Raw genomic sequence first — 54783 nt, 5'->3', positions numbered from 1 at the left:
GGCAACCGTCATAGCTCCGATCGACGCACCCGACGGCTACTTCCTCGTCGGCGGTGAACTCGTGCCGTACGACCCGAACATCGTTGACCGCAATTTCGTCGAGCAGTTCAACAACACCACCCAGGCAATCCAGGCTGATGGCGGAAACTGGCTCGTGGACAACGGGTTCGCCGACGCTCCACGCGCCGACCGCATCGCGGCAGGTACCGCTACTGGTGTCATCACCGGCGGCGCTGTCGGCCTTGCCGCGTCCGTGGTCCCGGCTGCGGTGATCACCGGAACGGCTGCTGCCATCGGCGGTGGACTCGGTGCCGCCGCCACTACCGCAGCCGCACCCGCGGTCATCTGGGGCGGGCCGCTGGGCTGGGTGTTCATTCCCGGCGCAGCCGCGCTCGCAGGAGCAGGAGTCGGCGCGGCCCTCTCCGCACCGATCGTGCTGGGTCTGACCGGCGCAGGCGCTGTCATCGGCGGCGTCCTCGGTGCCACCGTTCTCGGCGGCGAGCAGCAGATCATCGAAGAGCCTGCACCGCTTCCGGCGCCGGACAGCGTCCCGGCTCCTCCGGCTGCGCCGCTGACCGTCGATGCCCCCAGTGTGCAGAACGCCATCGACACCACGGTCGAGCAGGCAACTACCGCCGCCCAGGTGTGGACCGAACCCGCGTACGACGCCGTACAGGGATTCACCTCCACCGCGCTCGCACAGCCGGAGGTGGCACAGACCGTCGCAGCCGTCCAGTCCGCCACAGCTCCTCTGGTCGATCAGGCCACTGCCGCTCTCGGCGGCTTGCAGGCGGCGTTCGCACCCGCCTGATTCGCCCTACAGCCAGCTAGTTGAACAAGCCAGGAAGGACAACATCCAGATGATCCGCCGTTCGACGACATCTCCGATTGCCAGTGCCACCGGCCCCGCCCGGTCAGGGGTGCCGTCGAGCTCGCCCCGTGTGCCGCGATCGCGCCGACGCGCGGTCGCGGCAGCCGGGGCTGCTGTGGTGTTCGTGGCCGTCGCCGCCGCTGTGTTGTTCAGCGGTGGCGACTCCGAGCCGGACACGACAGCCACCGACACCATCGCCTCTTCCTCGGTCGCGCCGACAACCGTTGCGGTCGGGCCGGATTGCTCGATGCCGGCCGGTGATCGGAACAGCGGCCCAGGGGTCATCGCCGCGTTCGAGCACGCCTACTACGTCCAGCGATCGGGCGCGGCCGCGCACGCTCTGGTTTCACCGAACGCCCCGGCGAGTGCCCCGTTCTCCGTCGAAGCCAACCTCGACGCAGGTATCGCCACCATCCCGGTCGGCACCACCTACTGCCTCGACATCGACCCGCTGCGCACCGGTTCCTACACCCTCACTCTCACCGAGAGCGGCCCGAACGGGCCTGGGACGCAGTACCGCCAACGGATCACCACCGACCAGGTCGACGGTCGCTACGTCATCGCCGCCATCGAGCAAGCGTGATCACCCACCGCCGCCACAGCGCGAGATCGCCGCAGCACCGCGGCGAACAGCCACCACGAAAGGAACGCCAGGACATGAGCGATGCAGCGAGCGAATGGGCCGAGGCCGCCACCGCAGTACGACAGGCACGCGAGACCCTCGAGGCGTCGACCGCGAGCGAGATCCGCGCATGGGCCGAAAAGTCCGGGCTGACCGACTGGTCGATGTGGCAGAAGATCAAACGCGAGCTCTACAAGCAGCTCGACCTCGACTACGACGGATTGCGCGCCAGCGAAGCCGAGCAGGTCACCGACGCGGTCGCCTCCGCGGCGTCGGCCGCACCGGTGGTCGAGCTCTACGCTGCAGGCGATGAGCGCGGCAGCTTCGCCGTGGTCGGAGACGGTGACGAAACAGCCTGGTACGGAACATTTCACGCCAAGGACGCGGTGTTCCGGCAGGGCGATCAGACCTCGGCCGACGACTCGGCGGCCGGCAAGGCAGCCTTTCTCGCCGGCAAGCTACGCGAAGAGCTCGACGCCCCCGCGATCCGGCTGATACTGCACATCTCCAACCCTCACCTCGACGGCACACGGCTCGCCGCTCTAGCTGCGCGATACGGAGTGCACCTCGAACGCCTCGAGATCGACGACGAGAACCCGGCCACGGTGTGGTGCGAGGTTCCCGGACACCGGCCGTGGCAGGCCATCCGGCTCTCCGACCTGCTCGTCGACGATCAAGCGGAGGTCGGCTGATGGCCGAACAGCACCCGCGCCCCGACGTCGAGAACCCCGTCGCGGGCTACGAAGCCGAGGACACCGTCAACCTCCGCGCTCAGCGGCTGCGCCGACCCGAATCCGAACCGGACGAACAGCCTGCAGAAGAGCCGGCCGACGACACCGCACCGGACCCGTACGGGGTCGGGCAGGACGCATTGGCGGCGGTCGAGACACCCGATGTCGACCCCGCAGCGTTCTACCGCGCACGACTGTTCGACCGCCAGGAAGAAGACCTGACCGCCGAGCCCGCCGAAGCAGGCCTGAGGGGCCGGATCAACGCCGCCCTGGGAACTCACCTCAAACCCAAGCCCACCTCTGCCGAAGTCAGACTGCGTCAGTCGATTCGCGTTGTGCAACAACCCCTTCCCGGATGCTCGGTGGTCTCGGTCATCAATCCCAAGGGCGGAGCCGGCAAAACTCCGACATCGGTCATGCTCGGTTCGACGTTCGGCAAGCACCGTGGCCACGGGGTGACGGTCTTCGACGCCAGCGAATCACTCGGCAGTCTCGGCGATCGAGCCGCCCGCACCACCGATCCGGAGCTCACGGTGTGGGACCTGCTCGACCACGCACACGAGCTGGCCTCTTCGTCGGCGGTGTCGGGATCGCTCAATGCGTTCCTGCGGCGTCAACCGACGATGGAAGACATTCTCGCTGCTGATAATTCGGCCGACCGTGAGCGCAACCTGGGGTGGGACGAATGCGCTGCGGTGATGGCAGTGCTGCGCCGACACCGGGACCTGATCGTCATCGACACCGCTGCCAATCCTTTGGCCGAGAGCTGGCAGTGGGCCGTGCAGCATTCCGATGCCCTGGTCGTTCCGCTCCCGCTACGCCTCGACATCGCACGGCAGGTCTATCAGATGCTCGAGGGCATCATCGCCCGCGGCTACGGGCACCTGTTGGCATCGACGGTCGTGGTGACCTGTGCAACCCCCGATTCCAACCCGGGATTGGCGTCGGCGGTCTTCGAGGATCTGCGCAATCTCGGTGTGCAGGAAAGCAATTTCATTCAGGCCCCGTACGAATCAGCGCTCGCCCGCGGCGATCGGATCGTCTACAAGGACCTTCCTCCGGCCACGATCGAGGCCTACACCAACGTCACCGCCCTGATCGCCGACAACGTCGCCGCGGCACGACACGGCGTGGCCTACCAATTCACCGATCCGTACTCGCCGCAATCGGTGAACCGCCAGCCCGACAGCGCACCACCCCCGCAGCTCTCGCAGTGGGAGCGGCGCAGCCGCGACCGTCGCGGAGCCTGACCCGTTCCCACCCCGCTCGACGCACACGAGGAGAACACCATGACCGGCCAGAGAACGCACACCGCCCCGCGTCGACGACCGCGCCGGACACCGTCGGCGCTAACCATCGTCGTCTCCGCGGTGGTCCTGGCCGCGGGCACCGTCCCCGCACACGCAGCCCCGGCCGCGACGGCGGCGACCTCGTGCGCGAAGTACGTCGCGATCATGGCCCCGGGTACGTGGGAGACCAACGCCGCGGCGAATCCGAGCACCCCGGTCGGGATGCTTGCCACTGTCGGCAACGCGCTGAAACAGAAGTACGGCAACGACATCGAGGTCTACTACCCGGCGTACGCGGCCTCGGCGTTCGACAAGGGCCGCACCTACGCCGACAGCAAGGAGACCGGCAAGAGCGCGATCAACAACATCCTCACCTCGGCGTGCGCGACGTCGAAGTTCCTGCTCTCGGGCTACTCCCAAGGCGCGGACGCTGCCGGCGACATCGCCGCCGAGATCGGCAACGGCCGCGGCGTCGTGCCCGCGGCCCGCATCCTCGGCGTCGGTCTGGTCGCAGATCCGCACCAGGGCACCGCCGGCGGCACCGTCGTCGGGCCGAAGGTCGACGGCCAGGGCATCGGCGGCGTCCGGCCCGAAGGCTTCGGTTCCCTGGCCCCAGTGGTCAAGCAGCTCTGCAATCCCACGGACCTGTACTGCTCGACGAATGCAGGCAAGGACGGTCTGCTCGCGGGCCTGGGCAAGGTCCTGGCGAACAAGCCCGTCGACCCAGCCATCACCGGCAGGCAAACCAGAAGCGGATCGACCGCAGCAGCGTCGACGATCGCGCAGGGAGGCGTCACGGGTGCCGGAACACAGCCCGGGACGACACCGGCACAGTCGGCTTCGGTCAGCGATTTTGCGTCGTCGCTGGTCTCGGACTTCTCCCGCGTCGATCTGGCCGGTGCCGCGAACACCGCCTCGACCCTCGGCGAGCGGGTCGCCACCCTGCCCGACTCGGTGGGAACCAACCGCACTCAGTCTCAGGTCGCCAGCGTCGGGGCCTCGGCGATATCGCTGCTCAACACCCTCGAACCGGTCGCCGATGTGCAGTCGGTGATCGCCGCGAACCCCGGCATCCGCTCCACTCTCGACACCGCACCGGAAGGATCGCCGGAAGCGAAGACCTCCACGGTGCTCGACGCACTCGACCAGATCGACATCCCCGCAGTCCTGAGCACAGCGACCTCGATCGCCGACACCGCCTCGTCGGTACTCGGCGGAACCGGCACCACCGCCGGCCTCGCCGGCACCGCGTCGACCCTGAGCGGGCAGGTCGCACCGTTGCAGTCCGTGTCCCCGGACGCGCTGACCTCGGCAACGCAGGTCCTCTCACTGCTCAAGCCGAAGACAGTGGTCAACCAGATCGTCAACGTCGCTACCGGCTTCACGAGCCTGGACTACCAAGGCATCGTCGACAACCTGATCGCGCTGCCGCAAAAGGTCGCCGCACTCGATGTTGCGGGATCGCACAAGATCGCCGGAGACCTCAACAACCAGTTCGCACCGATCGTGAAAATGGCTGCGGGAGTGGACCTGAGCACCCTGGCAGCGTTGGTGGCGATGATCCCCGACCCCAGCGGCTCGGCGCAAATCGCCTCCCTGGTGCTGAGCTTGCTCGGCAACGTCGACGTGATCCGCCTGGCCAACGATGTCGGCGCGATTCAGGAAGTCGCGTGGAAGATCCTCGAAACCGGCAACCTCGCGGCCGCCGCCGAGCTGCTCCCGATCGGGCTCGACCTCGCCTCGGTCGCGGTCGGAGTGCTCACCGGATCCTCCAAGACCAGCCCCGACCAGCTCGGCGCACAGACCCAGGTCACCGGTCAGTCCGCAGCGATCGGTCAGCAAGCCTCCACCGGCGACTTCGCCGGTCTGGCAGGCAGTCTCGTCTCACTGGGCTCGTCACCGGGTGCCGGCGATGCTGCCGAGCTGGTCGGTGCCGGTATCGACGCCGCGACGTTCTTCGCCTCCGGTGCGCACCAGTCCTACGGCGACTTCACGGTCGACTCCACCGGCCGCAGCGCCCTGCAATGGCTCATCGACTTCTTCACCCAGAAGATCGGGGGCTGACCGGCGGCCACCGAGCAGGCTCTGCAGCCGGGCGGGCATGACGCAGAGCAGCCGAAAACTACAGCACCACAACAGAACTACGCGTACCACCACAGGTGTCCGGGCGGGCACTGATCATTCTTTCGATTCGTGAGGACATGCACCGATGGCAGCATCACAGCAAGGCAGCAAGGGCAGTGCCGGCGCACTGAGCCTGCTGCTGATCGCTGCCGTCGCCGCGATCGGCCTGTTCGGGGTCCTGTCGGGCGATCGCACACCGCCCGTCGACGAAGGCACGTGTCTGCCTTCCGGTTCGGCCGTGGTGGCCCCGCACTCGGGCACGGTGGTGATGCCGCTGCGTGAAGGCACCTATCAGGCCACGAGCGGTTTCGGTGCCCGCACCAATCCGGTCACCGGCGAGGCCGAGGGACACCAGGGCCAGGACTACTCCGCCCCGCTCGGGACCCCGATCTATGCGGCCACCGACGGCACGGTCGTCAAGGCCGAACACGCCAGCGGGTTCGGCAACTGGATCATCATCGACACCACCGTCGACGGCCAGTCGCTCTCGACGGTCTACGGCCACATGAACGACGACGGTGTCGGGGTGAGGGCGGGCCAGACCGTCAAGGCCGGTGACCCGATCGGCGGCGTCGGCAACGCCGGTCAATCCACCGGGCCGCACCTGCATTTCGAGGTCTGGCCCGGGACTCGTCTCGCGTCCGGATCGAGCCCGGTCGATCCCGTTGCCTGGCTCGCGGCCGCGGGTGCCACCGCACCGACCGCGAGCGCGGACGTTCTCGCCGCTGCCCCGGCCGGCCTCTCCGCCGCGATGCCGACCACCGGTGCCGCGGCGCAGGGTGTATCGAGTCGATCAGTAAAGCTCGCCGCTGCGGTCAAACCCGGATGCGGTGTCCCGGCCGGGTCGACCGGACTGCGGCCGGGGTCGGTGCCGGCAGACTTCGAGCCGTGGATCGTCAAGGCCGGCACCGTGTGCCCCGAGGTCACCGCGCCTGTCGTCGCGGCGCAGCTCGAACAAGAGGGCGGTTTCGACGTCAACGCCCACAGCAACGGTTCCGGCGCGGACGGGCCTGCGCAGTTCATGCCCGCCACCTGGGCCGCGAAGGGCGTCGATGGTGATGGAGACGGCCGCAAGGACACCCGCAGCATTGCCGATGCGGTGATGAGTCAAGCCGCCTACGACTGCGAGCTGGCGGGCATCGCCAAGGACTCGCTCGCCGCCGGCAAGGTCAGCGGCGACCTGACCGAGCTGTATCTGTCGATGTACAACTGCGGCCCCGGCGCGACCCTCTCGCAGGGCCGGGTGTGCCAGAACGCCGAAACCCTCGACTACGTCGCGAAGATTCCCCGCAGGGCCGCAGAAGCGTTCTCCGTCGCCGTCCCCCAGGCCACACCGGGCATTGTCCCTGGTGGCCCGTTCGGGCAGAACGTCGTCGCGGCCGCGATGCGCTGGCTCGGCACCACCTACGCCTGGGGCGGAGGCGACCGCAACGGACCCACCAAGGGAGTGAGTGACGGCGGCGGCCGCGCGGACATGATCGGCGACTTCGACAAGGTCGGCTTCGACTGCTCCGGACTTGTCCTCTACGCCGTCGCACAAGCCTCCGGCGGCGCGATCGTGCTCCCCCACCAGGACTCGGCGCAGATCGCCGACAGCCGCGGCCGCGTGATCGCCACCCCCGGCGACCTCGCTCCCGGCGACATCATCCAACCCCACTCCGGCCACATTTTCATCTGGCTCGGCGGAAACAAGGTCGTCGAGGCACCGCAGTCCGGCGACGTCGTGAAGGTATCGGACTGGACCCCGCCCGCGAGCGGCCTGACAGCACGGAGATTTGGATGAGAACCACCCACACCGCACTGGCCGCAATCCTCATCGCTGCAACGGTTCTCACCGCCTGCAGTGGTGGAAGCACGGACAACGGCAGCGACGATGCCCCGTCGATACCGGCGCAGCAGTGGACACCGGGAACGCCCCCGCCCAGTGGCAGCGATCCCACCCGCACCCCGCCGCCGACTGCGACTGCGCTGCCCGACATCGCGGCCGGGGTGGACCGGCAGGACCCGGACTCGGTGGCCACCGCGGCGTTGACGGTCTGGTTCACCTGGAACACCGCCGTCGACGACGGACCCAACGATGCCGCCGCCCGCACCGCGCCGCTGCTCACCTCCGAGTACGCGCGCGAGATCACCTCCACCACAGCGCAATCGAGCCCCGGTGCGCAGTGGCTGGGCTGGGCCGCGAGCGGCGCGGTGCTGACCCCCGATCTCGCCGCCGACGACGAACCCGTTCCCCCGCAGACAGATTCGACGGCCTACCGGTCCTACCGCGTCACCCAAACCGTCGACGGTGCACCGGTGAGCGAGAGGGTCGTCGCGATGATCTTGCGGCGCGGGTCCGACGGCTGGGAGGTGAGCCGCATTCAAGACAAATAGCCCTGCCTCGTTCACCCGCTTCACTGCAGAACAACCCGTTTCGGAAAGGAACCCCCGATGGACACAGAATCCGTCACCACACCCACCACCCGTACACCGCACCGAGCACGCCGCGTACTCGGCGTCCTCGCTATCACTGCCGCGCTGACCGTCCTGGCCGGCGGAGTCGCCGCCGCACAGGCGGTCAACCCGTACGACGGGGTCAACCCGGACATCGGCTTGTTCGGGCCCGCCCTGAACCAGACGTGGAAGCGCCTGCTCGCGGCGATCTGGGGAGCCAGCATCGCCCTCGCGGGCCTGTGGGTGCTGACCTCGTTCCTTGCCTCCAGGAAGGCCCGCAAGCGCAACATGTCCAGCGATCTGAGCGAGGCGGGCGAGGATCTCAAGCTCTCCCTCATCATCTTGGGCGGTGTGGCTGCTGTCTCGCCGATCGTCGGCGCGGTCCTGCTTCTCGTCCAGCCCGGCGCGTAGCCGACCCGGCTCTACCCTCCATTTTCTTTGCCCCGACGCGGCACCGTCCGCAGAAACGAGCACTCATCATGGCCATCGACTACCGCAACGTCGGCTCCGAACCCCCCAGCTCGCCCAACACCGGCACCGTCTCCGGTGATCAGCACTCCGACAGCAAGTCCGGGTCCAAACGCTGGATCATTCTCGGGGCAGTCGCCCTGGCGATCCTCGCCGTCGTCTCGGTGATCGTGGTCGGTCTGTCGGGCGGCTCCGACGAGACCGGCGGCAGCGATGCCATCCGCGCAGTACACGGGCCCACGACGGTGAACAACGGTGTCCCCAGCGGCTACACCCGCGACACCCAGGGCGCATCGACGGCCGCGGTGAACGTGCTCCAGGCGTTCGATCAGGCCAGCCAGGGCCGCATCGACATGAACGATGTCCGCTCGACGATGATCGCCGCCGACCCCGGTGCCGAACTGGCCCGCGAGATCGAACTCGGCAGCAACCGCGTCGAGAGCAGCGACGTGATGAACACCCTGCCGGCCGCGGTGCACGTGTCCTCGTTCTCCGCCGACGCCGCGCAGATCTCGGTGTGGTCGATGACCACCACCCAGTCCGACATCAACAACACCGGCACCGTCGCTGTGAGCACTCTGTGGGCGACCACCGACATCTCGTTGGTCTGGCAGGACGGGGACTGGAAGGCCAAGGACTGGTCCTACCGCCAGGGCCCGCGGCCGGAAGACGCCTCTTACCCGGCCGCTGATTCCGCGCTCGGCGGTCAACTGACCGCCGGGTACTACACCTTCTACATCGACTAGGAGAGAACATGATTCGCCGTCTCGTTCTCGTCGCGGTCACCGCCGCACTGGTGGCTCTGTTCGGGTCATCCGCTGTTGCGCTCGCTCAGCCTTCCGCCGTTCCCGCTCCCGCTCCGGGGGCGGTCACCGCCCAGCAACCGGCATCGAGGCTGCCCGCGCACTTCCCGGACGATCTCAAGAAATTCATCGGCGGTACCGAGGAATTTCGGAGCGGGCCCTGGTTCACGGGGAACTGCGCAGACCACGGCGGCGACCTGGGAACCTATATCTCCCAAGCACTCACGAACGAAAACCGGCTCCTGTACTGGACGGCATCGGACGAGAACAAAGCCGTCATGCTCGGCGGTGCGGGCGCGGTCGGCTCCGACCCGCAGGCCCAGGCCACGGCCGAGATCACCCGTCAGGCCGTCGCCGACGGGACCGAACCACCCGCCGACGCTCTGCCGACCGTGTTTCCGGCCGGGGACACCAGCTTTCACCCACCGACGGGAACCTGCGCCGAGGACCTCGCCCGGTGGGGCACCAAAGAATGGGGAACGTGGGGCTTCGCCTGGGCGCAGAGCCCGGACGCGGACTCGCTGACCGCGATCAAGGCGCTGCCCGGTGCCGACAAGGTGCCCGACGCGGCCTGGTCGGACCCGTGCTCGCAGGGCTCGGGCGACCAGTACTGCATGCATGCGTTCTTCGTGGACTGCTCGAAAGCCGAACGGGCAGATGCCAGCCGCTGCCAGGACTGGAACCTCTCGATCGGGCGATTGTTCGCCGGCACCGCGAACTGGATCGACAAGAACACCTCGTTCACCGAACGCCTCGACGACACTCTCGGCAAGGTCATCGCGGCCACCCCGCAGTACAAGCTCGGCAAGGCCTACCTGCAGGCGTTCTCCTGGATCTCGGGGGCAGCGAACGACGTCGTCGACTTCGTCACCGATCCGACCACCGTCATCGACGACTGGGTCAACGCCACCAAGAGCGGGGCACTCTCACTCACCGACGCCGTCCTGCGCGGACTCACCTCGACCGGCGACTTCGATCCCACCCAGCAATGGTTCGTGACCTATTACGCCGGATCGACAGGTCTGGGAATCATGGTCATGTCGCTGGCGGTACTGCTGGCGATCATGCGATCACGGCACAAGGGCTCACCGTCGGAGCTGGTGGCCAACGTCTTCGGCTACATGCCCGCCGGGGTGGTGATGATGCTGTTCTCCCTGGCCCTGGCTCAACTGGTGATCGAGTTCGCGACGGTGCTCACCGAGGGCATCGCCAGTTTCAGCGGCTCCACGATCACCGAGATGGTGCAGAACATCTACGCCACGATGGGCACGCTGAACAAGGACACCGTCGTCGGCGGCTCGATCGTCGGGCTGGTCTTCTTCGGCATCCTGCTGCTCGGTGCGATGTCGGTCTATCTGGGTCTGCTGATGCACCAGATCGGGCTTCCGCTGACCGCGTGCATCGCCGGAATCGGCTACGGCATGTGGGTGCACCCGACGTGGCGAACCAAGGCCGTGCGGCCATTGTTCACGTTCGTCGGCATCGTGCTCAGCAAGCCGATGCTGTTCCTGCTCATCGCGATCGTGCTCGCCGGGGCCAACAACGCTCTGCTCTCGGGCGGCGGCGGCTCGGGCGACCTGACCTCGCTCGGCGCTCTCGTGCTCGTCGGTGCCTCGATGGTCGTCGTCGGCCTGGCACCGTGGGCGATGCTCAAGTGGGCACCGATCCTGCCGACCAAGGCCGACTCCGAAGGATTCGGCGGCGGTGGTGGCTCCGTCGCCGGCGGTGTCATCGGAGGCGTGGGCAGCTCGGCCCTGTTCCGCAGCCGTAGCGGTGGAGGCGGGGGCGGAGGCGGAGGCGGGTCGACCGTCACACCGCGCTCGACCCGCTCCGGCGACGGCGTCGACAAGGCCACCCGATCCGGGCATTCGACGCCGTCGACCAATTCCGCCCCCGGCCACACCACCGGGGCCGCGCACAGCGGCGGCACCGACAAGGGCGGGGCGTCGACACCGAAGCGCTCGACCATGGGAATGGCCGGCCGACTCGGCGGAAAGCTCGCGACGGGCTCGGCCGCGACGGTCGCCTCGGCCGGGGCCGCAGCGGTGCCGATCGCCGCGCAGTCCGCAGCGGCGGCGATGAACAAAGCCAAGTCCGGTGCCGAGTCCGCTCCGTCCGAAGCCGAAGGCAGGTAAGCGATGTCGACCGAGATCGTCGAGCACGACAGCGAGCAGAGAACCTCCATCCTGGGCGGTGAGATCGCGCGCCGGGGTATGACCGGGATCTCGGCACCGGTGCTCATCACCTGGACCGCGGCTCTGGTCATCGGCGTGGTGTACTACTTCGCCGCGGGCGGGGGTGCGATGACCGTCGGGCTCGTGGCCGTGTTCTACGTCGGGGTGTTCGCCTCGACGTACGAATTCGGCGACACCTCCCTGGCGGCGCGGCGGCTGCACCGGTTGCGGAACTGGTCGCGGATGCGGCGCGGGGAGCACCTCTACCGCAACGCCGACGACCCTGCCTACGGGATCGCCGATCTCGACCCCGGCTGGGAGTACCCGGTCCCGCTCGGGCGGACGGCCCCGCTCGACGTCGCCGGCACCGGCCTGGACGAGATGTTCATCGTCCGCACCGCGAACCCCGGCGAGCGGGCCTACTACACGGTCGTACTGTCCGTGCAGGGCCTGGCCGGCGGGCTGCGCACCGACGCGGCCTGGGCGACGACATCGGAGAAGTTCGGTCTGTTCAGCGCCTCGATGGCCCGCAAGACCTCGCTCATCCGCGGAGTACAGCTGATCCACCGCTCCATTCCCGCGGATCTGACCATGCACGAGGACTGGGTCGAGCGAGAGGTCGAAAAGCTCGGGGACATGCGCTTGCGGGCACCGGTGGAGTCCTACGGCGACCTCATCGACACCATCCGGCCGCACTCGGAAGAACACCGGGCGTACGTGGTACTCAAGTTCCCTCAGACCGACCAGTTCGAGGCAGAAGCCGCGCGGGCGGCAGGCGGGAAAGGTGCCCGATTCGAAGGCGGCGTCGCCCAAGTGATCCGCGACGAGACGATGCGTGCGGTGAGCAAACTCGTCGCCGCCGGCATGGGCCGCGTCCAGGTCCTCGGTGAGCAGCGCACCTGCGCGCTGATCCGCGCGTTCGTCGACCCGTCGAACCCCCTCGATCGACACCAAGGGGCCAGGTGGTCAAACTGCTGGCCCTCCTACATCGGTGGCCAGGACTCGGTGGCGGTGTCCGGCCGCTGGCACACCCGTGTCGGGTTCCTCCCGCCGGCGAGCATCGAACCCATTCCGTTGGGCCCGTTGTGGCTCGCGCCGCTGCTGACCGGGGTCGCCCCCGACATCGGCGACGACGAGAACCCGCCCTCCCCGACGATCCGAACCGTCAGTATCCGCGTCGATTTCGTACCCGACGCGGTCGCCCGGGAAGCGGCGAGCCAGGACTTCACTCAGGACCGCGCCTCGCAGGAAAGCGCCCTCCGCAAAGGCATCATCGGCGACGGCTCGGCCGAAGTGATGGCCACCGCGTCCGGGCGTCGACGCCTGGATCTGATGCCCGGCTCGGGCCATCACGGCACCATCTACTCCCTCGCCGTGGCGGTCACCGGCCGCGACGAAGACGACCTCGAGCGGGCCTGTATGCGCGTGGAGGAAGCCGCCGACGAATCAGCGATCAAAACCATCACCTGGCAGGACGACACGCACGACGTCGCCCTGTTCACCACCCTTCCCTTCGCTCGCGGTCTCGCCGTGACGCGCTACACCAAGTAGCCCAGGAGATTTCGATGCCGCAACACACCACCCATCGCCCCTCCACCCGACCGATCGCGGCCCAGGAACCGAGCCGCTCGGCACGTCGACGGCGGCTCGGCGACTCCGCCGCCGTCCTCGAGGCCGCGGAGGCGATCCCCGCCAAGGTCGCCCGCCGTAAGCCACCTCGGAGGTTCACGCTCCTCGACCGCTACGGCTGGTACGAACCTCGCACCGAAGGCGCGTGGAGTACGACCAGGCAGTCCGAAGCGCTGAACCTGGCCATCAGCCGCCGCAGCGCCCGCCACCAGGGAGCGGTGACCGGCCTGAACCGGATCTCCCAGGATCTGGTGATCACCGATCCGTTCGAGCTCTACGGCACCGACATCTCCAACATCAACGTCTGCGTCGTCGGGGACATCGGCAAGGGCAAGTCCTCGATGATCAAGACCGCGTTCCTGTGGCGGCAGATCATCTTCGGCCGACAGGTGGTGGTCATCGACAAGAAACGCCAGGGCAGCGAGGGCGAGTACTCCATCTTCGCCCGCACCCTCGACGTGGAATCGGTCCGGTTCAAAACCGGTGGCGGCGGCGCCAGACTGAACCTGCTCGACCCGGCGATCACCACCGGCGGTGAACACGCAGGCGGCCTCGACGGTGTCACCCCGGCCGGTCAGGATGCCCTCGTACTCGCCGTCCTCGCGGACACGATGGAACGTCCCTTGACCACACCGGAGAAGAGCGCCGTCGGCCGAGCGTTGGAGCTGGTCAACGCCGACGCCGCCGCGACCGGCCGCGCACCGGTGCTCGAGGATCTCGCCCGCCGCCTCGTCGAACCCTCCACCGACGACGGCACCTACTTCGGTGACCGCTGGTCCGAGCGCTCCCTCGAATGGGGCTACGAACCGGGCCTGGCCCTGCTGCGTCTGGTCGACCGGGACCTCAAAGGCCTCGTCGACGCAGAAACCTCCCCGGAGGTCCGGGCCGCGCTCGAGCACCCGTTCGCGCACTTCGACGTCTCCGCGCTGCCGACCGAAGGACCTGCGCTGCGGGTGGTGATGACCGTGATCAACACCTGGCTGGCGAACCTGCTCGCTGCCCGCTCGTCGGTGTCCAAGCAGACCATCCTCCTCGTCGAGGAAGGCTGGCACGTCGCCGAAGGATCGACCGGCGCGGTGTTCCGGTCGAACATGAAACTCTCCCGCGGACTGGGACTGTCGACCGTCTCGGCCTTCCATCACCCCTCGGACATGTCCCACGACTCCCCCGCCCGGGCGCTCATGCAGGAAGCGGGAATCGTCTTCCTGTTCGCGCAGGAACGCTTCGACGACGCCCGCGAGACAGCCGAGATGTATCACCTCCCACCCGGGTCCATAGACATCATCATGGGCCTGGGCCAGGGCGAATGCCTGGTCAAGATCGGCTCGTCCGACCCGATCCTGATGGAACACGTCCGCTCCCCGCAGGAAATCGCCCTCACCGACACCGACGCCGCCGTCAAAGGAGTCAAGCCCGCATGAACACCTCCTCGCCAGCGGCCCGGCGTTCCCGCACCATCGATGTGCGCGTGAGCTCGCCGGCCCCCATCGGGTACGCCGACGACACCTGCTCGAGCAGCGAAGGCCGGTTCGCATCCCCTTCCGCCGCAGCACGATTCGCCGCCGCCCTCGACGCCGGTCACCCCGACATCACCCACACCCCCACCGGCCACGGTGACGACGAAGTCTGTGTGTCCGGCACCCCCGGCGAGATCACCTGCGCGCTCGCCACCATCCCGATCTACAGCGCCGGCGTCCGCACAGCGCGGATACCGGCACCGGACTACCTTCATGCCGCCGGCGACGAGGTCACCCTGCCGATCCAGTGGCGGGGCGACGTCGGCCCCGATAGCCGTGTGATTGTGGCGGCCGGCGTCGATGTGCGTGTGCTTTCGACTCGGCCCGATCCACTGCCGAACTCGACACTGCTGCTCGGACAGTGGGCACCGGTCATCGCGCACCGCCTCGCGCACGACGTCGCCCGCTCGATCACCGAGCGCAGCGGTCGACGGACCCCGGCCACCGTGACGTACCTGCCCGACCAGGGGCGGTTCGAGATCACCCATCCCGACCTGATTTCCGATACCGACGCCGCCGCGGTGGCCCGGTACATCCGGATCACGCAGCTGCGAGCCAACCTCGCCGCCCTCGACCTGGTCGCCGACGCGGACTGCGCTGTCGGTCTCGCCGCCGAGCTGCATGTGCTCGAAAGCTATTCCCGCCGTGTCTCTTCCACCGACGATAGGACCGTTCGATGAGTGCGATGCAATCCCCTCCCCATAGGCCCAGTGGGCCGTTCGTTCCGTCCGAGGTCTGGGTCGGTGCCGCTCTGATCGTGGGGCTGGTGTTTGCTGTCGCCGGCGGCGGCATGGTCTCCTCGCTGGTGTCGGGCAAGGTGATCGCGATGCCCACCAGCTTCGGTGAGCTGTTCTCGATCTTCCGCGGGTTGGTCACGAATCCGTCGGACCCCGCGGCCGCGTGGCCGGCGACCGCGCAGCCGGGCCCGGCGTGGGTGACCTGGGTGTGCATTCTGGTGCTCGGTGCGCTGTATACCGCTGTGGCCCTGTGGATCAGCTCCGAGATCGACGACTGGCAGCACCACCGCGGTCAGGCGCAACGCGGCTTCGCCGGCCGACGTGAGCTCGCCCGGGCGGGTATCGACGAGAAGAGTGTTCGCACCGCTGCCGTCGCCACCCGTTCGTCGTTGAAAGGCACGCGGGCCTCGAAGCTGGACGCGAGCGAGGTCGCGATCGCGTTGGGCCGCAACATGGTCGACCCCGACAGGGTCGTCTACATCAAGCAGAACGACTGCATGCTCGTCGAGGGCGTCACCGGCTCGGGTAAGACCTGGCGCGTGGCGTATCGGCGCTGCATGGACGCACCGGGAACCCTGCTCGTGACGTCAACGAAAGTGGATCTGATCTCGGCAACGTACGAGCACCGCGCCGCGCTCGGACGGGTGTCGATCTTCGATCCGGACAACATCACCGGATGGCCCGACCCGATCCGCTGGTCGATCCTCTCCGGATGCAAGGATCCGGACGTGGCGATCCGCCGCGCGCAGAGCTTGGTTTCGGCAATGCCGATGGGAGACACGAAGAACGGCGGCTACTGGGAGGACAAGGCAGTGGTACTGCTGCGCTGCTACCTGCACGCGGCCGCGATCAGCGGCGCGGACCTGGCCACGCTGCGCGTATGGGTGAACTCCCGCAAAGGCCGCGAACCACGCGAGATCCTGATGCGGACGATGCCCGGCTGGGAAGCCGAACTCGGCCAGATCCTCGACTCCGGATCGGACTCCTCCGACGACATGATCGGCGCGGCCAGCAGACTCCTCGCCCCGCTCGCCTCCCCCGCACTGCTCAAGGCCGTCGATGTCCCGATGCGCGAGTCGTTCGACATCGACGAGTTCATTCGATCCGGCACGGACACGCTGTATCTGGTCTCGAAAGGCAAGGACAATTCTGCGGCACCATTCATCGCGGCCCTGGCCAGCGAAGTGCACTACCTCGCCGACCGGCATTCGCAGTCCCTGCCCGGTGGCCGATTCGATCCCCCGATCCGGTTCGAACTCGACGAAGTCAACAACGTTGCCCCGATCCCCGGCCTGCCGGATCTGATGTCGGACTCGGGCGGCCGGGGCATCACCATCCACGCCTACGCCCACAACGAAGAGCAGAACAAGCTCCGCTGGGGCGCGGTCGCGGGCAAGATGTTTGCCGACAACTCCCCCGCCCGCCTGATCCTTCCCGGCCTCAAAGGCGACGAGCTGCAGGCGATCTCGAAGATGCTCGGCGACCGGTACGAGTGGCAGCCGTCGGGCAACGCCCAGTCCGGCCCGACGCTGCGAGAGGTTCCGGTGATGTCGCCGGCGCAGATCCGTCAGATGGACCCCGACCAGGGTCTGCTGATCTACCGGACCGCGCCGCCGATCCTGGTGCATCTGCCGACGGTGTGGGACGAGAAGGAATCACGTGCCGCGGTGCTGCAGTCGCAGAAGATGTTCGACGAGATCGTGGCATCGGGCACCGCGCCACGTACCGAGGTGCAGTCCGGTTCGGTAGTGCTCGACAAGGTCAGTGACGGGACGACACTGTCGTGACCGCCCCCGGCGGGGAGCAGGAAGAGTTGGTGCCGTCGCGGTTCACCTGGCGCTACCTCGACGCCGAACAGGCTCGGGGCCTGTGGTCGGAGCTGATCGACTGGACCACCTGGCTGCGCGAGCGCTACGAGCTCGGCACCAAGATCCCGCCGTGCTGGTACCGCCACGATCCCGTCGTCGAGGAGCTGAGCGCCCTGATGGCGGCGTGGACCGATGCCTACTACCGCGGTGACGAGTACCGGGACGACCTCACCGCCTGGCACACCCAGTGGTTCCGGCCGCTCATGGCGCGCATCCGCGACATCTCGGACTTCGACAGCTGCACCCACGATCGGTGTGCGCACCGCGCGATGCCGCCGACCACGCTCGCCGGTATCGAGGAGTTCGTCGATGCCGACATCGACGCGCGCCCCGAACCGGCACCGGCCCCGCCTTCAGCGGGCGTCGATGTCACCGCGGCCGAGGAAGTGCGCACCATCTCGGCCGACGACATGAACATGGCCATCGACTCCGGCCTCGCCGAACCGCTCGATCCCGCGGACCCCGACAGTCCCGTGATCTTCGAGGGCATCGGATGGACTTTCAACGCTCGTATGGGTGCCTGGGTTCCTTCCACCTGACCTCATTCCCACTCCCTGAGCTGCGGACCTGTACAGCTCGAGCGTGGCCGCGACGCCGTACATCCCGCCCGGATACGGACCGCACGGCCGCCCGGAGAGCAGCCCCGCCGAACCGGTATCGGCCGCGCGTCCCCGCCCTGACGACGGCCGATACCGGGACGTTTCTGGGAGGCAGAGTCGCAGCGGACCCAGAACGACGAAGACGGCTCGAACTCAGCGACCGACTCCGAAAATCTACAAGCTTGGATCCCATGTGATCAGCCATTGAGCAAGCTTCCCGGTTACCGTTGGAGAGTCATTTCCCCAACGACCCAGCAACCAGTACCGCCTCTTAGAGACGTGGCGGCGGAGGTAGACGACGGCATGTCCGCACTTCATATGGATCGACTGCCCACGGGAACTCACCACTGGCGCACTCTGGTCGAGGAACTGCTGGCGGTTGGGGACGATCGCCACGAGGGGCACCACCTAGAGCTCAAATCAGAGGTCGACTTGTCGACCAAAACAGGCAGGGCAAAGATTGCGAAATTCATCCTCGCAACGGCCAACCGCTCGCCGGATTTCGCTGCGCCTCGTTTCGGCGGTCACGCAGTGATGCTCGTCGGCCTGGACTACAGCTCGACGCCACCAGCAATTGGCGGTGCGGGCAGATTCGACGACAAAGACCTGCGTCGGGAGGTGACGAACTTCGTTGGCGATCCCGGACCGGCATGGGATTACCAGCGCATCGATATCGACGGCAGCGAGGTCGTCGCCATCATCGTCGATCCTCCCAAGCAAGCAGCAATATGGCCGTGCCAGCGTGACGGGGAGAATGTTCGGAACGGTCTGATCTATCTACGACCGGGGGCCGAGTCCAGACCGGCCAACGGCCCCGAGGTGACAGCGATGCTCAACCGGGTTCGTCACGCGCAGCCTGCTGTCGAAGTCGACGTACAGATCCTGGGGTCGGTCTGGGCAGTGGGCTTCGACCCCTCAGCCGCTATCGCGCAATTCACGATGCGGTCAGTGATTTGCGGTCCTCCTGCCCGAGCCCACCGACGTCCACCACGACCGGCGGGACCGGAATTGGCTTCGCGTCCGGCGCACTGTCGAGTTTGGCGATGTCCGGGTTGGCCGGCCGAAACGACTCGAGGAGTCGGAACGAATTTCAAGCTGAGGTCGACAACTACGAGGCAGCGTCGATAGCAGCCGTGGACGATGTACGCGGCGCGGTCGTGACCACGGCGCCGGGATTCTCTGTGCGGGTGATCAACAAGACGAAGCGGTCGCTTGACGACGTGGAAGTCGTCATTCACCTCGATCCACCATTCGACGTAGTCGACCACGACGACGAAATTGCTACAGACCTGCTTCCCATGCAGCCGCGTAAGTGGGGGCCGGAGCCATTGATTATTCCCAGGATGTTGGAGCCGTTCTACCCCGCGCCCGCGAACCCCGCGATCGACGGGTGGATTCGAGTCGAGCAGCGCACGGATGGCGGCCTCGACCTCGTAGTCGATGTTGGACATCTGCGGCCGATGAAGACGGTTGAGACCGACGACCTCGAGTTGGTGCTGATGGTGCCCGTGGAAGAGGCTCAAACCGTTATGCGGGCGCGCTGGTCAATGACCGCGCGCGATGTCCACGACGAGTTCACCGGTCAGGTTGCCCCGGTGCCGGTCAGCGGACGCGATGTCAGCGAGGCTGTCGCGCAGCATGTGGCGATGGAGATTCGGAACGGCCGCGCCCACTAGCTAGGACGTGCTGCGGGCGTGGTGATGCTTCTGGCTCGGTACCGCTAATGGCGGCGGAAGGTGCGTGTGGCCGGTCTCAGATGCGTGGTCCGCGGGTCGGCCCGGATCGTCGGGCCTGTTGCTGGCGCAGTTGTTCGCGACGTTCGGCTTTACGTTGCTCGGCGAGACGGCGTTGTTCGGCGGCGCGTTGCTCTGAGGCTTCTCGTCGCGTCCGGTCTGTATCGACGATCGGATCGGGCGTCGCGGGTTGCGGGGCCGGTGCCGACTGCTGTCCGGTGCCTGCGTGTTCGGGCACCGGTGCGGGCGCGGTGACTGTTTTGATGCGGGCGTTCACCTGATCCCATGCTCGGGCCGCTTCGCCGTGTTCGGGTCGGTCTCCTATGAGCGTGCGGTCGGTGTCGATGCCGAATTGTTCTCGGTAGGCCCCGACTTGGCCGGCGGTGATCTGCCAGCGCAGTCGGGCACCGCCGGAGTCGGGAACCTCGCCGAGGTGGCGGGTCCATGCGGGCTGTTCGTCGATGGCGTGCTGTCCGAGTTCGCGGGTGCGTTCGGCGATCTCGGTGTATCGGCGGCGGGTCCAGGCGACGAGTTCAGGGTCGATTCCCTCCCGGTTCTGCATCGGTGGCAGCACCCAGCTCGGGGCACTGTGGTCGCGTGCTTCTCGGCCGAGGGGCCAGCGTCGTTCGGCGTCGTCGAGCAGATCCGCTGCACTCGGGTCGGGTTCGGTGACACCACGGCGCAGTTCCACGATCGCCGCGTGGGGGTCTTTGCCGGCGCGTTCGGCATTGCGTAGGTGCGCGGCGAGGTCGGGCCACGCCGCGTCGTCGGCGAGGATGGTCTCGGCGTGCTCACCGAACTGGGTGCGCAGTGTCGGTTCGATGCTCTGCGCCCAGGCGTGCATCTCGTCGGCACCGTTCTCGATGTGCTTTTCGAGTCGCCAATGCATCACTGCGGAGACGGAGTCGGCGCTCGCGAGTTCGCGCTCCGAGCGGGCGGCGGCGAGGGTGGGGGCGGCGTCGAGGCCGAGCTGCTCGGCGCGGCGGTACTGGTGGACGAAGGTGTCCCATTCGGCTTCGGCGATCATCGTGTTCACCAACTCCGGACCCATGTTCTGGCGCACGATCGCTTCGATACGGTGCGCGTCGATGAGCTCTCCCGCGTACTCGTATCCGCCGACGTTGTAGTCGAGCTTGCGGTGCGCGACGGCGGCGTCGCGTTGCTGTTCGGTCGCCGAGACGGCCGAGCCGTCGCGGCCGATGATGGTCCGCACGACTTCGTCGGCGATCTTCTTGTCCGGGTGCACGTGGATCAGGTGCGGGTCGACGATCCGGTCGATGGGCACGTACAGATGGCTTCTCTCGCGGCCGCGCGTGAGGGCGACGTAGAGGGCTTGCCGGTTCATGGTGTCGTCGACGAGGACATGAACCTGGTCGACGGTCATCCCTTGGGAGCGGTGGATGGTGGCGGCGTAACCGAGCTCGCAGTGATCTTTGACGTAGTCGGCCGGCAGCCGGATACGCCCGCCGTGTTCGAGGTGGCGCACGGTCAGCGATCCGTCGCGGTGCGCAGTCTTGACCGTCCACAAGTCACCGTTGCAGACTCGTTCGCCCCGGGTACCGGTGACTCGCAGGCTCGTGTCGTTGCGGCGGGTGACGATGAGATCCCCTGCGCTGGCGCGCAGTCCGTCGGACAGGTCGTTGCCGCCTTTCTTGACCAGTCCCTTGGCGAGTCGATCGGTGCGGGCACGGTCGTTAAGGTCGCGGACGGCGTGGTTGCTGTTGGCGATCATCAGCGACGTCGTCTCGGTCTCCGAGGTCTCCGCCCAGGCGGTGAAGACTTTCTCGGCGAGGTCGTCGGCCATGCCGTGCTGCACGCGGTCTTTCGCGGCGTACCAGGCGGCGACGGAGGTGTCGCCGTCGCGCAGTCGCAAGGAGATCTCGGCCTCTTCCTTGTCGCGGAAACGGTGGACGTCGACCAGCTCCGGTGCAGCGCTCGATCGGGCGACCAGTCGCAGTGCGCCGCCCGTATCGACGGCCGCGAGCTGCTGCGGGTCACCGAGTAGCCGGACCACTGCGCCGTGCTCGGCGGCGATGTGAGTCAGCCGGTCCAAATTGTGTGTCGACGCCATGCCTGCTTCGTCGACGAGAATCATCGCCCCCGGGGTGATGCCGGTATCGAGTTCGTTCTCGTATCGGGTGAGCACGTCGTCGATGGTGCGGCCGGTGACACCCAGCTCGGTGCCCAGGACGTCGGCAGCTTTCGCGGACGGTCCGAGGGCGATCACGTCGTATCCGGTACTGCGCCACGCATCGACGACGACGCGCATGGCGGTGGTCTTGCCGGTGCCGGCCGGACCGACACCGGCAGCCAGCAGCGCACCCGAGAACAGGAAGTGCTCGACGAGTGCCTTCTTGTCCGCGCCGAGATCCCAGCGTTTGCGTTGGGTGTGCGCGGCGAGGGCCGCGGTGTAGGCGTGGGCAGGTGCCATCACCGCTGTCGGGGTGTGGGCGGCTCCCACGAGGCGGTGTTCAGCGGCGAGGATCGCTGCGCTGGTGTAGGTCTCGTTGCCGTGCACGGTCAGAATCGACGCCCCGTCGCTGCGCTGCAGCGCCTTGGGTGTCGCGTCGACCTGGCGAGTCAACCGGATGGACTCTGCGCCGAGCGCGGCTTCGGTGACCGTCTCGGCGACCCCGTCACGCTCGGCCGCGGTCGCGAACACCAGTGGCCGTAGTTGTCGTTGAACCTCGGCTTGGATGTGCCAGCGGTTCCAACTCGAGCGCTGCTGTGCGATGCGGGCGACTGTGGTGCGGGCGATCTCGCGGTGGTCGATCGAGGCGGCATCGGTAACGGTGATCGTGTTCCCGATGCTCTTCTTCAAGGCTGACTTCAGGGCACGTCGGCCGACGACGTCGAGCGCGCGTTCGCGCCATTCCACGCGTTGGGCACCGAGCGATTTCGGGGGTGCTTTCTCGTTGCGGGTTTCCAGGGTCGCTTGGTCGGCGAGGCGCATCTGCATCGCGGTCGAGGGGTCTTTGCCGTGGGTCTTGCGGTAGTCCGAGACGAGTCTTTCCAGTCGTGACTCGATGGCGTCACGGCGGGAGAACTCGCTAAGCAATGCGGTGGGGATGCCCTCGATCTCTCGGACGGCGCGCTTGTTGATTCCGGTGCCCGGTCGGTCGGCGAACACGGTGCCGAGCTCGCGGGTGACGTACTCCTCGATGAGGGTGTTGTAGCGCTCGGATGCGGCGACGGCGAGCTTGTGCAGCACGCGCCCGTCCAGGCTGCGCCACTTGCCGTCGACGCCTTGCACTTTGGTGGAGATCGCGACGTGGGTGTGCAGGTTCGGGTCACCGTTGCGGTTGTCGCCGTGATCGAACCGGGTGTACATCAGGCCGGTCGATTCGATCTGTCCAACACCGGCTTTGCCGACGCGGGTGTAGGAGGCGTTGTCCTCGACCCAGCCGATGGCATCGGTCACCGCGGCGCTGTGTGCGCGCTCGATCGCGACGCGGGTGTCGTCGTCGCCCAGGCCCCAGAGAACCGACACCGACTTCTGTGGCGTAAAAACGCAGTCGTAGCCGGCGACGGGTTGACGTTCGCGGCGTTGCTGCGAGGCGATGTAGCGGACGAGTTCTGCTTCGCTGGCCGGTGATCGGCCGACTTCGTGGTGGAACTCGTCTGCTCCGACGCGGTAGCGGATCTGCTGGCACTGCTCGGCGGTGAGCGACTTTCCGCCGGCGGCGCGGTCGTTGTCGATCTCGGCGCGGATGCGCTTCATCAGCGGCACCTCGTTGCGGAAGCTCGCGAACTTGCGGCCCAGCCGCACGCTCTCGATCGCGGCGTTCGCTTTCGTACCGTCGAGGACGGCGGCCTCGATCAACGCCTGGGCTTCGGGGTGCAGACCTTCGCCGAACAGGGCTTTCATCTGGTCCTCGCGGACGTACCCGGACACGCCGAGTTCGGCCGAGGCCCGCCCTCCCCAGATGCCCGGTTCGGTGCCTTCGGCGGCGTAGTAGTCGGTGAGGTCTTGGCCGCGTTCGCGGTGAATGTCGTCACTGGCGACCTCGCGGGTGAGGTAGGTGTAGCCGTCGCCGGCGTGCAGCGCGTGCACGGTCATCATCGCGGGCACCGCCGCCGACGAGCGGGTATGCGACGAGATCTCACGAGTCGATCTCCCTCGAAATCTGCTTCTGAATCGCGCGGCACGGTCGCGATAGTACGCAGATTCCGCCCATGGACACTAATAGTGCAAGAGGTGTGTGGCGTTTAGTTTGGCATTTTTCGAAGTAATACACGAAACCTGAAGTCGATAGTATCTAGATTTCGGACGAATTAGAACGTGCATGGACAATGAGGGACGAAAGTTGTAGCAGGACAGATCAATCAGGGCGACCGTGGGAGCGTATGGCCCTTTCGCCGGCCAGCCTGTTGGCGGTAGCCTGTCCGACATGACTCCCTCAAACGGTGGACCGATCAGCGCTCGGGAACGGGCTCGGCGGGCGAATGCGCAGCGATTGTCGGACGCACAGGTGCGTTTGAAGAATCAGGAGCAGGATTTGATCTCGTATTTCGATGCGACCCGCGACGAACAAAAAATCAACGACGATGTGACCACGAGGATCGAGCGCTTGCGGCGGGACGCGGAAACCAAACTTGAAGCGGCGTATGAGAGACGCGCAAGAGCACTGGCCGAGCTCAAGAAACGCGGTGAAACATACGCCAGCATCGCTGCCTTGGTGGATCTCTCAGTGCCCGAAGCGACGCGGTTGGTCAAGTCGACGATGACGGCACGTACGACCCTCAGGCCCGATATCGGTCCGGCTGCAGAGAATGACGCGGGTGGCACGAGTAGCACGGATGAAAGTTTCGAGAGCCCTGGGGATTCCGCATCAACTGCGTCTGCAGAGCCTTGGATAGATGAAGACGCGGGGGCGGATGAAGAGGGCGCGCGCAGCATCGCCTGACAAACGAGTTGAGCTAGCGCCGCAGGCTTCACGCCCGCACACACCGAAGGTTCGAACTCAGTGCAACACAACGGTATTTCGCGAACGCAATGGGAACGCACGCCCACTGCACATAGCCAAGGCGAGGCGTTATGTCGTTGACTTGGTGTTGAATCCGGCTTGAGGTCTGAGGTGAACGATCGTGATCGCCCTTGTTGCCATCGGCTTGATCGTCGTAGGAGCGCTGTGGCGCGCCGGGAAATCCGGGTCAGGTTGGTGGTTCGCTCCTCTGCGGGCAACGGAAATCATCGCTGGGGGCGTGTTTCGCATCTGCGTGATTGTTGCGTCAATCGTGTTTGCATTCGTCGTCGCTGCCGTCGTCGGCGCGTTGCGCAGCACCTTCCGCCCTGGCCAGTGACACCCGCATCTTCATGCCCTCGGGCGCATCAGCGGATGCCTGGACAAACCCAAAACGGTACGACCCGCCGGTTGATGCGTGTGTGCTATCAGTCGGCGCAGCTCAGCACCCGATCATCACCCGAATCAGAAACCTATTGCCCACGATAGCGGGCCGGAGGAAACGTCACACCCGAGCAGTCATTGGCCTGGCCCGCGCCGAGCAAATGTCCTGTGGGCAATGCTTCGCGACGAAGACAGTACGTGTCGGCCTCTGGTTCTGAGAAGGTGACTGCTGCGTAGAGAACCTAAGTTCATCATTGCGGGTCGACGCTCGGCAAATTCGGTGTTGAATTTCGGGCCTCAACTACGTCGCTATTAGACGAAGCGGCCGAAGCTGGGGTGGATGGCGTAGATGCGCCGCCGATTAAAGCTCTCTTGACGTCGGTGCGCCGCTGTCGTCATCGGCTGGTTGGGACGCGTGCTCCCAATATTGCTGCTGCTCGGCGAACTTCGGCCACGACCTTGGTGCGGGTGCCCTCGCCGAACGACTCCGCGGGACCCGTCACACCGAGAACGGCGGCCAGGGTGCCGTCCTGAGCGTGCACCGGAGCGGTAACCGATGCAATCCCGAACAGTCGTTCGCTGATCGAGAAGGCGTATCCATCTTGGTGGATCTGCTCGAGTTGACCCCGAAAGTCGGCTTTGGTCAGGACGCTCCCGTCGGCATGCGCGATCTCGGCGACCCCGGCCATGGCGTCGTCTATCTCGGAACCACTCATTTCTGCGAGGATCGTCTTGCCCGCCCCGCCGAGATGAAGCGGGAGTCGCTCGCCGACTGGGAGGACGTAGCTCAGCGGATGATCGCTCTCCACACGTGCGATGAGCACCCGACTGTGCTCGACACGCACATAAATCGACGCGGTGAACCCGGTATTGGCGGCGAGCTGTTGCAGGATCGGCTGGGCGAGCACGCTCAGCGGGTTGGTCACCATGAACGCGTGTGCCACGGCTAGGGCGGCGGGACCAGCGGTGTACCCATCTGCCGATCGTGCTGCAAAGCCTCGCTCCATCAACACCCCGAGGATGCGTTGCACCGTGGCGACATGCAGATCGGCAAGACGCGCGAGTTCGCTCAGCCGAAGGGGTTGCTTGGCCGACTGAAGAACCGTGAGGACATCGAATGCGCGGTCGAGAGACCGCATGTTGCCTGCTGGCGCTGCCATAGTCGTCCTCTCGAAAAATCGCTCAAGAGAACTTATCACTGTGCGATAAACAAACGTCAGCGCAGTGCAGTCGCGTTGCACGGTGAGCCGACACCGCCGACGATCGGCAGCGGTTTGACAGTGAGCATGGCCTCCCATGTTCCGGTGGCGCGGCTATCTGCCACCAGATCGGTGAGGTTCCACAATTCGCCCAATGGAACACCGAGTTTCCCGATCAACTCCTGATGCATCATTCCTTTGTCCTCAGGTGCCGAATGCAGGAACGGGCTGCCCTCAAGCACCGGTAGAACCTCCACCGCGAACGTGTCGGTGGCGAACAGTGCGATCTTGTTGTCCCACAACCACTCGAGCAACGCCGGGTGTTGCGCGAAACCGGTCGCGCGCCGTCCCTCTCTGACGGAATTCTGCTCGTCACTCGTCGCATTCAGATACCACCGAGCCCAGCCGGTATGGACGAGAATCAAGTCGCCCGGTCTGACATCGACCTGCTGTCCCCGAACGGCGTCGTCGAGCGTGTCCGCGTCCAGTGCCGGTCCGTCGAGGTGGTCGAGAGGGGTGCCGTTCTCGACCATCATCCCTTCGATGTCGAGAACCAATCCGCGCCCGACGATCGGTGCATCCGCCCACGCTTGCACACCCAGGCGTGGTGCACCGACCACGATGGCAGCGTCGTCGACCCCGTCGTAGAAGCCGTGACCGGAGACCCTGCGGTGACGAAGACCGTCGAGGTGGCTGCTCGTCTGCAGAAAGAAGTGGTCCAGCAGATCGTCTCGCGATTGTTCGTGGGCGCTGACGATGGTATGCGTCGGGGCGGACCGTGAACGCGCCATCGGCGGATCGAACGCTCCAACCGCGTAGTCGAGACTGAAACAGTCTCCGCGAGTGACGATCCGGGCCGCCTCCACAATGTGCTGAGGACCGGCGAAATTGGCGGTGCCCCGGTCGGGATCCTCGAACAAACCCCAGCTTGATCCGGCCGGTGCAGCGTCGGTGCGCATCACCAGGTCTGCATACGGGGACCCCATATGCAAACCCGGTGCCACGTGTCGATCGGTCATGCGTGTTCCGCAGTTGCCGTGCGAGCGGGATCCTCCGTCGACGACGATTCGTCGTCGGGTCGGTGAAAGTACGACAGTGCGAAAGCGAGCAGCCCGGCAACGCCGGCGGACCCGTATGCCCATGGGGCGAGCAATTCTTCCATGTGCGTGACGAACTCGCCGTTACCGGCAATGAGTCCGCCGCCCTGAAGGACGACGATGGCCAGTCCCCCGAGCAGGAAGGCCACCACGCTGACCCTGAAGATCGTCGAGATGCATTTTTCGAGCATGGACTTTCCTTTCGTAGTGGTCATCAGCTGACTGGCAGGAGGCCGAGAGCGATGAGAACTCCAACGCCGAGAATCGGGATGCAGTAGTACTTCAACAACGGGACGAACATCTTTGCCGGGTCGACGCGTGCGATACCTGCGGCAACGTAGATCGGGGCTCCAGACGGGGGCGACGCGCCCTCGGTGGATGCGAAGACCAGGACGGCTGCGGCCGCAACCGGTGCGGGTATCCCGACTCCGACCAGTGCAGCGACGGCGACGCCGCCGACGGCAGCCATCGTGGCCGATGCGGTGAGCGGGATGGCGATGACGACGATGATGACGCCGACCAGAATGGCCATCAGCCAAGCGGGTGCGCTGAGGTTGGCCAGCATGGTGGTCAGCTGCTCGGGAAGCCCGAGATCGCCGAGGACGTTCGAGGCGGAGAACGCCGCCACGATCGTGACACCGATGACGCCGAACTGAGGTGCTGTGTCGCCGAGAATCTTCCACCATCCTCGGCCGGTCTTCGGCAGATGACGACGGCCGAGGAAGAACACCAGAAGAATCATCAGGACCGGGATCCAGGTGATGAGGCTGAGCGCGCTGGACATCACGAGGTCGGTGTACTCGGCGATGGGAACCGCAATCGGACCGCGGGTGAGCAGCAACGGAATGATGATCGGAACGAAGAGCAGCAGTGACGTCCATCCGGCCCGCAGACTCTTGCGAGCGGGAATGCGGTCTTCCTCGGCGATGGGCTGCAGACCGTTCTTGCGGACCAGATAGTAGTTCAGTGCCAATCGGTAACCGAGGCACCACAATCCGGCAAGAGCAAGGGGAAGGATGATCTCATCGGGTTCCATCAAACCGGTGACGGTGGTGGAGCCGACGAGGATGAACATGGTCGCGCTGAAAGGGAAGGTCACACCCATTCCTGCGCAGCCTGCAACGACGGTGGCGGACAGTTCGCCACTGACGCCGGATCGCTTCATCCACGGCACCGTGACGGATCCGACTGCAGCAGTGACGGACGCCCCGACGTGCGCGATGGCACCGAACATGCCACCCGCCACCGTCGAGGTATAAATCGGTCCGCCGCGCAGGCGGCCGAAGAAGGTGTTCAGAATGTCGATGAGGCGGTCGAGGACAGGCGTCTTGGCCAGTACGAAGCTCATGAAGATGAAGGCCAGTCCGGCGAAGGTGACCTCTTCCTGCATCGAGTCGAGGAATCCGTGCCACATGTATTCGGGTGCGCTCCGGCCGGCGAACGCACCGACCACAAGGAACCCGACGATCATCGCCTCGCCGATGTTTCGTTTGAGCACCGCGTTCCAGAAGATGATGGCGACGATGAACGACACCAGCGCCCAGATGGCGATCATGACGCGGCCCTGGCTGCGATGATTGCTGCGCGGCGTTGCGCTTCGTCGGCCTCGACGGCACGGCCACCGGCCAGGCTGCCGAAGGCTTCTGCAGCGGGGACGATGATGACGCCGTCGTCATCGGCGACGACGAGATCACCCGGGTTGCAGACGACTCCTCCGACCGCGACGGGGATGTCGTTGTAGCCGGGGCCGTCCTTGTACGGGCCCGCCGGATTGACCGCCCGGGCCCAAACTCCGAAGCCGATTTCCTCAAGTACATCGATGTCGCGCGCAGCGCCGTCGATGACCATGCCGACACATCCACGGGACCGGGCGCGCTCGGCGAGCAGTTCTCCCATCAGGGCACGGTTGAGGTCGCCATGTCCGTTGATGACGATCACCTCACCGGGGAGCACCTTCGCCACCGCCGCTTGCAGGGCCTTGTTGTCTCCCGCTCGCGTCCACACCGTACGCGCTCGCCCGACGGTACGAGCACCTTTCCACATCGCATGAATTCCCGAGTCGACCATTCCCATTCGTTGGCGTGCATCGCCGATGTTCGCGACGGGTAGCCCCGAGTAGGCGTCGGCGAGTTCGCCGGTATCGCGTCCGTCGGCGTCGGCCAACGAGGCGTGTAGTTCGGCGGCGGCCGCGGCGAGAACCGGACGAACACCGAGCTCGTCGAGCAATTCCACCGATGCTGCGGCTTCCACCGCGCGACGGGCGGCGTGCTTGCGGGTTCCGTCGCGCAGTCGATCGAGGGCATCGAAGCCATCCGACAGTTCGGCGGCGATCTGGCCGCGTACCCACTGTTCGGCACCGGCCGCAGCACCGGCTTCGGTGGATTCGACGATCAGCGCTCCGAGGCCCTTCATGAAGCTGCTACGCAACAACTTTCGCCGTGACGCATCGCCGGGCGCACCGCCGATGTCTTCGACCGAAGCACCCAACGCGCGAAAGTGCTCTGCCGCGGTGCCAGAGCCCGAACCGCTGACGACCAGTGCAGTGCGGGCCCCGTGCGCCGGGACGGAACCGACCACGGCGACGTCGGCGAACGCGACGCCGACGGCGGTCGATACCGCTGCGGCCACGTCATTCTTCACGGCAGCGGACGCGGAGTTCATGTCCGCGTACGTCGTTCCCGCGCTCAGGTGCGGGGCCGCGGCCGTCGCAGCCTGCACGGCCACCTTCGAGCTGGTCAGGCTCAGAACCAGGTCTGCACCGGCCACCGCGTCCGATACGTCGTCGAAACGAACGACGTCCGACGGTGCGGCGGTATCGGCGGGATCGAAACCTGTTACCTCCCAACCTACTGCCGCAAAGCCCGACGAGTAGAGGGTGCCCGCTTCACCGAGTCCCAGGATCGCAACTTTCATTTCTTCCTCTCATAGAGTGATAATTGCTATCACTTAATGCTGTAATGGTGGTCACAGCAGAGGGCTGATGTCAAGTAGGTCGCATAGACGGCTCACACGATGCAGGGCGCTACTCGTCCAATTCATCGCGCTCCGGATAAGTAACCTTGGACGCGAGGGGCCGTTGCGGATAGGTGGCTCATCGGCCGACGTTGCAAACTTCACGAAAATGAAGTCCGGACCAAAATGCGTCGCCAGCTGGCGACATGAAAAGCACCGGCACGCGGCGGTTCGGCAACGATCATTCGACCGAAGGACTGAAACGAGAATTCGGCGACGCCATTGACTGCGCAGGCCAGTGCGTATTTCACACGAAGCCGGGCCGCGAATCTTTGGTGCGCGGCCCTCTTCGAGGTCTGGTGACGGGATTCATCAACGAGCCTGTCGGCAGGTGGCCGCCTCGCAGCGGCTGACGGTTGACACCCGGGGTGTCGGGATCGAACGCCGTGCAGTCGTAAAACGACAGTGCTGCCGGTTGCACCACCTGCGGGTGTTGTCGTGCGCGATGAGTCCGAGTACACCCTCGGCTTCCTCGATGAGCATTGGAAGCTCTCCTGCGGTGGCGAGCGCGAGACCTTGCGTGGCCTAACGCTTCGCGTGAGGATGTCCAGCGGCGGCATTCGCGGCCGCGCCTATGAGATTCTGATGGCCTGGTAATAGTTCACGACAGGGGTAGCTTCCAAAGGATCGGACCAGACGCCCCCGCTCAACATGACGAAGGTGGTCTGTCAACCCCGAAGAGGGGCCGGCGACCGCGGGTGGATTGGTCGGGGTCCCCTGCATGTCAAACTCGGAGGACTCGTACGACCAACACGATAACCGTAGGGGTGGCTCAGAAGGGGACGTGCGAGCGTGGTCATGCGGTCGAATACCGTTGCAAGGCAATGATTATGATCTGTTCGACAACTTCGCGATGCGACGGAGGCGGCACTGCCGCGGCACGTGTCAGGTCGAGTGCGGAGCATCGAATCCGAACGTGCGGCGGCTCGATTGATTGTGTCGATGACGAATGCAGGTATTGGCGCTGGTTACGCTCATGGGTACGGATGCGGTTGCGCATTGCAAATGTATCAACGAAAGGTTCTCCGACTGTGGCCAAAAAAGTGACAACCCAATTGGTGGACGATATCGACGGGACGGTTATCGACGACGAATCCGGCGAGACGATCGAATTCGCAATCAACGGCGTCGAGTACTCGATCGACCTGAAGGTGAAGAACGCGAACGAGTTTCACAAGAAGCTCGACTACTACGTCGGACACGCGACGCGAGTCGGTGGCCGCAAGCGCAAGCCCACCCCCGCTGCCGCGTCGGCCACGACAGCGGTCGGCGGATCGGGCAAGCGTGATCCCGAGCAGACGCGGGCGATCCGGCAGTGGGCGTTCGACCAGGGCTACGAAATCAGCGAACGCGGCCGCATCCCGGCCGACATCGAAGAGGCGTACAACGCCGCACACTGACAGGCGGCGAGCCGCCGGCGTCCGCGCGAGCGGCGGCTTCATGTTCTCTCTGCTGCCCGGGCTGTGCAGGACGTAGCGCAGTGGAGTTCCATTTGCCTGCCGCCCGCATGGCGGCAACTCGTTCTGCATAGTCGACGGCATCGATTCCCGACGTGCGCGACACGACAAAGGCCCGTCCCTTGGTTGGGGCGGGCCGTTGTCGGGTTGGTGGGGTGGTCAGTCAGTCGGCGGCCTAATGTCTTTGCCTGCGGCAACGTCGCGTAGCCACTGCGGAACCGGATCGTTGTCGTACTCGCGGAGCTTGATCGAGGCTCCTGCGGCTGCCGCGCGGACCCTCCGGCGTTGCTCGGGAGTCCAGGCCCGGCGTGGTTCGGTGGTGGTCATGGGCGCTCCTCGCGGGGTGTTGTAGGTCCATTGTCGCTGTTGTCGTCGGTTTCCGCTAGGTCGTCGCTGCTGGGCGCAATATCTCGGTCGGCAATTGCTCGAAGTGTGCGACGGTCGGTCTTGGCGATGAAGGGAGTTGCGGCAACGGTGCCGAACACTGTCCAGCCGAGCGCAACTTCGTCAGGGTTGTCGCTGACGGTGCGTTCGAGGCACCAGGTGATTCGTTGCCAGGATTGGGAGCGGTTGTCCGCTCGGGTGCGTTGGTTGACGGTTCCGGCGACGCCGACGACGGCGAAGACGCCGACTATGAGGGTGATCCAGGCTTGTGCTGGCACGGGCCGGGTTCCTTTCGTGTGGTGGGTCGGAGTGCGGCGCGCTGCGCAGCACCTTCTAACAACTCGTCGAAGTGTCGTCACGTGGCGGGCTCGTGACGTGGGCCGAACGTCGCTCAGTGCACGGAAGCGCTCCGCGTCAATGCCGTCGCGCGGGAGCAAGTTCGCTTTCGATCTGTACCGGTCGATCTACACCGTGAATTCAGACCAGCAGGTCATACGCCCACTCATACACCCAGCGAGGCAACTTGGGTGCATCGAACGGTGCGGTAGCGAAACTCGATCCGAAGCGCATTGCGCACTCGGGGATCGCGTCGACGGTCCGGGAGCCGAAGGACCTGGCTGCGACAATCCACTGTCCGCGGTAATGCACTCGGATTGCAGTCGACACTGTGCATCGCCCACCGGAGTATCCGGCGGTCAGCTGGTGGCATTCCCATTCGACGTGCTGGTTCTGTCCGAAAAAGTGCGTCAGCGTCCCGGCGAAGGACGGCCCGTAGAGGGTCCCTCGGTCGGTGTCGATACGGGTGAAGTTCATGGTGTTGGCCTTTTCGGGTCATGGCGGCAATGCGAGGTGTGCGTTGAATGTTGCTCAGAACAGGGGAATTTGGTTGCGCGCCGCGAGACTCTCGCGGAGCTCTCGGAACTTGCCCAGAAGGTCTGAGGCGACGGCCTCGGTGTACCCGATGGACCGCGCAACCTCACTGAGCGTGTTGCCGTCGGACAGAGCATCATGGATCTCACGACCGACAGCGAGGTCCTCGACTTCGTCCGTATCGAGACGCGCGACATCTGCGGCGGCCAACCGGACAGAAGCGAGGGCAGCTCGACGCCGCACATCGCCCGACTCTGCCTCTCCCCGCGCCGTCACAGTGTGCTACCGCTGCGGAAGGCGTTCAGGCGGTTCGTCGCTTCACGTTGCGCCCTTCCAATTTCGACGAGCTGGTCGAACAGAAAGTCTTCCGGCGCTTCCTCGGCGATCTGCTGAATTCTGATCCCTGCGTCGAAGAAGCTACGTCGGTAACTTTCCGACAGGACCATGCCGGCGTAGTCGGTTGCCGATGCTCCGCATGCGTTCGCTGCGGTGACGTCGGTCAGTGTTCGACGCAGCCGTGCACCGCGGTGTCCACTGGCACCTGACCGGACAAGAACGCCCAGAACACTCGCGGGGTCGTGTGGGAGGTTGTCGATGATCAGCCCCTGCATGATGCCGTACAGCTCGCGATAAACGGGATCGTGGAAATCGTTGGCCTGCAATGACGCTGCAATGCGGGCGGCCTCGTTGGTGTCCTGCAACCACATCAGTGCGCAGATGACCAGTGCTTCCGGTGCCGTCTCCGGATGGTCCGTCAGATCAGCGTGATCGTCGTCGGTGGGTTCGGCTGCTCTCAACGGGGTCATCTGTTCGCCTCGTTTCTATGTGCGGGTCTGTTGCGGGAGAACTGGCTTCGGTACTCCGGTTGCGCTTTGCTTGGTTATGCCGCGTTCGTAGTCATTGCGGAGGTGTGGGTCAGATGTAGAGAAGGTTCGGTGGTGCGGTGCCGTCGAACTGCTTGAGGCTGTCGAGGACGGCGTTGTAGTTCTCGGGCCTGCAGCTTCCGAGTCCGATGATGAGGGCACAGGTTCCGTCGAGTGTGACGAGGTAGGACGGCGGGGTTCCGTTGTCGGACGATGCGTGCTCGCGTGCGTCGAGGAGGGCGATACGGACGGCATCGGCGGCGGCCAGTTTCGCGCATTCGAGATTGGGCTCTGCTCCGGTTGCGGTCAGAATTTCGGGGTTGTCCTCAGGGTGTGTGGTGACGGTCCAGGTGATCATCGTTGGTTCCTTGTCGCTCGTGCCGGCCAGCTGCTTCTAATCGAGCGTCACACGAGGTCCATAACAAAGCGTTCGCTGCGGAGACAGATCAGGCGAGGGTGTGGATAACTGTGGTGTCGAGTCAGCCTGTGGATAAACGACGTTCGGCCCCGGGGTTGGGGCCGAACGTGTGGTACTAGACGTCGTCGAAGACATCGAGGAGTTTGGCGGGGTCGCGGCGGTAGCGGCTGCCGTCGAGAAATACTCCGACGGCAGCGCGGTGAACGCGTCGGAGTTCGGCCATCAGGGTGTCGTACCCGATGCGGTCGGTGATGCGCCAGGTGACAGGTCCCATGTGCAGGTCTACCCAGTGGATGGTGCGGCGTTGTTCGGAGCTGTAGCGGTGATGCGGCACTGCGGTGTGTTCGGGGCTATCGAGCCACAGGACAGAGATCGCGGCGGCCCCGAATTCTGCGCCTGGTTGCGCGGGGTGAGGGGCTTGTCCATCGGCTCCGGCGAGTGCGGCCCGGACGGTGGCAAATCCGGTGATGACTGCGGATACTGTTTCGGCGCTGCGGAAGGTCATCATGACGTGACCTAGTGCGACGATCATCTGCGCTTCGTCGGTGGCTGCGGCGGTAGCGGTGATAGTGGCCTGTTGGGGTCCGGAGACCAGAACGGTTGTGTGGGTGACGATTCCGGTGGTCCGGGCGTTGTGTGCGGCCGTGGTCCGTCGTCCTGTGCTGGAAGTATTCTGCGGCATGTCGGGCTCTCTTTCTGTTGCGGAACCGGCTCCCCCGGCCCTTTCGCTCTGCCAATTTCTTTCGCCGTCATCTGGCTCGAAGGAGAGAAGGCGGCGCACTGGACCGGCGTCCTGGCCCTGATCCGGAAAGTTTTCAGCCGCAGGCGCTTTGAAAAGTTTTCGGAGCCCATCGGGCCGGAGCAACGCGGAGTCAGGGATGGGTAAGACGGGTCAGGGTGTTGCATGCTCGATCGGAGCCAGATGTGCGAAGGAAATTGTTCTTTCTGCTGTGCGGAGCGCAGCGGAGCTCAAATCCGGAGACCGCCGGAGGTGGTCCCAGGGCAGCGCGCACCTCGACGCAGACTGAGCCAACCGGGCGCGACCACCTCACAGCCATCAACAGCCTGGGGTGATTGCGCGGGAGCGACGGAAAGCAACCAGGCTCGATGTCGCGGTAGCACTTCTATCCTGCGGACATGCGGTCACGCTCGGTGGCTAGCTTGTCATCAAACTTGGATTGCCCGTCCTCGTGGCCATCGACGATCCCTGCGGTGACTTCTTCCCACTTCCGATATCGGCGCATCGCGGTCGATGCAACGGAGCCGTCCGTTTCTCTACCGATTCGTGCCCACGACCATTCGCGGTGGGCGTGTCGGAGCCGCGCTGTTTCCGCAACTTCCGGCGTTAGGTCGTCTACTTGCAGTCGAGGCGAGTCCGCCGTCTCGACGTGTTCTCCCCGAGTGCCGTCTTCGCCCTCTGAATCATCCCGGCTCGGGCTGGGGCCTTCTTGGCTGACCTCGGTGTCTGCCCAGTCCGGCTCCTCTGTGGCAGCACTTGGAGCGAATTCCACTCTGACGGCTCCGCGGGGCGCACGAAGTATGACGGCCAGCACTTCGGTCATCGCGAGGAGCGCAATAGGTGCAATGGTGGCAATACCCGCCGAGACTACGGCCGGAAGCAAGGCCGCACTCAACACTGCGTGGTACGAGTTACCCGCAATCGACGCCGATGCGGCAACACGCAAGATCGTGACGACGAAGCGACGGCCGTTGATCGTGCGGTTGTCCGTGTGATTCGACAGCGCAATAGCTGTCACTGTTGTCGAGACAATTGCACCGTCCAACACCACTGGAATCACCCACGCCTCGCCGGGACCTATCCCAGCCATCACCGCGAGATCACGCAACACAGCGAAACTGAGCCAGAAGGACGCCCCGGCAATGCCTACTGTCAGCGCAACGGCCGTTGCGAGGGCCCACTGCAAGATCGCTGGATGAAGCGCAACGACGTCTGACGGCTTCGTTGTCAACGGGGTAGCTGTGGAGTGCGATCGGCTCATCGGATTCTCGGTCCTCGTGCGAGAGGGCCCGTTCGTTGCGGAAACGGCACACCGTCGTTGAATCTGTTGCGCAACAACTCTAAGTAGTCTTCGATTGCCGCATTGACGAGATCCGACGGGCCCCGCGGCGCGCCGGGCGTTGCGGACAACGCTTCGGCTGCGTTGAGAAGATCGTCGACGGTGGACTGGTAGAGGTAGTACGAACGCTTCTGTTTTGCGTTGTCCGGTGACGGTTGCGCACCGGTCTCGGCCGACGAAACAGAGTCGTGGGGCTGCCGCGAGTTCTCCGGCGGATCGACCGGGCTCGATCCGGCGAGTGCGCTCTTCATGCGTTCGGGCCGGGCCATCACAGGTGTCCCTTCGTGAGCAGCGCAAGAGTGTCGCGATAGATCGTCGACAGGCTGCGAGATTGCGTTGTCCCCCAGTCGACCAGGCTGGTTTGGGCCTCCATCGAGTCTTTGATGACAACCCGCTTGGGAACGGCGTCACCGAGGATGTTGATGCTCGCGGCGATCTCGATCAATTGTTCTCGACCGCTGATCGTCGCGATCTCGTGAAGGTTGACGATCGCACCGAGCATGGCGAGGTCCGGGTTGTAGCTGCGCTTGACTGCATCGATGGTGCGCAGCAATCGCGCGAGTCCATTGGCTGAGAACAGCGCGGACTGAGTCACGACGACGGCGGCACGCGCTGCAACAAGGGCGTTGATAGTCAGCAGATCGAGGCTAGGTGGGCAATCGATGAGGATCACGTCGTACACGCCTCGTACGGCGTCGATTGCGTCGCGAAGCCGCCGTTCTCGGCCGGCACCGGCAACGACCAATTGATCGCGGACATAGGCCAGGGACTCGTTTCCCGGCGACGTGGGTACCAGGTCTACGCCAGGCCAGATGGTGGGGACGACAGCATCGGCGATGGTCGCGTTCGACGACTCGGCAAGTACGTCGGCAACACCGACATCGTCGCTCTCTAGCTCGGTTCTGGTCAGGACAGTGCTGGCGTTGCCTTGCGGATCCACGTCGATAACGAGTGCTCGCTTCCCCGCTTGGGCAACGGCGTAGGCGAGGTGAAAGACGGTGGTGGTCTTGCCCACTCCGCCCTTCTGATTGCAGAACGCAAAGATGTCAGCGGGCATGGTGGGTCTCACTTTCCATGGATGAATGGGACGAACTGGCGGTACAGCGGGAATGGGATGTCATGCACGCCTTGGAACCGAAGGATGAGTCGCACCCTGTAGAAGGGTTGGATGTATTGCAGGTACGGGGCTCGAGGCGTGATTCGCGTGCCATAGGCGAAAGGCGCGCCATAGGGGCATGAGAAGCATTTACTTCCAACACATCCCAAGCGCGACTCGCATCCTCTGTGGGTAATGGAGGTGTAACCACCGCAGGATGTATAACGCCCGTCGCCGGCAAGTCATCTGAGGCACTCTTTGCGGGTAATTCAGGTACGGCAGTCGCGGAGAATTCCGCCGCCGCACCGCTAGCGGGATCGGCCTGCACCGGCGAACTTCTGTGCTGGCGTCCGAGCAGCCAAATGTGTTGCTCTGGTCTGATCTTCGGGGAATCGACGTGCACAACGGACGAGAGCAAGAGAGCGGCACGGACTGAGCGATCGAGGTCCGAAAGATGGTTAGCCATGAAAGGCAACTCGTTGGTGTCAGCATTGCAGATGGGTCGAGAGCTCAACTGGTACCTCCATAGTGGTGACGGATGAAAGACAAGGGACTTCGTTCATTTCCTCCGGACCCCCCATGGCCCCTGAGCCAATTTCCGCACCCACGTTGTCCGCTCCACGCCCGATAGCCCCGCGCCTCGGTGGGCGCGCGGCTAATCGGTATCGCCACCCGCTCGATGATCAGTCGAGCTGGTGGTGCCTCGGGGCCGGTCTCCGAGGATTTACAAAGGGTGCACAGGCCGGCGGCAGGCTGGTGTTACGTCGGGCTCTGCCAGAAAACGACGCTGCGACAGCGACTGAGGGCAGACTTCAACGGCACACGGGACCCACGCAGGGGCACGGCGTGACGCAGACAATCCTGTAAACAGTTCGTACGCAGATGGATTCACCGACACATGGGTGAATCCAGCCTCCACTCATCCCCGCTTTACGTCGACAACATCTCGCAACAGAGCGAGGACATGAGTGCGGCAAAACGCCTTGTGAGGCGCGTCAGGACCGATTAGTATCCGAGGGCGAAGCTCCTTCCTGCAAGGTGGGGATTTCGAGGACGCCCTCGGCACCGGTGCTCGTAACACCGGAACTCGCCGGGGGCGTCTCTAGTTCGTAGGGGTCCGCGGTGAGAGGCATGTCAGGCAACGCCCGAGCTCACGCGTGCCGCCTCCTCCAGTCCGACGATGTATTCGTCAATGGCCGTGTCGGGAATCAGTCGGCGCTTACCGACCTTGACGCTGCGAATCTCACCGGCCGCAAGCTTGTTGAACAGGTTGGAGCGTCCGAGACCCGTTCGTGCCATCGCTTCCTGGACCGAATACAACCGTCGAGACATGGTGCTTCCTTTCCGCATTTTTGTGTGATTTAGCCACAATCGCGTACTCGATCGAGTCCCGTCCATGTGGTTCCACCACAACGTAGCAATTCAGTAGCGTTGCCACAACACTTCCGCGAAATCGGCTAGACTGCGTGCTTATGACACAGTCTTGGGCTGAACAGCTAGTGGCCCGCGTCGCCGGTGAAGTCCGGCGGCTTCGAGGCAAGGACCACTCGGCAATGTCAGCGGCGAAGCTTGCGGATCGCACCGAAGAGATGGGACATGGGATCTCGCGGTCGGTGGTCGCTGATCTGGAGACAGGGCGCAAGAAGAGCATCGACGTACCGGAGCTTCTGGTTCTCGCCGCAGCCCTCGGTGTTTCGCCGGCCCAACTGGTTTTTCCTGATCTCCCCAAAGGCAAAGTAGAGGTACTCCCAGGGCTCGAACAGGAGTCCCACGATGCACTGCAATGGTTCAGCGGTGAAGCGGGGTTGATGAAGCCTTCGACCGACTGGTCGGAACGTGGGGACCAAGAACCTATGGACGTGTGGGTCCGCGAGCAGTTCGATCCCAAGAACGATCGGGTGGGCATTGCACGCGAGTGGCTACATGCGTTGCAGGCGATGCGGCGCGCACGCGTTCAGATGCGCAACGGCCTCTCCAAACAAGACTCGGTGGAGCACGTCGAGGCGATGAAGTTCATGTATGAGGACGCGAGACGACGCTCCGAGGAACTGTTTCGTCAGATGACCGAGCTCGACATGAACGTCGGTGATGAGGTGTCCGATGGCTAGGCAACAACTACCTCCACAGATCCGAAAAATTTCCGTGCGGGACCGAAAGTCCGGCCGACAACTCACACGCTACGAAGTCACGGTAGACACCGGCAGCAAGACGACCGTGAAGGTGGACGCGGCCGGCGTACCGCAAACGGTGACCCGCCGGACGCAGAGTCGCCGTCGATACTCGACCGAGCAAGCAGCCCGAAGCGCACTTGCGGAGACGCTCAACTCGGTGAATAACGGCCTCTACGTTCACACCTCGCAGTTGACAGTCGAGATGGCCGTCAACTATTGGCTCGAGTCTAAACACTCTTTGAAGCCGTCCTCCCTCCATGGCCACCGAACAAATTTGCAGCCTGTGATCTCCGAGCTCGGGCATATTCCGGTTCAGAAGCTCACGAAGCCCAACGTCGAGTCCTTGGTGAGAAACCTCCGCAACGGAGGACTTCCGACAAAGCAGGGACGACCGCGGAAACCATGGTCGGCGAGGACCGTGAACTACATGCTGGGCCTGATCACAGCGATCCTCCAAGACCAGATGAAGCAGGGCAATGTAATTCGGAACGTCGGTGCGATGGTCGATCGGCTTCCCGCCGAGGCCACCGAGATGCAGACACTCTCCAAACTGGAGGTCGACAAGTTGCTCGCGCACGTGGCTCGGGAGCCCATGCAGCATGCCTGGCAGCTGGCGATGCACGGGATGCGGCGAGGCGAAATCGCCGGCCTCCGTTGGGAGGACGTCGACCTCGACAAAGCAAAACTAAAAGTCGCCAACACCCGCATCGCGGTTGGCAGCGACATTATCGAAGGTCCGCCAAAGACAAAGAAGTCTCGACGGACGCTTCCCATCTCCAAACCACTCGAGGCAGCGCTACGGGCGGCACGAGCGCAGCAGGCCAGGGACAAGTTGAGCCTGGGTGAGCACTACCAGGAATCTGAGTATGTAGTACGGCTCCCCAGCGGGCAGGCCGTCCACCCGAATCTGCTGACCTTCCGATGGAAGAAGATCCTCGAATCCGCACAGCTCAAGCACGTGCGTTTGCACGACGCTCGACACACCTGCGCGACGCTCATGCACCTGCAGGGGATCCCGATAGCGGTGATCGCCGCATGGCTGGGACACGCTTCGGCGGCCTTCACGTTGAGTGTCTACACGCACTCTCAAGAGGATGCGCTCTTGGACGCGGCCAAGAGCTTCACAGGGACCAACAGCTAGGGAGCCTATGCAGGCTTAGCGAGACATCCGGACAATCTGGAGGAAACGCCCGGATCGACGCAGCCGTCCGCCGACCCACCTCTGCCGGTAGGCTGTCCAAACTACCCAACCACTTGGAGTCTCGATGAACGTCAACCCGCCGACAGGTGCTATTCCCGCGCTCCGGGTACATCAGTGGCTGGACGCATGGAACGATCTCAATTACGACGAAGAGAATCACGCGAAACCCTCCGAGTTTTTCTACCTCTTTTCGCTTCGAGCCTCGCAACTCCGTGCCCTCGTCGGCATCTACACCCGGTCCGCGTCCTCGGGAACGCCGCGTAGTCAGGACACTGGCATCCAGCGCCGGCACGACAAAGAACGAAGCGCGGAGATTAGCCACTATGTAGTCGGAGGCTACCCATGGTCGACATTGGGCGACGTAAAACGCTCAGATCCCGAGAACCATAAGCTACGAAAACCCGGTTGGCTCCCGACTGCAGTCGTAGTGAACATACTCCGACCAGGCGACGAACGGGGAGGGGTTATACTGGCCAAGGACGCTGCGATCTCGATCGAGGACCAGTCCGAAAAATTCTCGTTTCTCAACGTCCCCGAACCCAGCCTCTTGGATGACGCTATACCTCCAATAGAGATAATCGACGGTCAACACCGCCTCTTCGCTTTCGAAGAAGGCGACGAAGAAGCCGAAGACTACGAGCTTCCAGTCGTAGCTTTCAACGGATTAGCACTCGCCTGGCAAGCATATTTGTTTTGGACAATCAATATCAAACCAAAGAAAATCAACCCGTCGCTCGCATTCGACCTGTATCCGTTACTTCGAGAACAGGAATGGCTAGACAGTGGCGAAAGCGTTACGGTCTATAAAGAAAGTAGGGCTCAAGAACTAACCGAGGTTCTATGGTCGACTCCCGACAATCCCTGGCATAGGAGAATTAATATGCTAGGGGGCACTCGGAAGGAAAACGGACCGGTAACCCAAGCAGCGTTTATTAGAAGTCTAGTAGCTAGTTTGGTCAAAAGCTGGACTCCGATCAAAGGAATTGGTGGATTGTTCGGCGGGACTCCGGGCGGTAGTGACGGACTGACATGGTCGCGCATACAGCAAGGTGCATTTCTCGTCACTGCGTGGAGGCTTCTGGCCGATTCAGTAGCCCGGTCGCAGGACGTCTGGGCGGAGAACTTACGCCAGGAGTCTGCCGAACTGGACATTCCAGGTCTGGCCCATACAATCTACAGAGAGCCAGCGTTTACTAGCACGTACAGTCTACTTGCGACGGATCAAGGCGTGCGCGGCTATCAATATGTGCTCAATGATCTATGCTATGCACGACACCTCGAATTGAGGCTATCCGAGTGGCACGATGATTCTGACTTTGCCGAAGTGACACCTGAGAACATTGAATCCATGGCGCGGACACTGGAAGAGCAGCCGGTGTACGATTTTCTCAAGAGCCTATGCGAAAGCCTAGCGTCCTATGACTGGAGGACAAGCGGCACACCACACCTTCCTGAGGACGCACGCAGATCGAAAGCAGCCATGCGTGGCAGTGGTGGATATAAAGAGATCCGAAGAAGTCTGCTTGAGCATCTTCGTCAATCAGAAATCGAAATAGTGAGTCGAACTGCTACGTTAGTGACCGTCTAGATATGGCTAGGCAACCGGCGATACCACTTGTCGCAAAAAAAGCCGCCCTGCTAAATTCGGCCGATCGATCGCAGATTGTAAAAGCGCTCTCTCGAACGTCACTTACGGCCGATTCGACCTGGCTTCCGGCGACGAACCCGTTTCAGGGAACTGCATCACCGCAGCTGAAGACCGCAATCGCGACGGCAAAATCTCTGTCAAGTAAAAAACTTGACACGCTGGGCCTCGTGGTCACCCACCAGGTACCCGAAACACAGTTCGCCGATTTACTAGCCGCCAGTACGTTTGTGCATTGTGGAGATGGATGGAGTTATCTCGGGCACGGCATAAACGCCTTACTGCGCGGCGATGAGCATTCCGCAATACATTTCATTTATTATGCCGAATTGCGTGCCGCTTTCTCCCTTCTTTGTTCGGAGGGAATCTATATTGGAGATGGCGTAAACGCCATCGTGAATCGTTCATCAGAAGTGCTTGTTATCGATCAAGACACGACACACCAAGCTGCTTGGAAGTTCCTCGATTCATGGAGTCAAAGCAAACGAGCTCAAGATCTTCTTGGCGAAATTCTAAAACCAGCGAACACTAACTTAAAAAACTGGGTGGCGAGCGCGGGAATTTCGGGGATCCAGCCCGCAATATCAGACCTGCTCCGTGACCTTTCGTTCGATCTTGCGACGTTCGCCGAGGATCGCGAGCGTCGCAATTCTGCTACTTACCTCCCAACAAGACTCCACAACGATGACGGACCACCGCTCCGGATTGCCAAAATGGTGGCAAATTTCTGGCGCTCCCTTGAGCCGGACGTTCTTGGAGGATTCCCTACCCTCGACGGTGCTCTTCTCCGTCAGGTTCTCGTCAAATCCTACGGCGGACTTAATAAGGATTCAGTAACAGACGCTATCGACTGGGCAAATTGGGAAACTTGGCTTGCTTCAGTTGCACCAGGGAACGTCACAGCGTCGGCACTGTACAAGGATCTGGTAAGTGAACCAACTAGGTCCGGTACGAATGCCGGGCCCTTCGACACCATATTTTCGACCAATCCCACCAAGCCGACTATTACCGACCAAGCTGAACAAATGCTCCTGAGGGCAACGATGCTCCTCAGACTGGCAACTGGCTCAGCTAGCAGGTTGGTTGAGGAATCCGGAATCTCCAAAACAAAAATCCATCCGTGGATCAAGTCCCTCGGCGAGATTAGAGGTCTTTGGCCATCGTCAGACCCCCCCGAAGATAGTCTCGATTTGTGGGCAGATTCCGAACTCGCAGCTGAGATTGCCGACGATCTGAAGACTGTGGACCGTTACTCGATGCTGAAAGAGCTCGGAGAGATGACTGTCACCCTAAGCCAGCCAGAACGCGTCGTAGCTTGGAGTTTTTGATGCACGGTCGCAAATCATCTTTGAACGCGCGTCCGATATGAAATATATGGGAAGCAAAGCAGCCTTATTAAGGGGTCCGCTAGGGAACAGGATCCTCGCTATGCTCGATCCCAAGGAGCGTTTTGTAGATCTGTTCACTGGATCGGCATCAGTCAGTCATTTCGTTGCCGAATCTTCTGCCGTGCCTGTATGGAGTGTCGACCTTCAGCATTACTCTAAAGTTTTATCGGAATCGGTCATAACCCGAACCGAACCGATCAGCGACCGACAGGTTGTTACGGACTGGGTAAAATCTACCCTAGAAGCAATCAACGGGGACGAGCACTACAGGCAACTAGCTGAACCCATCCATAGGCTCGGCAGGACTACAGTTTTGCGATCGCGCAAGAAATCCGCGGCAGCCCCCCAGAACTTTTTCATCACCGCGCAGTACGGCGGACATTACTTTTCTTCGCAACAGGCATACTTCCTTGATTCTCTATACCAAACGCTCCCAGAGGAGAAGTCGGAGAGAGCTGTAGGTTTGGCGGCACTTCTGCGGACGGCTAGTTCGTGCGCAGCCGCACCCGGGCACACAGCGCAGCCGTTTCAGCCCACGCCACAGCTATTGCCATTCATAAAGACAGCCTGGTCTAAAGACGTCGGCTTAGAAGTCCAGCGTGAAGTTGAATACCTGTCAGGACGTTCGGCGAAGCGCAGAGGTGCAGCCTTCGTCGCTGACGCGACGGGGTTCGCATCACAACTTAACTCCGGCGATTTGGTCTTCTGCGACCCTCCGTACTCCGACGCGCAGTACAGCCGCTTTTATCATGTCCTGGAAGGCATATCTCAGGGTGGCTGGTCGGACGTCGGCGGGGCGGGCCGGGCACCCCAGCGGTCCGAGCGTGCCAGCTCCGCGTTCAGTATGCGTAGCCAGTCAAATTCCGCAATCACAGCGCTCCTAGCAGCCTTGAGGTCTGCGGGATGCACAGTGATGATCACCTTCCCCGACGCTTCCGCCAGCAACGGCCTAAGCGGTCGTGAAATAGTGGAAATTGCTAGCAGGGAGTGGCTGGTAGAAGTAGATCTCGTTGACTCAATACACAGCACTATGGGCGGGTCGAAACAAGCCGGGGGTCGAGGCGGTCGTCGCCGGCTGCAAGAAGCAGTACTGTGTCTTCAGCCACGGTGAGACCGACTAATCCTGGTTGGTAGCGGTGTTGCCGGGCGCACCTTCACCGTACCGAGCCGCGGATCTCAGACGTCGGCGGAGGCAAAGTTCGACTTCTAACCCACGCCCTATGCACACCACCGGCGGCAGTTAAATCGAGTTGTGACATTCTGTGACACCGACGTGCGTGTTCGAACCATAATCAAAGCGACGTAACGCTCTGACCAGCTGAAACAGAGTGCCCCCAGTCGGACTCGAACCGACACTGTGCGGATTTTAAGTCCGCTGCCTCTGCCAATTGGGCTATAGGGGCCACCACCGGAGTCGCGGTCCAGCGGTGACGATCATATCGGTCTGTTACTGCGCCGGGATGACCGGCGGCACGAACTCGAAGGTCATCCCGAGGAGCCACACGAGCAGTAGGACCACCGGGAAGTGAAAGATGAACTGCAGGAACGTGAATCCGATCAGATCTCGCGCTCGCAACCCCAGAACCGCCAGCAAGGGCAGCATGAAGAACGGGTTGATCAGGTTCGGCAGAGCCTCGGCCACGTTGTAGATCTGGACGGTCCAGCCGAGGTTCATCTGCACGTCGGTCGCCGACTGCATCACGTACGGCGCTTCGACGAGCCACTTGCCACCACCGGAGGGAACGAACAGGCCGAGTACGACGGTGTAGATCGCGATGACCACCGCGAAGCCTCCACCGGATCCGATCTCGGTGAAGAAGGTCGCCAGATGCTCGGAAATCGTGATGCCTCCCCGGCCCTCCGCTTCGGTGAGCATGGCCGCCATCGCGGCGTAGAGCGGAAACTGCACCAGGATCCCGGCAGTAGCGGGCACCGCTTTGCTGACCGAATCGAGGAAGCGCCGCGGGGTGCCGTGCAGCACGAGCCCGAGCATCAGGAACACCAACAAGTACCCGTTGAGGCTGCTGACCACCGACAGAACCGGCAGCGTCAACAGCTGGGAGACAAGCCATCCCAGCGTCATCGCGCCCACGAAGAGAGGAAGAATTCGGCTGTACTCGAGCCACTCCCCTGGTCGACTGCGCGGAGCAGGCTCGGTCACGGTGTCGTCCAAATTGACGTTCATGTCTTCGGCCGTTTTGATCGCCGCGCCCTTGGGTGCCGAGAAGTGCGCAATGGCCACGGTGAGCACGATGATGATCACGCACATCAGCAACGACTGCCACGTGAAGATGGTGGTTCCGAAGTCGAGTACACCCGTCACCGAAAGCAGCGTCGCCGGAAGCGAACTGGCCGTCGCCTGCAGCTGAGCGGCCGAGGACGACATACCGAGTGCCCACACGGCTCCGAGTCCCATGAACGCAGCAGCACCGAGTGCTCGGTAGTCCGTCCGCAGATCTTCACGTCGCGCGATGGCTCGGGCCAGCAGACCGGCGAACACCAGGCTCAGGCCCCAGTTGAGGAACGAGACCGAGCAGGACAGCAGCGCCACGAAACTGACTGCGCTACTGGAACTCTTGGGCACCTGCGCCAGTCGGGTGATCAATCTGGCGACCGGTGGAGATGTAGCCACGACGTAGCCGGTGAGAACGACCATCGCCATCTGCAGCGTGAAGGCAGTCAGGTCCCAGAAGCCGTTACCGAACGCGTCGACCACATTCTGCGGAGACGACCCGTTGGCGAAGGCAGCGACAGCAACGACCACCACACCGACAAGCGCGAAGATGTAGGCGTCGGGAAACCACTTCTCGGTTCCCCTGGCGAGCATCTGCGCGACGCGCGCCAAACCTTTCTCGGCCGGCGCCTGGTCGGCCGGTATCTGCGCGGCGGGTGACGTCATCGGTGGTCCTCACCTCGAAGGGAGCCGTGACGTGGGCCACAGCGCCTGTAAGGCTTCACCGAATCACGCAGCGATGCAACCTACATCACCGCAGACCGCATCTGCAGAAATGCAGATCAGATCTTGATCGACATCGCGATTCCGTCGAGAATGTCGTGCTCACTGACCGTCAACGAGCTGACGGCACCGCGTCGCTCGAACTCCTCGGCCAATACGCTGCAGACAATTGCACCGCCGCCGATCACATCGACCCGACCGGGATGCATGGGCCCCAGCGCGCTTCGCTGCGTGTGGGTCATCCCGATCAGTCGCTCGCACACCTCGAAGAGCTGATCAAACGGCACTCGCGAGAGGTGCACCGCGTCGGCGTCGTACTCGGGTAGTTCCTTGGCGATGGCCGCGATGGTCGTCATCGTGCCGGCCACACCCACCCAGCTCGACGCGTCGCCGATCGACACTTCCTCGAACGCCTCCGCCAACTTCTCGCGGGCGTACTCACGCGCACCGTTGATCTCGTCGACGGTGGGCGGGTCGCTGTGCAAGAAGCGCTCGGTCAGCCGCACACACCCGATGTTGGCGGAGAACGCAGACTTCACGCCCTTCGCATCGCCGAGCACCAGTTCGGTGGAGCCGCCGCCCAGATCGACAACGACGAAAGGCCCTGCGGCAGCGTCGAGTTCACCGACTGCGCCGGCGAAGGACAACCGAGCCTCTTCGTCTCCGGTGATCACCTCGGCCTCGGCCCCGGGGATGACTTTGCCGAGTACCTCGCGCACCATCGAGAAGAAGTCCTCCCGATTGGACGCGTCACGAGTAGCCGACGTCGCGACCATCCGCACCGCGGTGGCCCCGGTCTTGCGAATGATTTCCGCGTACTCCACCAATGCCACCCGGGTGCGCTCGATCGCCTCGGGCACGAATGCGCCGGTCGCGTCGACGCCCTGCCCGAGCCGCACCACTCGCATCTCGCGAGCGACGTCCGCCAGGGACTTACCGTTGTTGTCGGCGACGAGCAGGCGGATCGAGTTGGTGCCGCAATCGATTGCTGCAACCCTGGTCATGATTTCTCCGCACGTAGTTCTTCGATGGTCGGCCAATCGGCCGGAATAGCCTTGCCGCGCAACGAGTTCTCGGCTGCCAACGCCACCGACTCGTCACCCAGCGGGTTGACGCCGGGGCCCTTGGCCAACGAATGCGCGATGAGCACGTGCAGGCACTTCACACGATCGGGCATGCCGCCGCCGGTGAAATCCGTTCCGAGAGATTCGATCTCGTCACGCTCGGCCAGATACGACTGGTGGGCGCGCAGGTATGCCGCGGCCAATTCGGGATCGGTACCGAGACGTTCGGTCATCTCCCGCATCACGCCGGCCGATTCCTGCCGACTGGCCTCGGCCGTCAGCCGCGGATCCGTCAGATAGAACAAGGTGGGAAAAGGCGTGCCGTCGGGCAGCTTCGGGGCGGTTTTGACCACACCCGGCCTGCCGTCCGGAGATCGATATGCGATCTCGAGTACACCACGCGGTTCACGTCCGAGCTGCGATGCGACCGCATCGAGATCTTCCTGCGAGACTGCCGAGGAATTCACCCGACCGGTCCTCCTTCTGGTTCTGGCACCGGCGGCGCGGCCGGTGCGGGTTCTGGCTGTACGAGAGGCATCGGTGCGGAGGTCGGCTCCGCGGGCTCGTCCGATCCCTGCGGCTGGACCGCGGTGTTCCACAACTCCGTGTACCACGGTCCCGTCGGGGTCTTGTCCACTGCGAGGTCTTCGGAGCTCGGCGAGTAGTCGCCGGGCAACTGCACCTGATACGGCGTCTCCCCCGGCATGACGAACCGCAGACGTTCGCGAGCGTCGGCCGCAATGCGGGACGGCTCGTCGAGTTGAGACTTCTGAACCTGCAGGCGGCTCACGTCGTTCTCCAACGCCTGCCGCTCGGCCAGCACGGATTCGAGCTCACTGCGTTGCGAGAAGTAGGTGCGCAGCGGCACCGCCAGCGTCAACGCCAGCGCACACACCACAACACCGAGAATGACGGCTCGTCCGGTGGACAGTCCGAAAAACGTCCGCTCGGGCATCTTGGGCCGACGAACACCGACGCGCCGAGGAGCAGCCTTGCCGCCGACCACCGCGTCGCGCACCTGCTCGGAGGTTTCCGGCGGGGTGGCCTGCCGACCGGAGGCGTTCTCGTCGCGAGAGACGCCCCCGGCCTTGGACCGACCCGAAGAGGAGGCCCGGCCGCGGGGTCGGGGATCACGTCCACCTGGACTGGTCCCTGACCTGCCGCGCCGTGCCATCATTCACTCTCCACTTCGTGCCATACGTGCCTGTTCGCTATCCCTCGTAATTGAACCGGGGGAAAGACAACTCGCCGGCGTAACGCGCCGCATCACCCAGAGCTTCTTCGATACGCAGCAACTGGTTGTACTTGGCAACGCGCTCGCTTCGAGCCGGAGCACCGGTCTTGATCTGGCCGCTGCCGACGGCAACTGCCAGGTCAGCGATGGTGGTGTCCTCGGTCTCGCCGGACCGGTGGCTCATCATCGTCTTGTAGCCGTTGCGGTGCGCCAGATCCACGGCGTCCAGGGTCTCGGTGAGCGTGCCGATCTGGTTGACCTTGACCAGCAGCGCGTTGGCCGCACCCTTGACGATGCCGTCTTCGAGACGCTCGGGGTTGGTGACAAAGAGATCGTCGCCGACGATCTGCACCTTGTCGCCGATGGCCTCGGTGAGCGCAACCCAGCCGTCCCAGTCGTTCTCGTCGAGCGGATCCTCGATGGAGACCAGCGGGTAGGCGTCGACGAGCTCGCCGTAGAACGCCGACATCTGCTCAGCAGACTTGGTCTCACGCTCGAAGGCGTAGCCGGTGCCTGCGGTGTAGAACTCGGTGGCCGCCACGTCGAGAGCGAGGGCAACGTCCTGCCCCGGCTTGAGGCCGGTCTTGCCGATGGCCTCGAGGATGAGGTCGAGAGCAGCCTTGGTGCCTGCGAGGTCGGGAGCGAAGCCGCCCTCGTCGCCGAGGCCGGTGCCCAGGCCCTTGGCCTTGAGCACGGACTTGAGTGCGTGGTAGACCTCCGCACCCCAGCGCAGCGATTCCTTGAAGGTGGGTGCGCCGATGGGGGCGATCATGAATTCCTGCACGTCGACGCCACTGTCTGCGTGCGCGCCACCGTTGATGATGTTCATCATCGGAACAGGGAGGATGTGCGCGTTGGGGCCGCCGAGGTAGCGGAAAAGTTCGAGTCCGGTGGACTCGGCAGCGGACTTCGCGACCGCGAGCGAGACACCGAGCAGTGCGTTCGCGCCGAGGCGAGACTTGTCGGGCGTTCCGTCCAGATCCAGCAGGGCCTGGTCGACGGTGCGCTGCTCGATGGCGTCCAGACCGATGACGGCCGGCGCGATCTCGTCCAGCACGGCATTGACGGCCTTCTCGACACCCTTGCCGCCGTAGCGGTCTCCGCCGTCACGAAGCTCGACAGCTTCGTGCTCACCGGTGGATGCACCGGAGGGAACGGCGGCGCGACTCAGCGTCCCGTCGTCCAATGCGACCTCGACCTCGATCGTGGGGTTGCCACGAGAATCGAGGATTTCGCGCGCTCCGACCTGCTCAATGATGGCCACGAATGCTTCTCCTATAAACGGGTACCGACGGACTGTGCCGGGTGCAAGACTAGCCGCTCCCCTGCACTGCTCGCGATGCATGGAGGTCCTACGGCCTGGTGCCCACCGAGTACGCGGCCGCACGATCGCGCACATCCCGCAGGTATTGACCCGACAGGTTGTAGGCCATCAACGCCGTCTCCCAGCCCTGCGCGGTCCGCAGATCACCGCCGCGCGCACACAGGTATCGCGCCGCGGTCAGCGCAGCGTCGTCGATGTTGTCGGGATCGGCGACGCCATCGCCGTTGGCGTCGACGCCCCATTTCTTCCACGTCTCGGGAATGAACTGCATGGGGCCCATGGCCCGATCGAACTCGGTGTCACCGTCCATGACGCCGCCGTCGGTGTCCGGAATCTCGGCGACGCCCGGTCCGCCGTCGAGGGGGATTCCGCGAATCGGCGGTGCTACGAGACCGTCGGGCTGAACCGACGAACCCTGGTACGTGCCGTGTCGACTCTCGATATAGCCGATGCCGGCGAGGGTCGTCCACGCGATTCCGCAATCGGCATCCGTCTCGGTCATGATCGCCGCTGCGTGCCCGTACGACGCCAACGCGGTCACCGAGATGCCGAGCGCGTCGGTTTGCGGTTCGGCCCAGGCGAGCAACAGATCGGCCGTCCGCCCGGGCGCGTTGAAGTCGATGGCCGGCACTTCGGTGCCGGGCCCGGGCGGGATGCCTTCGGGAATCTCGCGCTCGGGCTCGCCGGTACCGCACGCGGTCAACGCGAGAAGGACCGACGCTGTGGCGAGCACGCAGATACGGGAGATCACCACTCCATCCTGCACACGCAAGGTAATAGAAAGCTAAAGACCGAGATAACCCCTGGTCAACGCATATTCGGCATGGATTGCAGGGTGTATGTTCTGGTCAGTCCTCACGCATGAGGGTCGCCTACCCTTTGCGAGGGAAGGCGTACCAATGTTCGACGCACCGCAGGAGCCTGATTCATGCCACTTCTCGCCGCCGCTGGTTCGGCGCCGTCGATCGCCACCCAGATGTTCGGCAGTGGCTTGATCGGCCTGCGCGAGGGGCTCGAGACCGGCATCGTCGTGATGATCCTCGTCGCGTTCCTCGTCAAGGCCGATCGCCGCGACGCGCTCAAGTGGGTCTGGCTCGGAGTCGGCCTTGCCGTCGCCATGGTGGCCGCCATCTTCTTCGTGATCCACTACGGCACGTCCACTGTCACCGGGCTGACCGCCGAAATCATCGCCGGAGCCGCATCGCTCGTTGCTGTAGTGATTGTGACGGCGATGGTGCTCTGGATGCGCACCGCCGCGAAGAACATCTCCGGCGAGTTGCGCGCGAACATGGAGAAGGCGCTGACCGTCGGCCCCGCGGCAGTACTGGCGCTGGCGTTCTTCGCCGTCGGCCGCGAAGGCGTCGAGACCGCGTTGCTCATGGTCGGCTACGCCGAGAACACCAACGGCAGCCTCTGGCCACTGCTCGGACTGCTGCTCGGCATCGTCGTCGCTGCCGTGCTGACGGTGTTCCTGTACTTCGGTGCCGTCCGCATCAACTTCGCGGTGTTCTTCAAGTACACCGGCATCTTCCTCATCGTGGTCGCCGCCGGAATCCTCGCCTACGGCATCCGCGCACTGCAGATCGGCGGCATCCTGCCCGGCGGCGGTGCCGTCGCCTTCGACATCACCGCACACTTCGACGCCTCGAGCTGGTACGGCACCGTGCTCGCAGGCATCTTCAACTTCCGGCCCGAACCCACTGTGTTCCAAGCGATCGCGTGGGTGCTCTACATCGTGGTCGTCCTCTACCTCTTCCTCCGCCCGGTTCGCGTTCCCGCGACTCCCGAGCCTGCTCTGCAATCCTCCTGAAAGGCACCACCACCATGCGTCGTACCACCTACGCTCTGGCCGCCGTTGCGGTTCTGCCGATGGCTCTGGCCGGATGCACCGAGAAGTCCTCCACCGAAGCCGCGTCGGGCGACATCACCGTCACCGCGACCGACTCCACCTGCGACGTCGGCGCCTCCGAGAGCACCACCGGAAACTCGACGTTCCAGATCACCAACAACGGCAGCAAGGTCACCGAGTTCTACGTCTACGGCGAGGGTGACCGCGTCATGGGTGAGGTGGAGAACATCGGACCCGGCCTGACGCGTCAGCTCATCGTCGCCCTGCCCGACCCCGGCACGTACCAAACCGCCTGCAAGGCAGGCATGGTGGGCGACGGTATCCGCGCCGACTACGTCGTCACCGGCGACTCGGTGCGCACCACGGACGAGGACGGACTCCTCGCCGAGGCAGCAGCCGGCTACAAGCGTTACGTCGTCAGCCAGATCGACGCACTGCAGGACACCACGACGTCGTTCGTCACCGCCGTCAAGAGCGGAGACGTCGAGGCGGCCAAGGCTCAATTCCCCATTGCGCGTAGCTACTACGAGCGCATCGAGCCCGTCGCCGAGAGCTTCCCGGACGACCTCGACCCGCGCATCGACCTGCGTGAGCCCGACGTGGAGCCCGGAGCCGAGTGGACCGGATTCCACCGCATCGAGAAGGACCTGTGGACGCAGGGTCTGCAGCCCGACACGAACGCGATGGCCGATCAGCTCGAGGCCGACATCACCGAACTCGCCGACAAGATCAAGGCCGACGACTTCACCATCGACCCGATCCAGGTGGCAGGCGGCGCACAGGGACTGCTCGACGAGGTCGCCAAGACCAAGATCAGCGGCGAAGAAGACTTCTTCTCGCACACCGACCTGTGGGACTTCCAGGCCAACGTCGACGGCTCGCAGGCCGCCATCGCCGCCGTCCGACCCATCCTCGACGAGCGCAACGCCGAACTGGGCACCGCCATCGACGCGCGCTTCGAAGAACTGGACGCAGAACTCGCCAAGTACCGCAGCGGCGACGGCTTCGTCTTCTACGACACCGTGACCGAACCTCAGCGCCAGGAACTTTCGAACAAGATCGATGCGTTGTCCGCCGAAGTGAGCCAGGTGCAGGGTGTCGTTGCAGGACAATAAGACCGGGCAGTTCTCCCGACGGCGCCTCTTCGGTGCCGTCGGGACCGGTGCTGCGCTCGTCGGAGTCGGGGCAATCGCGGGACATGCGACGGCCTCCGGTGCCGAGGTGCCCACCTCGGATGTCGTCGAATTCCGTGGCGACCATCAGGCCGGAATCGTCACCCCGGCGCAGGATCGTATGCACTTCGTCGCCTTCGACGTCACCACCGACTCTCGCGACGAATTCGTTGCGCTGCTGAAGAAGTGGACCCTGATGGCCGAACGCCTCACCAAGGGTGAGGAGACGTTCGACGGCGGCGCGGTCGACGGCGGTCAGTACAACCCGCCCACCGACACGGGCGAAGCTCTCGGTCTGACGGCGTCGTCGCTGACGTTGACCATCGGTTTCGGGCCGAGCCTGTTCGATCGTTTCGACCTGGCATCGAAAAGGCCTGCGTCACTTGCCGATCTACAGCACTTCCCTGCCGACAACCTCGATCCCGCACGCTCCGGCGGAGACCTGTGCATCCAGGCCTGCGCCGACGACCCACAGGTTGCCGTCCACGCTATCCGCAACCTCGCCCGTGTCGGCTTCGGCACCGTGTCGGTCAAGTGGTCGCAACTCGGTTTCGGTCGAACCTCGTCCACCTCGACCACCCAGGCAACGCCGCGAAACCTGTTCGGCTTCAAAGACGGAACGGCGAACCTCAAGGCCGAGGACCCGACTCTGCTCGACGACAACGTGTGGGTCTCTGCTGACGACGATCAGGAATGGATGGCCGGCGGCTCCTACCTCGTGGCGCGTCGAATCCGCATGCTCATCGAATCCTGGGACCGCACGACTTTGAAAGAACAGGAGCGAGTGATCGGGCGCAGCAAGGGAACCGGCGCGCCACTCGGCCAGAAGGACGAATTCGACGCACTCGACTTCGAATCTCAAGGCCCCGAGGGCACCTTCATCGACAAGACCGCGCACGTGCGCCTGGCGTCGAAGGAGAACCTCGGTGGCGTCCAGATCCTGCGTCGGGGATACAACTTCACCGACGGATCCGACGGCTTCGGCCACCTCGACGCCGGCCTGTTCTTCATCGCCTACTGCCGCGACCCACTGACCCAGTTCGTACCGATGCAACTGGCGCTCTCCCGCAAGGACGCGTTGAACGAATACATCCAACACGTGGGATCGGCGGTCTTCGCCTGCCCTCCCGGCGTCGAGGAATCCGAGTTCTGGGGGTCTACCCTCTTCGCTTGAATGGTTCATTCATGCGAGCAGACAGCGTGCGTGGCGCATCCAGGCCGCTCGACGAGAACGTCTCCTACCGAAGTGGAACCGATCCGACCTCGGGTGCGTCTAACCTGACGACGTGATTCTGCGAGGGGGAAACGATGCGTAAGGCCTGTCTGACGGCGATCAGCGTCGCACTGCTGGTCGGC

The 54783-nt window shown here is 64.1% G+C and carries 51 protein-coding genes and 1 tRNA gene; 28 read left to right on the top strand and 24 right to left on the bottom strand.

The features are described from left to right. From CH302_RS08900 to CH302_RS08820, 17 genes are all read left to right on the top strand, one after another. Positions 1 to 811 (top strand): hypothetical protein (locus CH302_RS08900; RefSeq protein WP_094649926.1); only part of this gene is annotated, 811 nt, incomplete at its 5' end. A gap of 49 nt (positions 812 to 860) precedes the next feature. Next, positions 861 to 1454, top strand: coding sequence for a hypothetical protein (locus tag CH302_RS08895; RefSeq protein WP_230596315.1), 594 nt, complete (start codon positions 861 to 863; stop codon positions 1452 to 1454). 74 nt (positions 1455 to 1528) lie between these two features. Next, positions 1529 to 2185 carry a hypothetical protein gene (locus CH302_RS08890; RefSeq protein ID WP_037185244.1) on the top strand — a complete coding sequence of 219 codons (657 nt, stop codon included), beginning with the start codon at positions 1529 to 1531 and terminating at the stop codon, positions 2183 to 2185. After that, complete coding sequence (locus tag CH302_RS08885) at positions 2185 to 3474, top strand: MinD/ParA family ATP-binding protein (protein WP_037192118.1); 1290 nt, start codon at positions 2185 to 2187, stop codon at positions 3472 to 3474. Before CH302_RS08890 ends, CH302_RS08885 begins: the two co-directional genes overlap by 1 nt. A gap of 39 nt (positions 3475 to 3513) precedes the next feature. Continuing rightward, a complete protein-coding gene (locus CH302_RS08880) occupies positions 3514 to 5577 on the top strand; it encodes a cutinase family protein (protein WP_037192117.1) in 2064 nt (687 codons plus the stop codon). A gap of 145 nt (positions 5578 to 5722) precedes the next feature. Continuing rightward, positions 5723 to 7420: a peptidoglycan DD-metalloendopeptidase family protein gene (locus tag CH302_RS30805; RefSeq protein ID WP_037192116.1), complete on the top strand. Its 1698-nt coding sequence runs from the start codon at positions 5723 to 5725 to the stop codon at positions 7418 to 7420. Next, a complete protein-coding gene (locus CH302_RS08870; RefSeq protein ID WP_037192114.1) occupies positions 7417 to 8013 on the top strand; it encodes a hypothetical protein in 597 nt (198 codons plus the stop codon). The genes CH302_RS30805 and CH302_RS08870 overlap by 4 nt, the downstream gene beginning before the upstream one ends. A 57-nt stretch (positions 8014 to 8070) precedes the next feature. Further along, positions 8071 to 8484 carry a hypothetical protein gene (locus CH302_RS08865; protein ID WP_037172763.1) on the top strand — a complete coding sequence of 138 codons (414 nt, stop codon included), beginning with the start codon at positions 8071 to 8073 and terminating at the stop codon, positions 8482 to 8484. Positions 8485 to 8552: 68 nt separating this feature from the next. Continuing rightward, positions 8553 to 9287: a hypothetical protein gene (locus CH302_RS08860; RefSeq protein WP_037192113.1), complete on the top strand. Its 735-nt coding sequence runs from the start codon at positions 8553 to 8555 to the stop codon at positions 9285 to 9287. Between the two features lie 8 nt (positions 9288 to 9295). Continuing rightward, positions 9296 to 11479 carry a hypothetical protein gene (locus tag CH302_RS08855; protein WP_037192112.1) on the top strand — a complete coding sequence of 728 codons (2184 nt, stop codon included), beginning with the start codon at positions 9296 to 9298 and terminating at the stop codon, positions 11477 to 11479. Between the two features lie 3 nt (positions 11480 to 11482). Beyond that, positions 11483 to 13069, top strand: a complete 1587-nt coding sequence (locus tag CH302_RS08850) for an SCO6880 family protein (RefSeq protein ID WP_052047775.1) — start codon at positions 11483 to 11485, stop codon at positions 13067 to 13069. Between the two features lie 14 nt (positions 13070 to 13083). Continuing rightward, positions 13084 to 14568: an ATP/GTP-binding protein gene (locus tag CH302_RS08845; protein ID WP_037192111.1), complete on the top strand. Its 1485-nt coding sequence runs from the start codon at positions 13084 to 13086 to the stop codon at positions 14566 to 14568. Next, complete coding sequence (locus CH302_RS08840; protein ID WP_037192110.1) at positions 14565 to 15344, top strand: hypothetical protein; 780 nt, start codon at positions 14565 to 14567, stop codon at positions 15342 to 15344. Before CH302_RS08845 ends, CH302_RS08840 begins: the two co-directional genes overlap by 4 nt. After that, positions 15341 to 17188 (top strand): type IV secretory system conjugative DNA transfer family protein, encoded by a 1848-nt coding sequence (locus tag CH302_RS08835; RefSeq protein WP_037192109.1) that lies wholly within the window; start codon positions 15341 to 15343, stop codon positions 17186 to 17188. Before CH302_RS08840 ends, CH302_RS08835 begins: the two co-directional genes overlap by 4 nt. Beyond that, entirely contained in the window at positions 17185 to 17808 is a 624-nt protein-coding gene (locus tag CH302_RS08830; RefSeq protein WP_037192108.1) for a DUF4913 domain-containing protein, read from the top strand. Before CH302_RS08835 ends, CH302_RS08830 begins: the two co-directional genes overlap by 4 nt. 363 nt (positions 17809 to 18171) lie before the next feature. Continuing rightward, the gene (locus CH302_RS30850) at positions 18172 to 18996 is read left to right on the top strand and encodes an ATP-binding protein (protein ID WP_369679439.1); all 825 of its coding nucleotides are present in this window, start codon (positions 18172 to 18174) and stop codon (positions 18994 to 18996) included. Between the two features lie 5 nt (positions 18997 to 19001). Beyond that, positions 19002 to 19544 carry a hypothetical protein gene (locus tag CH302_RS08820; RefSeq protein WP_037192106.1) on the top strand — a complete coding sequence of 181 codons (543 nt, stop codon included), beginning with the start codon at positions 19002 to 19004 and terminating at the stop codon, positions 19542 to 19544. Positions 19545 to 19620: 76 nt separating this feature from the next. On the opposite strand, the gene mobF is transcribed toward CH302_RS08820, so the two are convergent. After that, positions 19621 to 23664: a MobF family relaxase gene (gene mobF, locus CH302_RS08815; RefSeq protein ID WP_037192104.1), complete on the bottom strand. Its 4044-nt coding sequence runs from the start codon at positions 23662 to 23664 to the stop codon at positions 19621 to 19623. Between the two features lie 328 nt (positions 23665 to 23992). Here mobF and CH302_RS08810 point away from each other — a divergent pair, with 328 nt between their 5' ends. Both CH302_RS08810 and CH302_RS08805 read left to right on the top strand, forming a co-directional pair. After that, complete coding sequence (locus tag CH302_RS08810; protein WP_037192276.1) at positions 23993 to 24508, top strand: hypothetical protein; 516 nt, start codon at positions 23993 to 23995, stop codon at positions 24506 to 24508. 181 nt (positions 24509 to 24689) lie between these two features. After that, a complete protein-coding gene (locus CH302_RS08805) occupies positions 24690 to 24905 on the top strand; it encodes a hypothetical protein (protein ID WP_037192103.1) in 216 nt (71 codons plus the stop codon). A 439-nt stretch (positions 24906 to 25344) separates the two neighbouring features. On the opposite strand, the gene CH302_RS08800 is transcribed toward CH302_RS08805, so the two are convergent. The 5 genes from CH302_RS08800 to CH302_RS08780 are packed head-to-tail and all read right to left on the bottom strand — an operon-like array spanning position 25345 to position 30158. Then, complete coding sequence (locus CH302_RS08800) at positions 25345 to 26109, bottom strand: IclR family transcriptional regulator (RefSeq protein WP_037192101.1); 765 nt, start codon at positions 26107 to 26109, stop codon at positions 25345 to 25347. Between the two features lie 56 nt (positions 26110 to 26165). Next, positions 26166 to 27167: a cyclase family protein gene (locus CH302_RS08795; RefSeq protein WP_230596314.1), complete on the bottom strand. Its 1002-nt coding sequence runs from the start codon at positions 27165 to 27167 to the stop codon at positions 26166 to 26168. Continuing rightward, positions 27164 to 27460: a hypothetical protein gene (locus CH302_RS08790; protein ID WP_230596313.1), complete on the bottom strand. Its 297-nt coding sequence runs from the start codon at positions 27458 to 27460 to the stop codon at positions 27164 to 27166. The genes CH302_RS08795 and CH302_RS08790 overlap by 4 nt, the downstream gene beginning before the upstream one ends. After that, positions 27460 to 28800, bottom strand: coding sequence for a TRAP transporter large permease subunit (locus CH302_RS08785; protein ID WP_037192097.1), 1341 nt, complete (start codon positions 28798 to 28800; stop codon positions 27460 to 27462). The genes CH302_RS08790 and CH302_RS08785 overlap by 1 nt, the downstream gene beginning before the upstream one ends. Further along, the gene (locus CH302_RS08780; RefSeq protein WP_037192095.1) at positions 28797 to 30158 is read right to left on the bottom strand and encodes a DUF1932 domain-containing protein; all 1362 of its coding nucleotides are present in this window, start codon (positions 30156 to 30158) and stop codon (positions 28797 to 28799) included. The genes CH302_RS08785 and CH302_RS08780 overlap by 4 nt, the downstream gene beginning before the upstream one ends. Before the next feature lie 1130 nt (positions 30159 to 31288). Between CH302_RS08780 and CH302_RS08770 the strand changes: the two genes are divergently transcribed. Then, positions 31289 to 31657: a histone-like nucleoid-structuring protein Lsr2 gene (locus CH302_RS08770; RefSeq protein ID WP_037192094.1), complete on the top strand. Its 369-nt coding sequence runs from the start codon at positions 31289 to 31291 to the stop codon at positions 31655 to 31657. A gap of 216 nt (positions 31658 to 31873) precedes the next feature. Here CH302_RS08770 and CH302_RS29965 read toward each other — a convergent pair whose 3' ends face one another. The 11 genes from CH302_RS29965 to CH302_RS08720 form a co-directional block, all read right to left on the bottom strand. Beyond that, complete coding sequence (locus CH302_RS29965; protein WP_155292931.1) at positions 31874 to 32041, bottom strand: hypothetical protein; 168 nt, start codon at positions 32039 to 32041, stop codon at positions 31874 to 31876. Further along, on the bottom strand, positions 32038 to 32376 hold the full coding sequence (locus CH302_RS08765; protein ID WP_052047774.1) for a hypothetical protein: 339 nt from the start codon (positions 32374 to 32376) through the stop codon (positions 32038 to 32040). Before CH302_RS08765 ends, CH302_RS29965 begins: the two co-directional genes overlap by 4 nt. 199 nt (positions 32377 to 32575) lie before the next feature. Next, on the bottom strand, positions 32576 to 32911 hold the full coding sequence (locus CH302_RS08760) for a hypothetical protein (RefSeq protein WP_037192093.1): 336 nt from the start codon (positions 32909 to 32911) through the stop codon (positions 32576 to 32578). A 54-nt stretch (positions 32912 to 32965) separates the two neighbouring features. Further along, positions 32966 to 33244: a hypothetical protein gene (locus CH302_RS08755; RefSeq protein ID WP_037192092.1), complete on the bottom strand. Its 279-nt coding sequence runs from the start codon at positions 33242 to 33244 to the stop codon at positions 32966 to 32968. Then, entirely contained in the window at positions 33241 to 33774 is a 534-nt protein-coding gene (locus CH302_RS08750) for a DnaB-like helicase N-terminal domain-containing protein (protein WP_037192091.1), read from the bottom strand. Before CH302_RS08750 ends, CH302_RS08755 begins: the two co-directional genes overlap by 4 nt. 109 nt (positions 33775 to 33883) lie before the next feature. Further along, a complete protein-coding gene (locus CH302_RS08745) occupies positions 33884 to 34189 on the bottom strand; it encodes a hypothetical protein (protein ID WP_037192090.1) in 306 nt (101 codons plus the stop codon). Positions 34190 to 34364: 175 nt separating this feature from the next. Continuing rightward, complete coding sequence (locus CH302_RS08740) at positions 34365 to 34931, bottom strand: hypothetical protein (protein WP_037192089.1); 567 nt, start codon at positions 34929 to 34931, stop codon at positions 34365 to 34367. Between the two features lie 442 nt (positions 34932 to 35373). Continuing rightward, positions 35374 to 36249 carry a DUF2637 domain-containing protein gene (locus tag CH302_RS08735; protein ID WP_052047773.1) on the bottom strand — a complete coding sequence of 292 codons (876 nt, stop codon included), beginning with the start codon at positions 36247 to 36249 and terminating at the stop codon, positions 35374 to 35376. Then, positions 36246 to 36596, bottom strand: a complete 351-nt coding sequence (locus CH302_RS08730; RefSeq protein ID WP_037192087.1) for a hypothetical protein — start codon at positions 36594 to 36596, stop codon at positions 36246 to 36248. Before CH302_RS08730 ends, CH302_RS08735 begins: the two co-directional genes overlap by 4 nt. Beyond that, positions 36596 to 37384 carry a ParA family protein gene (locus tag CH302_RS08725; protein WP_037192085.1) on the bottom strand — a complete coding sequence of 263 codons (789 nt, stop codon included), beginning with the start codon at positions 37382 to 37384 and terminating at the stop codon, positions 36596 to 36598. Before CH302_RS08725 ends, CH302_RS08730 begins: the two co-directional genes overlap by 1 nt. 1173 nt (positions 37385 to 38557) lie before the next feature. Beyond that, on the bottom strand, positions 38558 to 38755 hold the full coding sequence (locus tag CH302_RS08720) for an excisionase family DNA-binding protein (protein WP_032368532.1): 198 nt from the start codon (positions 38753 to 38755) through the stop codon (positions 38558 to 38560). A 221-nt stretch (positions 38756 to 38976) separates the two neighbouring features. Between CH302_RS08720 and CH302_RS08715 the strand changes: the two genes are divergently transcribed. The 5 genes from CH302_RS08715 to CH302_RS30845 all read left to right on the top strand — a co-directional run bounded on the left by CH302_RS08715 (position 38977) and on the right by CH302_RS30845 (position 44939). Next, entirely contained in the window at positions 38977 to 39531 is a 555-nt protein-coding gene (locus tag CH302_RS08715) for a helix-turn-helix domain-containing protein (protein WP_255137724.1), read from the top strand. A 106-nt stretch (positions 39532 to 39637) separates the two neighbouring features. Then, positions 39638 to 40735 carry a tyrosine-type recombinase/integrase gene (locus CH302_RS08710; protein ID WP_230596312.1) on the top strand — a complete coding sequence of 366 codons (1098 nt, stop codon included), beginning with the start codon at positions 39638 to 39640 and terminating at the stop codon, positions 40733 to 40735. 124 nt (positions 40736 to 40859) lie between these two features. After that, complete coding sequence (locus tag CH302_RS08705) at positions 40860 to 42383, top strand: DGQHR domain-containing protein (RefSeq protein ID WP_082323717.1); 1524 nt, start codon at positions 40860 to 40862, stop codon at positions 42381 to 42383. Positions 42384 to 42385: 2 nt separating this feature from the next. Then, entirely contained in the window at positions 42386 to 43768 is a 1383-nt protein-coding gene (locus CH302_RS29565) for a hypothetical protein (protein ID WP_141216612.1), read from the top strand. Between the two features lie 37 nt (positions 43769 to 43805). After that, entirely contained in the window at positions 43806 to 44939 is a 1134-nt protein-coding gene (locus tag CH302_RS30845) for a DNA adenine methylase (RefSeq protein ID WP_141216611.1), read from the top strand. A gap of 218 nt (positions 44940 to 45157) precedes the next feature. Here CH302_RS30845 and CH302_RS08695 read toward each other — a convergent pair. From CH302_RS08695 to CH302_RS08665, 7 genes are all read right to left on the bottom strand, one after another. Then, positions 45158 to 45231: transfer RNA gene (locus tag CH302_RS08695), tRNA-Leu, on the bottom strand. A 44-nt stretch (positions 45232 to 45275) separates the two neighbouring features. After that, complete coding sequence (locus CH302_RS08690) at positions 45276 to 46727, bottom strand: short-chain fatty acid transporter (protein ID WP_037192074.1); 1452 nt, start codon at positions 46725 to 46727, stop codon at positions 45276 to 45278. Between the two features lie 116 nt (positions 46728 to 46843). Then, positions 46844 to 47788, bottom strand: coding sequence for a Ppx/GppA phosphatase family protein (locus CH302_RS08685; protein ID WP_037192071.1), 945 nt, complete (start codon positions 47786 to 47788; stop codon positions 46844 to 46846). Beyond that, positions 47785 to 48315, bottom strand: a complete 531-nt coding sequence (locus CH302_RS08680; protein WP_032404265.1) for a DUF501 domain-containing protein — start codon at positions 48313 to 48315, stop codon at positions 47785 to 47787. The genes CH302_RS08685 and CH302_RS08680 overlap by 4 nt, the downstream gene beginning before the upstream one ends. Next, complete coding sequence (locus CH302_RS08675; protein WP_230596311.1) at positions 48312 to 49025, bottom strand: FtsB family cell division protein; 714 nt, start codon at positions 49023 to 49025, stop codon at positions 48312 to 48314. The genes CH302_RS08680 and CH302_RS08675 overlap by 4 nt, the downstream gene beginning before the upstream one ends. 34 nt (positions 49026 to 49059) lie before the next feature. Continuing rightward, entirely contained in the window at positions 49060 to 50346 is a 1287-nt protein-coding gene (gene eno / locus CH302_RS08670) for a phosphopyruvate hydratase (RefSeq protein WP_037192069.1), read from the bottom strand. 88 nt (positions 50347 to 50434) lie between these two features. Then, positions 50435 to 51157: a lytic transglycosylase domain-containing protein gene (locus CH302_RS08665; protein WP_094649927.1), complete on the bottom strand. Its 723-nt coding sequence runs from the start codon at positions 51155 to 51157 to the stop codon at positions 50435 to 50437. 177 nt (positions 51158 to 51334) lie between these two features. On the opposite strand from CH302_RS08665, the gene efeU reads away from it, so the two are divergent. The 3 genes from efeU to efeB are packed head-to-tail and all read left to right on the top strand — an operon-like array spanning position 51335 to position 54601. After that, positions 51335 to 52216 carry an iron uptake transporter permease EfeU gene (gene efeU, locus CH302_RS08660; RefSeq protein ID WP_037192064.1) on the top strand — a complete coding sequence of 294 codons (882 nt, stop codon included), beginning with the start codon at positions 51335 to 51337 and terminating at the stop codon, positions 52214 to 52216. Between the two features lie 14 nt (positions 52217 to 52230). Continuing rightward, positions 52231 to 53370: an iron uptake system protein EfeO gene (efeO, locus tag CH302_RS08655; protein WP_037192062.1), complete on the top strand. Its 1140-nt coding sequence runs from the start codon at positions 52231 to 52233 to the stop codon at positions 53368 to 53370. Then, positions 53351 to 54601: an iron uptake transporter deferrochelatase/peroxidase subunit gene (gene efeB / locus CH302_RS08650; protein ID WP_094649925.1), complete on the top strand. Its 1251-nt coding sequence runs from the start codon at positions 53351 to 53353 to the stop codon at positions 54599 to 54601. Before efeO ends, efeB begins: the two co-directional genes overlap by 20 nt. Positions 54602 to 54783: the final 182 nt, after the last annotated feature.

Source organism: Rhodococcus sp. 15-2388-1-1a, from assembly GCF_002259145.1.
Taxonomy (GTDB): Bacteria; Actinomycetota; Actinomycetes; order Mycobacteriales; family Mycobacteriaceae; genus Rhodococcoides.
This window is presented reverse-complemented; position numbering and strand designations above follow the sequence as displayed.

Excerpts from the sequence above, each read along its gene's own strand:
- CH302_RS08895 (WP_230596315.1), top strand. The coding sequence starts at position 861 with ATGATCCGCCGTTCGACGACATCTCCGATTGCCAGTGCCACCGGCCCC.
- CH302_RS08890 (WP_037185244.1), top strand. The coding sequence starts at position 1,529 with ATGAGCGATGCAGCGAGCGAATGGGCCGAGGCCGCCACCGCAGTACGA.
- CH302_RS08885 (WP_037192118.1), top strand. The coding sequence starts at position 2,185 with ATGGCCGAACAGCACCCGCGCCCCGACGTCGAGAACCCCGTCGCGGGC.
- CH302_RS08880 (WP_037192117.1), top strand. The coding sequence starts at position 3,514 with ATGACCGGCCAGAGAACGCACACCGCCCCGCGTCGACGACCGCGCCGG.
- CH302_RS30805 (WP_037192116.1), top strand. The coding sequence starts at position 5,723 with ATGGCAGCATCACAGCAAGGCAGCAAGGGCAGTGCCGGCGCACTGAGC.
- CH302_RS08870 (WP_037192114.1), top strand. The coding sequence starts at position 7,417 with ATGAGAACCACCCACACCGCACTGGCCGCAATCCTCATCGCTGCAACG.
- CH302_RS08865 (WP_037172763.1), top strand. The coding sequence starts at position 8,071 with ATGGACACAGAATCCGTCACCACACCCACCACCCGTACACCGCACCGA.
- CH302_RS08860 (WP_037192113.1), top strand. The coding sequence starts at position 8,553 with ATGGCCATCGACTACCGCAACGTCGGCTCCGAACCCCCCAGCTCGCCC.
- CH302_RS08855 (WP_037192112.1), top strand. The coding sequence starts at position 9,296 with ATGATTCGCCGTCTCGTTCTCGTCGCGGTCACCGCCGCACTGGTGGCT.
- CH302_RS08850 (WP_052047775.1), top strand. The coding sequence starts at position 11,483 with ATGTCGACCGAGATCGTCGAGCACGACAGCGAGCAGAGAACCTCCATC.
- CH302_RS08845 (WP_037192111.1), top strand. The coding sequence starts at position 13,084 with ATGCCGCAACACACCACCCATCGCCCCTCCACCCGACCGATCGCGGCC.
- CH302_RS08840 (WP_037192110.1), top strand. The coding sequence starts at position 14,565 with ATGAACACCTCCTCGCCAGCGGCCCGGCGTTCCCGCACCATCGATGTG.
- CH302_RS08835 (WP_037192109.1), top strand. The coding sequence starts at position 15,341 with ATGAGTGCGATGCAATCCCCTCCCCATAGGCCCAGTGGGCCGTTCGTT.
- CH302_RS30850 (WP_369679439.1), top strand. The coding sequence starts at position 18,172 with ATGTCCGCACTTCATATGGATCGACTGCCCACGGGAACTCACCACTGG.
- mobF (WP_037192104.1), bottom strand. The coding sequence starts at position 23,664 with ATGATGACCGTGCACGCGCTGCACGCCGGCGACGGCTACACCTACCTC.
- CH302_RS08810 (WP_037192276.1), top strand. The coding sequence starts at position 23,993 with ATGACTCCCTCAAACGGTGGACCGATCAGCGCTCGGGAACGGGCTCGG.
- CH302_RS08800 (WP_037192101.1), bottom strand. The coding sequence starts at position 26,109 with ATGGCAGCGCCAGCAGGCAACATGCGGTCTCTCGACCGCGCATTCGAT.
- CH302_RS08795 (WP_230596314.1), bottom strand. The coding sequence starts at position 27,167 with ATGACCGATCGACACGTGGCACCGGGTTTGCATATGGGGTCCCCGTAT.
- CH302_RS08790 (WP_230596313.1), bottom strand. The coding sequence starts at position 27,460 with ATGACCACTACGAAAGGAAAGTCCATGCTCGAAAAATGCATCTCGACG.
- CH302_RS08785 (WP_037192097.1), bottom strand. The coding sequence starts at position 28,800 with ATGATCGCCATCTGGGCGCTGGTGTCGTTCATCGTCGCCATCATCTTC.
- CH302_RS08780 (WP_037192095.1), bottom strand. The coding sequence starts at position 30,158 with ATGAAAGTTGCGATCCTGGGACTCGGTGAAGCGGGCACCCTCTACTCG.
- CH302_RS29965 (WP_155292931.1), bottom strand. The coding sequence starts at position 32,041 with ATGACCACCACCGAACCACGCCGGGCCTGGACTCCCGAGCAACGCCGG.
- CH302_RS08760 (WP_037192093.1), bottom strand. The coding sequence starts at position 32,911 with ATGAACTTCACCCGTATCGACACCGACCGAGGGACCCTCTACGGGCCG.
- CH302_RS08750 (WP_037192091.1), bottom strand. The coding sequence starts at position 33,774 with ATGACCCCGTTGAGAGCAGCCGAACCCACCGACGACGATCACGCTGAT.
- CH302_RS08745 (WP_037192090.1), bottom strand. The coding sequence starts at position 34,189 with ATGATCACCTGGACCGTCACCACACACCCTGAGGACAACCCCGAAATT.
- CH302_RS08740 (WP_037192089.1), bottom strand. The coding sequence starts at position 34,931 with ATGCCGCAGAATACTTCCAGCACAGGACGACGGACCACGGCCGCACAC.
- CH302_RS08735 (WP_052047773.1), bottom strand. The coding sequence starts at position 36,249 with ATGAGCCGATCGCACTCCACAGCTACCCCGTTGACAACGAAGCCGTCA.
- CH302_RS08730 (WP_037192087.1), bottom strand. The coding sequence starts at position 36,596 with ATGGCCCGGCCCGAACGCATGAAGAGCGCACTCGCCGGATCGAGCCCG.
- CH302_RS08725 (WP_037192085.1), bottom strand. The coding sequence starts at position 37,384 with ATGCCCGCTGACATCTTTGCGTTCTGCAATCAGAAGGGCGGAGTGGGC.
- CH302_RS08720 (WP_032368532.1), bottom strand. The coding sequence starts at position 38,755 with ATGTCTCGACGGTTGTATTCGGTCCAGGAAGCGATGGCACGAACGGGT.
- CH302_RS08715 (WP_255137724.1), top strand. The coding sequence starts at position 38,977 with ATGTCAGCGGCGAAGCTTGCGGATCGCACCGAAGAGATGGGACATGGG.
- CH302_RS08705 (WP_082323717.1), top strand. The coding sequence starts at position 40,860 with ATGAACGTCAACCCGCCGACAGGTGCTATTCCCGCGCTCCGGGTACAT.
- CH302_RS29565 (WP_141216612.1), top strand. The coding sequence starts at position 42,386 with ATGGCTAGGCAACCGGCGATACCACTTGTCGCAAAAAAAGCCGCCCTG.
- CH302_RS30845 (WP_141216611.1), top strand. The coding sequence starts at position 43,806 with ATGAAATATATGGGAAGCAAAGCAGCCTTATTAAGGGGTCCGCTAGGG.
- CH302_RS08690 (WP_037192074.1), bottom strand. The coding sequence starts at position 46,727 with ATGACGTCACCCGCCGCGCAGATACCGGCCGACCAGGCGCCGGCCGAG.
- CH302_RS08685 (WP_037192071.1), bottom strand. The coding sequence starts at position 47,788 with ATGACCAGGGTTGCAGCAATCGATTGCGGCACCAACTCGATCCGCCTG.
- CH302_RS08675 (WP_230596311.1), bottom strand. The coding sequence starts at position 49,025 with ATGATGGCACGGCGCGGCAGGTCAGGGACCAGTCCAGGTGGACGTGAT.
- efeU (WP_037192064.1), top strand. The coding sequence starts at position 51,335 with ATGCCACTTCTCGCCGCCGCTGGTTCGGCGCCGTCGATCGCCACCCAG.
- efeO (WP_037192062.1), top strand. The coding sequence starts at position 52,231 with ATGCGTCGTACCACCTACGCTCTGGCCGCCGTTGCGGTTCTGCCGATG.